Origin of the sequence: Nostoc sp. JL34 (assembly GCF_017114945.1) — a bacterium.
Taxonomy (GTDB): Bacteria; Cyanobacteriota; Cyanobacteriia; order Cyanobacteriales; family Nostocaceae; genus Nostoc.
Genome location: NZ_JABXKQ010000011.1, coordinates 1 through 46,898 on the forward strand (window position 1 = coordinate 1; position 46,898 = coordinate 46,898).

The window sequence follows — 46,898 nt, forward strand, 5'->3', positions numbered from 1 at the left end:
AAAACTGGTTTGCTAATTGCTGTTATTGTACCTCGTAACACCGGGAAGTGCTGTAAGTACTTTGCTGCCAAAGAAAATCAAGATTTAGGAGTAGTCAAAGCGCTCCGAAAACCAGTCTCTAAGCTCAATTTATTGAAAGCGACGGTAAATCCATCCCCAGGTGTCTGTAGAGGGATAGTCGCCCCGTCGCTTGGGGCATTGGGCATTGGTAACTTCTTTCCCATGCCCAAAAACTCCATCCCGCAAGTGGCGTGGAGTTTTTCATTCCAGCGCCAGCAACGGAAAGACGAGCGAATACTAAACCTTCTGAACCCTTGGTAAAATAGCCCGTATAAGGTGAATCCTCAGTGATTTTCCAAATATCTGTGTAGCAAACACCACTAGCGTGGATTAGCTTGTCGTAACAGAGGTGGATATCTCGCCTGTCGAACAAATTCCGCACTGCGTCATTAAACAACTGTACAAAGGTTGTCAGTCCCACACCTTGTTGGTAAGGCAGTGGTTCACCGTAGGGTTTAATTGTTTGTAGTTAACTCGTCATACTCGAAAAATCGTTGTCCGGCGTAGAAGCTTGAGGTTTGTTGAGCATAGTCAGTATCAACAGTGGTACTTGGAACAAGAAAAACACCAAGTCGATAATCCCGAAGGCGGGATACACGTTGGGGTAAATAAAGAAAAAGAAGATGACTCCCTGCGATCGGGCAAAGATTGCCAGTACAGCATTAGATGTGTAGCGGTACGGGTCGTTCGCTCCAGGAATGTAGAACAGTGACAGCAGAACCACTAGCAAGCCAGCAAACGAAGTCCATACCGGGTCTTGGGTAGGGCGCTGGTGGAGTAATTCCAGCAACCAGATGGGTGCAAAGATAGCGGGTATACCCATCACGCAGTTTTGGATAACGCCTAACCAGACGATCGCACGAAACCAAACAGCATATTTGTTCATAACTTGGTTATAAAGTTTTGAGATATTCGACTAATGCTTGTTTATCTTTGATGGGTAAATCAGTGCCATAGATATGTCCTTGGTTACTATTGCCGGGAACACTAATGTCGTATTTAAAACCTACACGTTGCGCTTCTTCTCCTTGGGAAATAAAGCCAACTTTTGTCTGGTCGTAGACATCAAATCCTCGGTAAAAAGATGGGGGACGATTCTCTGGTTTTTCTAACAAATCTTGTAAGGATGGCACTGAACCGTTATGGAGATAAGGCGCTCTTAACCAAAGACCATCAAGGGAGACAGATACATAACCATTAGTCTTTCGCAACTCGTTAAAGTCCCAAGAATAACCATCAGCAAATTTGTTGTAAGTATCTGCTGCTTGCTGCGTCCACATATCTAGACGGTGGCGGTCAGTTCCCACCTCTTCAACAGGAATCACCTTACCAGTCCTTTCGCCGCCAAATGCATGACAAGATGCACAAGTACTGCTAAAAATTGCTTTTCCTTGTGTAGCTAGTTGCTCATCAACTGCAAACGGATATTTGGGAGGTGGTAGTTCCGAAATATAATCTTCTACCCGTTGCAGATCCTCTACTGGTAGAGACTCTTTAGTTGCACCGTCACCAATAGCCCCAGTCTGTACTGTTTCTCGCAGCGAAGTTTCTAAACCATCCCAATGCAAGGCAAAGTTTTGGTGTTGCTTTTCATTCCACAGAGGCATCATATCTGAGTTACCAATGGTGTCATCTTTAGGCAACTTTAAGGTAGTGAACTTCACAGGATTAAACGGGTCAATTCTACCTGGACCCCAATTGGGACGAGAATCAGTCCAAGCAAAGTCTGCTTTTTGTTGCAGCAGTCCTTTCTTTGTTTGCGGAATAATTACAAAGCGATAAAGCAGGTTTTCCCACCAGGGAAACTCATGGCTATATTTGATTTCGTCAAGGATATAGTCAGGTTCAAATCTGGGGTCGCTAGCAGCGTTACCGAGAAAGCGGACATAGCCTTGAGAATCAAATTTATTGGCAGGCCCAGCTGCAATGATTGTTGGCTTATCTTTGAGATTTTCTCGATAAGTAGAATGATGACAAACAGCACAAGTTATCCCAACTCTCGGAAACCCAATTGTTTTTTTAGAAAAACCGACTGGTAGCTCTTTACCTTCTTCCCATGTAATTCCCAAAGAAGTATAACCGCCTGGGCCTGGTAGCTGATCGGGAAATATGCGCGGCAATACTAACCAAATCCAATACGGTACACCTTGCGCCTGTTCTGTACCAATAGAACCATATTTAAAATGATCCTCCGGTAACTCATAAACTTCGCTAGGAACTTCGCGGAAAAGGTTATACCATGCCGCGTAACCTACAACCCCAAAAATCAGGACAATAACTACAGCAATTGAGGTGATTATTTTCCCTAATTTTGACTTAAGTATTGCCATAAACTTAGGTTTATCCTTGCTAAAGTATCCTTCAAAGTTTCTTCATGTACTCAACAATTGCATCTTTCTCTTCTGGAGAAAGATCAACACCGTACAAGTGACCGCTGTTGCTGTTACCATCAAGTTTTGTATCTAACTTGAAGTACTGTTTACCATTTTCTTCAGCTACATCAGAGACAAAGCCAACTCTTTCTCTATCGATAACGTCATAGCCCCGATAGAATTCTTTTGGTCTGTTCTCTGGTTTTTCTAGTAAATCCCGTAGGGTGGGGACTGAGCCATTATGCAAATAAGGGCCGCGTAACCAAACACCATCAAGGGGCATATTTGCATAGCCATTAGTCTTGCGGAAATTTTTAAAGCGCCACGGATAACCTGCATACAGGGTATTTTGGTTAGAGATGGTTTCGTAAGTAAATGAATCTAGGCGATGGGGGTCTGTACCAATTTCTTGAATCGGTACAACTTTGCCTGTATAAGCGCCACCAAAAGCGTGACAGCTAGCGCAATTACTTGCAAAAAGTGGTTTTCCTTTGTCCGCTAAAGTTTCATTAACTTCGTAGGGATATTTTGGTGGTGGTAGTTCCCAAAGCCAATCAGCAATTCGAGCAATTCGAGGCAAATCAATCGTGGTGGGTGTGACTCCAGTCCCTAAAGCTGCACTCTTATTGCGTTCATCAACAGAGGTGTTATTACCATCCCAATGTAACTGCAATCCCTCGCGGGGTTTTTGATTCCAAACTGAGGGGAAATCAGAAGTACCAATCAGTTCATCCTGGCGCAATTTTTCCATTGGGAAATGGAACTGAATTGCTTTATAAGGATTAAAAGTGTCTACTCTTCCTGGCCCCCAATCTGGTTGTTCTTCCACGAACTTAAGTCGATATGCCTGATTAATTAGTGCATCTCTAGTTTGGGGAATTGCAATGAAGCGATAAAGTAATTTTTCAATGGGATTAAGACCACCACTGATTTTTTCAATTTCTGGTAACATCCGGTTAGCAGTAAAGCGCTCATCCACACCAACTGCTGATAAAAATTTGATATATCCCTGCAAATTAAGCACATTAGCAGGCATCGTAGTAATGACTTGATGTTCGCTATTAGGGTTATCTCGCAGCGTTCCTGTATGACATACTGCACAATTCAACCCAACTCGATTAATAAAAACTCTCCGTTGTGAAAAACCTATAGGCAAACCTTTATCAGATTCTTTGATAAATCCCAGAGAAGTATAACCTTTTCCAGGTAATTTATCTGGAAATAATTCTGGTAAAACTTTCCAAATCCAGTAAGGAATGCCATTGATAGGTTCGCTGCCAATTGAACCATATTTAAAGTGGTTTTCAATGTCAGCATAATCCACTGGGGAGTTAGACAAAACAGGCCAAAGGAAAAATACTGCGACTGCGACAACACCCACAATCACAACTAAAATCCGTTGGAAGACTCTTTTGATTGAGGTCGGGAGTAGGATAGGGTTTGTTTGTTCAGTCATGAAACACTCCCTATATTATCGAGATTATTTGTCAGGAAAATTGTCAATGTGATACCCATCGCTTTTTATTTAGATGAATTTGCAAACTGAGTTTGATGGAAGACTGACATTACTTCTGCCATCATCTCTTCATAGCTATTGAAGCGATCCTGCTCGTAACAACCCAAGGGATTTTCAATTACATTCAGCAGACATTTATTGCAATATGTACAGGGTTTATCTGCCAGGTCTTTACCTGCTTGAAAAGATTTAGCTAGGTCATTGTTAGCAATTAGAGTCCGAGCCATTGTGACGCCATCGCAATACTTATCATTAATTGCCTGCCGAATATAAGAAGCCTGCTGTAAACCACCTGTACATAATACGGGAATATTAAGGTGTTTTTTAATTTCTCTAGCATCCAGCAAGTTTCTGCCTTGGTTCTCTACTAGTAACTGCTTGATTTTGGGGTCTTTTACATCATCACCACTAAATGCCTGAGGAGGCAATTGCTTTTTCACGCGGTTCCATAAAAGATTGAAAACGGGATGCAAAAATGACTTGCGGAATAAAATGTAGTTGCGTGTAGTTTCTACGCCACTCGACAACATAGCATCATAAGTTTTAGTAATGACATCAAAATTAAAATCACCAATGGGATTAAGTGGGTGAGGAAATAAGCTACCAGTTGATACATGGACGGCATCAGCCCCAGCTTCTTCTGCCCATTTACAAACTTGGATGGAATCTTCTATGGTATTACCTGGTTTTTCCCAAAAGGTGACGGCGTTATTATAATCAACAGCACTAATTTTGAATTGCAGGTGAAAATCGTTGCCTACTTCTTTGCGGATTGCTCGAATTACATCTAGCAAAAACCGCGCTCTATTCTCTAATGAACCACCGTATTCATCTTGACGGTCGTTAATTCCAGAACTGAGAAATTGGTTAAAAAGATATCCATTGGCACTGTGCAATTCTACTCCATCTAAACCTGCTTCACGAGCCCGTCTAGCACCATCGGCAAAGTATTGGATTGTTTCTTTAATTTCTCCTAGTGTCATTGCTTGACACAAAAAGCCGTGGAATGGTTCAGTTTTACTGGTGGAACTTAACGCTTTTTTTCCTAAGTTTTCTACACCACCAATATCCTGCTGTCGTCCAGAATGGCTTAATTGCAAGATAAATTTACAGTCATATTCGTGAACTTTTTCTCCTACTTTTCGCCAAAAAGGAATACGCTCGTCACAGTCAATGGTGGCGTAATTGGGCATAATTCGTCCCCGAATGGCGACTGGGACAAAGGAAGTAATAATAGCCCCTACACCACCGCGAGCAAACTTTTCTTCCCAGTTAATCCGGGCTTGAGTACCTGAACCATCATAGTTATCCCACCTGCCGGAAATACTAGAGCGAAATATTCGATTTTTTACTGTGAGATTACGGAATTTCAATGGTTCAAAGATAATATCGTTTTCCATTTGTTCCTCTATCTTTGGTATTGTTTCGGCAATGTAAGATTAGGCTTCAGAATTTATTCGCAGCATTAATAGCCTCGCCAGAGAACTATTATTTTTAGTGTCTCTGGGAGGACAATTGTTTTATATCTACAAATCCACAGTGGAGGTTTTCGGATGCGATGTCTGTGGCGGGCTGCGCCAACGCTAAGTATTAAGTTTTTGTTACTTAGATTTGTTTAGCAAGTTTCAGCATGGATGCTTACCCCTATTTGTTTTTACCCTTAATAGAGACATTTGTAGCTTGTAAACTTACATCATTCACAGACCAATTCTTAAAAAAAGCGAAAATTTTCGTCTTTATATTTCTCTTAGAAGGTTAAGGCAACCTTAAAAGCATTTTCTAACAATTTGTTACAAACATAACAAAGTACGTAGGTAACGGATATAACCATAGCAAATTGGTTATTGAACACCATTGTAAATTTACAATTTTTTAATTTTCTGGTTTAAAAATGTATAAAAGTTTATTAATGACGATTTGCAAACTTGTGTAGTAAGTTCATATATAACGAACCTCAGTAAGGTACATTTTAAATCATCAAAAACATCCCAAGATTAAATCTGGAAAATGGGAAATCAGTGATGAAGTATTAGTGTACCCCTGCAAACGTGAGGTGCAGTGGAGAAGGTTTAGGTGTTACAACCAGAGAGTTTTATGAAAAAGACAAGTCTAATTTTGAAGGGCTGTCTGCTCCTCCTGTTCGTGACTATGTTTATAGTCTGCGGCTTTTATGGAACGCCTACAGCTCTAGCCGATGAGTATAGTGAAACACCTGCATCTATAAGTAATGAGGATTCGGGTACGGGTGTAAGCCAATACCCTGATAGCTGTGAAGGTATCGGTTATCTCCCTGAGTATACAAAGGAGAATTTGACAGATGCTGAGAAACGGGGTCGTTGCACCTGGTACTTATGGACTGGCGGTAATGCTAAGTACTATCGTGATTTAGCGAAGCGAACGCATGGTGGTGCTGATCTGCTAAAGCTGATTAACTCGGATAAGCATGACGAGCGATTCAAACTCTATGGCGCAATTAACGATCCTGGATGTGAAAAATCGACAGTAAAAGATGAATACGGATTACAGCTAGATAAATGTAAAGACCCGCTCTCAACTGGTGTTATTGGGTTGCGTAAGTTCCCAAACCCCAATTTTGACTCGGCAAAATGGAACCCTGACGAGTATTTCAAAACCTCACAAGTCGAGCCTCCCTACTTGATCGGGCAATCCTGTGCCATCTGTCACGTAGCGTTAGATCCCCTCAACCCACCCAAAGACAAGGAACACCCAAGATGGGAAAACCTCGTACCAGCATTGGGTAATCAGTACATCAAGGAAAACAAATTCTTTGCAGCTAGCGTTGCGGACAATAGTTTTATTAAGCAAGTACTAGACTCTCAGAAACCGGGGACTTCTGATACTTCTCGGATTGCCACCGATGATATCAACAATCCGAATGCGATTAATGCGATTTTTAATTTAAGCGATCGCCCCAAATATCCAGAGGTGATGAACGATGGTTCAACCAAGGATGTTAATCATATTCTCAAGGATGGCGCGGACTCTACAGGAGTAGCAATTGCCTCACTACGCGTCTACGTCAACATTGGGATGTGCGGCGATTACTGGACAACTCTCCATGAGCCTTTATTAGGCAGAACTCCCCAAAAACCTTTTGTGATCGAAAAGGCGCGGAAGGAGTGCGAAGGCTGGAGACAGACAGAAGCACGCATGGCTGATGCAGAAGCATTTCTGAAAACCATCCAGCCGATGCACCTAAAAGATGCACCAGGTGGTGAAGAGTTCTTGACTAAAGATGAAGAAGTTCTCAAACGTGGCAAGCTGGTTTTTGCCAACACTTGTGCTAGTTGCCATTCCAGCAAAAAGCCATCTGTTGAGATTGCTGCTGACCCCGAACAGGCTCAGAAATGGTATGAAGAGTCTGTACTCAGTAGTAATTTTCTTGACCATAACTTCTTGTCTGATGACCAGCGTTATCCAGTTACACTAATTGGTACTAATGCGGCGCGATCGCTGGGGACAAATGCTACTAAGGGGCATATTTGGGATCAGTTCTCGTCGAAGACTTACAAAGAATTGCCGTCACCAGGTATTTTGACGCTGTACAACCCCTTTGATGAGAAAAAACCGATCGAATTTAAGATACCGGATGGCGGTTTGGGATATTACCGCACACCTTCGCTAGTGAGTATTTGGGCAACAGCACCACTGCTTCACAACAACACACTAGGACTTTACAACGAAGATCCTTCAGTGAAAGGACGTATAGAAGCCTATACGGATGCTATGGAAAAGTTACTGTGGCCTGAAAAGCGTGAGGGAATTATCAGCAGGACATCTCGAGATACTAAATTAGAGCTTCCCCCAGGAGATCCGAATCCGAGATTTAGGATTCCTATTCCTAAAGGTATGCCTGTGAATTTGCTGGCAAGCATTAATATTAGAGAGGCGATTACATCTCTCAATCTCAGCAACCTTTTCCAAGACTTGAAACCAGGAGGTGGAATTAAGAGTAAGTTGGCACGCGTGCTTTTAAGAGCCAACAAATCTCCTGACTTTGTTGAAGATGAAGGTCATTATTTTGGCTCAAATCTGCCAGATGAAGATAAGAAAGCCCTAATTGAGTTTGTGAAAACGTTCTAAAATCAATATGCTTGGGTTCCATGATAATTTTACCCCGCAAGATCCTCCCAACCTCCCTTAAAAAGAGGCTTTATTCCCTCCTTTTTAAGGGAGTTAGGGAGGATTAAGCCTTAACCCAAGCGTATTTATTTGCTTCTCAGACAACTTGTCTGGATGCTCTGCACTCGTTCCCAGATTAAATTTTAATCTGTTCAGTTAGCGCCAAAATTATTAAACTGTGTAGGTTAGATTGAGGAAAGAATCCCAACATTTGTGGGGCTTTGTTGGGTTGCACTTTGCTTAACCAAACCTACAATTTTTATTAACCCAAATGGATTGGATCAAATCTGAGAATGAGAAAAATATTTCTTAAATAGCGAGGATATATATGCAGTATTTACCAATCATCTTCGTTCGTGGATATGCAGGTACAGAAAAAGACGTTGAGCAAACGGTCAATGATCCATTCTATGGATTTAATAGTGGTTCAACCCATATTCGAGTGGATGAGAACGAAAATCCTCAGAAGTTTTTTTTCGAGAGTCCATTGCTGCGGCTAATGACCGATCATGGTTATCAACCGATTGTTGATAATCAGAATGTGAGCAACCAGATTAAAAGATTGTTTGGGCAACTTCATAAAACTATTTGGATCTACCGATTTTATGATGTGACTACACCTAGTTTTGGATCTTCAAGTGTAGTTCGACAAGAAATGGAGGAGATAGCTAAGGGTTTAAGAGACCTGATCAAGAATGTCAAGGAAACGACAGGTGCTGAAAAAGTTTATCTTGTCGCCCACTCAATGGGGGGTCTTGTTTGTCGCAGCTTGATTCAAAAGATTTATCCAGATGAAGGCGAGCAAGCTGTCGATCACATTGACAAATTCTTTACCTACGCTACACCTCATGGTGGCATTTATTTTGAGGTCGGGAGTGGCTTAATCGAAAACCTGAGGGACAAGTTCCAATTGAATAATTCCGATGACTTTGGCCCCCAGCGGATGTACCAGTATTTAACACCTCGTGCCGAGGTAGAGAATGAGTTACCCGATAACTTTGAGCTAGAAAAACTACAAAGCATAGAGAATGCATTTTCGCCAAACCGCGTTTTTTCTCTGATCGGCACTAATGCACATGATTATGAAGAGGCTTTCGGTTTTGCACGCAAGACTGTTGGGGTGAAAAGTGATGGTTTAGTTCAGATTGATAGAGCTTACATCACGGGTTCTCACCGTGCCTATGTTCACCGCTCTCATGGTGGACGTTATGGCATATTGAACTCGGAAGAAGGTTATCAAAACCTGCAACGCTTTTTGTTTGGTGATATCCAGGTGAAACTCTCTTTGAGCAATGTTGAGTTACAAGATCGGGATAATAATTTTTATCAACTGGAAACTAGGGTTGCTTTGCGTGGTCTTCCTATTCCCATATATGAACAGGCGATCGCTCATTATTGTCCAATCACCCAAGAGTTAACCAGAATAGATAAACCCATTCCCTTGTTTACAGCCTTTTTAATCCCAAGAAACTCAGCCAGTGATAATAATGTCTGTAGATATGCCCTGCGTTTAGCACTACATTCCTTTACAAAAAAAGAGACTAATTGGTTGCGTGACAGTCATCTCGACCAAGTACCCCTGTGGTCTGACTATCTCATTACTGATGTTGTTGAATTAAATAGCACATACGAAGCAAATTACAGTTGGAATTCCGATGAAAAAGAGCCAGTAACGAAGTTAAATCCCAATCAAGAATCCAGTTTAAATGCATATATTGCATATGTTCCACTACCTGAACGTGGGCAAAAAGTCTTAGGGAGAAATGCGGCAGTTCGCTTGGAAATTTCACGATGGCAATAAATGTGATTGTTAAGTAGTCTGGAAGTAAGGAATGCTTGTTGTTGTGTAGTCAGTGATTAGTTATGGTAATTAGCACTTTTTAATTATTCTGACGAGAGAATAATCAAGTTAAAGAGCGTTAGGTTACTAATGACTAATAACTAATGATTCATTTGTTTTCAGTCTATTAAGAAAGGAAAAATTATGCAGAGTAATCGCAAACAAACGGCTCTTATTACTGGTGCGTCTGGCGGCATCGGTTATGAATTTGCGAAGTTATTTGCTCAGGATGGTTACAATCTTGTGTTGGTAGCTAGAAGCGTGGACAAGCTGAATAAAATTGCTGAAGAATTGAAAAATAAATTTGGCATTAATGTCAAAGTTATTTCCAAGGATTTATCTAACCCATCAGCCTCAGAAGAAATTTTTACTGAGCTAGAACAAGCATCTATCAAAGTTGATGTGCTGGTGAACAATGCTGGATTTGCTACCTACGGATTATTTCACGAAATTGACCTGAACGCTGAACTGCAATTGCTACAGGTTAATGTTGTATGTCTCACACATTTAACCAAGTTATTCCTTAAGGGTATGGTTAAGCGGGGGTCTGGAAAAATATTAAACGTGGCTTCGACTGCTGCTTTCCAACCAGGGCCGCTGATGGCAGTATACTACGCTAGTAAAGCTTATGTCTTATCGTTCACAGAAGCGATCGCTAATGAGTTAGAAGGTACAGGTGTCTCTGTAACAGCGCTTTGTCCAGGGCCTACAGAATCTGGTTTTCAACAAAGAGCTGCGATGGAAAACTCAAAGTTAGTGAGCGGTCAAAAAATTATGACTGCGGAAACAGTAGCCCAAATCGGCTATCGTGGTCTATTAGAAAACAAAACTGTTGTCGTTCCTGGAGTTAAAAATAAGCTCCTTGCCGAATCTGTAAGATTTACTCCCAGAAAGCTAGTGACTAAACTAGTCAGAAATATGCAGGAAAGCAAATAAGTTGTAATATAGCAATCCTAAATCAAACGCTCAGAAACAAGATCCCCGACTTCTTAAAGAAGTCGGGGATCTGCGGGTTGCGATTCTCACAAGTCTTTAATTACGAATTACGAATTACGAATTACGAATTACGAATTATTTTAATCCCCTTGCGGATGTTCATCCCACAAGGTTGTCAGTTCCCGTAAACTTTGATGATTACCATTGCCCAAAATCAGATGATCTAGTACCGGAATACCCAAAAGCTGCGCCCCTGCTAATAACTGACGCGTCAATTCTATATCTTCCTGGCTGGGTTCAAGGTTCCCAGAAGGATGGTTGTGGGCAACTATTACCCGCGTTGCGCCTTGACGGATAACTTCTCGAAAAATATCACGGGGAGAAGCTAAGGTTTCGGTTGCTGTGCCAATGGTAATTATTTGCGTACCCAATAAGCGATTCTTGACATCTAATAGCACCACTGCAAAACGTTCTTGTATTTGCCACATCAAATCTTGACTGAGGGTAGCAGCAGCAGCAAGTGGGCTATCAATTAATGTGCGATCGTTGGGACGAGATTGAAAAGCGCGTTTACCCAATTCAATTGCTGCTAAAATACTTGTCGCCTTCGCTGGGCCAACACCAGAAATTTGCATCAACTCAGCAGGGCTAACTTCTCGCAAAACTACCAAAGGATCGCGTTGATGTTTGCCTAATTCGCTCAAGATATATTGTCCCAAACCCACAGCAGATAGTTTTCCCGGCCCTTGACCAGTGCCTAGAAGAATTGCAATTAACTCCGCTGTGGCTAAAATTTTGGCACCATGCGTCATTAATCGTTCACGCGGACGCTCATTTGTAGGTAGGTCGGCAATTCTGAGGCAATAGGTCATATTAAACTAAGAAAATAGTCACTAAAGATGTAACTATCTTTATTTATCCCTTGTTTGCTTTCAAAATTATCTTTATTTGAGAAAATCTTTAACCTTGGTAAGTTTGTATGGGTAATCTTATTTGCAACTTTCAAAGGGAACATTAAAAATAAGATGATTTAGGGCGATGCCTACGGCGGTATACACTATGTTCGATGATCTATTCAACAATCTCAAAGGTTTTATTGACTCTAAACTTCAAGAAGTCAGTAACGATCTGCAAAAACGCTTCGGCGTTCCCGAACCCGCAGAGCCATTTGTGCTGATTCGTCGATTCACACCTGCCGATTCCACAGTAACAAGGGGAGGCATTGCAATTGTCGGAGAAAGTTGGCGAATTGAAGCCTATGACGACAATACTCAGGTGTTGTTGACTAGTACAGATCCTTTGCGAAATGTCATCTTGTTTGAAATTGCAGAACTCGATGTCCAAGAGTGTGTTTTTGCTTGTCAATTTAACGCGAAAGCGCTAGACACAGAAAAACCAATTAAAGTGAGTTTAGGTTTACGTAGACCAGGACAATGGGGCGCAATGACGACAACTTTATGGTCTACAGGAGTTTCACTAACAGAAGATTTTCAGCCTTATGAAGCACGGGCCCATTTTAAAAAAGAAGCAGATGCTGCCAAAATTCAAATCAGTGTGCAATTTGAGAGTAGTGGCATTCTTCAGATTAAAGATATTGAATTACTGCAAGCCCCTGTCAAGTTACAATCCTGATATGGATTAGACATAAATGATCATAAAGATGTAGCACTGCTACGCCTATACAAGAGTTTTGAATAACGCATATTTAATTTCATCAAATGTCTACTGATAAATTTGGGTTGCTTTGAGCATGTGGTAGGTAATAATCAACTGAGTTAGGGCCAGAGGATAACTTTGGAGTGTTTCTCCAGTTGTACCAGCAATTTTACCCAGTTCTGGATTACTTTCGCGATCGCAAATACTTCGTAAATGGGGCATATCAGAACAAATAATATGCTCTAGCTTATTCACCTGGTCTAAGGTTGCATGACCATCAACTTCTAAGACATCTACAGGCTTACTCATATCCCTGTCTAACCCTAGACGGATCGCTGAGTCAGAATTACCATAGCCAGAGTTCACAATCTGGGTAAAATCTGGATGGGGAATTGTCGGGCGTAATACCAGACGGACATTCAGATGTCCATTGGTTTCATCATCTTCTTCAGTGGGTGGATAGAAACTAATAACTATATCAGACCATTGCCGTTGCGGACGAATAAATTGTGATGAATCTGGTTCGCGCTTTTCTAGTTCCGCTATTACCTGTTCAGCAGTGTAGCCGCGCTTTTGCGTATCTCGTTTTACTTTCCACTTAGTGCGTAGTTCTTCAGGAGGTGCCAGGTAAACTTTCACGTCGTAAGAATCACGGGCAGCACGAGTAGAATAACCGAGTAATCCCTCAATAATCACGAATTTATTGGGCTTGATATACTGGGGTGGCTCAAATGTGCCGGTTTTATGGCTGTAAACTGGCTTGAGAATTGGTTGTCCCGTGCGTAGCAGCGACAGGTGTTGCTGCATAATATCTAAGTGATTGCAGTCCGGGTGGAGAGCGGTGATCCCAATATCTGCACGTTGTTGGCGATCGTAACGGTGATAATCATCTGTACAAATGAGCGTGACATTTTCTGGGCCGAGTACCTGAGCGATTCCTCGTGTTAATGTTGTTTTCCCAGCTGCGCTATCGCCGACAATACCAAGAATTATTGGACGGCTCATTATACCTCCCAGAATAAAAGCAAGTTTATTAATAAAACTTCCCGACAATAGTTTTTATTCTAGAAGGATTTAGGCAAGTAACTCAAGCAAAGGCTTGGTATGCAATATCTCTACATATAGAACGAAAAGCGCTATGATACTTTGGGGCTAAAGCATTAAACAATCCGGTTGACAATTGTCCACACTTCCCCGTCTGAGCGGACATAGGGAACGGAGATTGTTTTGAAGCCAGTGATAAAGGGCTTGTAATAAATCTGCCAATACATTGGACTCAGTTGATTGGCACATGCCTTAAGAAAACGGACTTCTGCCGCCAGTTCTCCCGCCAGCTGATTAATACGTTGAGCATGAACCTGGGCAACTTCTTTCGCTTCTTCTAGCTGCTGCTGTTGGATAAGTTGTTTTGATTCACCTTGCGATCGCACTAACTTACCTTGTTTTTGTTTTATCTTACCTTCCAAGGCGGCGATCGCTGCATCTATGCCCTGGAGTTCAACTGATAATTGGGCATTTTCTCTAGCTTGACGACGGTACGCTTCAACCATTGCCTGGGGTGAATCATTCTCACTAGAGATGACATTATTAATAGTGAGTGCGGCGCGTTCTTCTAGGAGAATCTGAATTTGAGAGTTAAGCGCCGCCATTTCAGCCTGAATTTGCTCCATAAATCAAGTTTTAAGTGCTAAAATAGTTATCTGATTTTTTAAAAGCTTTTTGCGCCTTGGGTATCAAGAGAAAGCGATCGCACCTCGGCTGTAATTCCTTCTTCTTGCCAAGCAGCTAACATCGCCGCCTCCACAGCCTCTGAGTTTAACTTATCCGCTAAAGCTAACAGTGTCGGCCCTGCACCACTAATTACCATACCATAAGCACCAGCACTAACAGCTGCGATGTTGAGAGCATCATAACCAGAAATCAAAGCTTTGCGATAGGGCTGATGCAATTTATCTTGCAAAGCTGTCTTTAACCATTGTCCGTTACCAGTTTCCAAGCCGCGCAACAATAACCCCAAATGTGCCGTATTAAAAATCGCATCGGCGCGACTCACTTCAGTGGGGAGAACGCCCCGCGCCTTTGAAGTAGAAAGTTCAAAATCAGGAATAGCCACAACTGGTACAACATCTTTATGCCAGGGAACATCACAAATTTCCCAACCTGCGCCACTAGTAGCAGCAAGACGACATCCTCCCAACAAAGCTGGAACTACATTATCAGGATGTCCTTCCATTGCGATCGCTAACTCCATCACCTGCGACTGAGAAAGAGTAGCACCCTCAAGTTGATTAGCAGCAACTAACCCACCAACAATTGCTGTCGCCGAACTACCCAAACCCCGCGCCAACGGGACACCTAACTTAATCTCTATTTTCACAGTCGGCGGTGTCTGCTCTATATGTTGATAGAACTTAACAAACGCTTGGTAGAGGAGATTGCTCTCATCAGTTTGGACTCGTTCGGCTTCTGTACCAGTGACATGAATAGTTAGCCCACCTTCTTCTAGGCGAGTGAACTTGAACTCGTTGTACAGCTTTAAAGCCGCACCGATGCAATCAAAACCAGGCCCCAAATTAGCAGTTGTGGCGGGAACGGTAACAGTGATGGCAGAAACAACAGACATTGGTAAAACTCACTAATCATCAACCAGCATCCCATGTAAAGGGTTGATTTGTTTGCTAGTGATGCTAATAATCTGTTGTGGTAGTTTGCATACCTCTACTGAACGCTCTGGTCGTTTGTGGAGTCCCCCAGTCACATGAGCATAACTCAAATGAGTTAAAACTGAAGTATCCAACTTTTACAGACTACATGAATCTGTTATGGCTTTTTACGTATTGATTCTAAAAGAAAAGGAGGACGAGACCGGCGTCACTTACCGCTTTGGCCCACATGAAGATCGTCTCGGCTCTTTATGGATAGATAAATTGAGTGGAGAAATTAAGGAACTTCAAGAAACCCCAGAGCAGAACTCGCAGGCATTTTTTCAACGAGCAGCAGTAAAGGTTTGGCAAAATTGGAAAAAAGGAGCTTTTCCAGAAAAACATATTGGGCATCCTGAGAATGATTTGGTATTGATAGCCTATCCATAGTAGTCGGCTATCAATACTCTGTTTTTCCTCAGAAAGATACCTAGCTTTAGCTTTTTTCGACAAGTCTATTGGTCAAAAAGCTTACTTCAAAGTTCCCAAAACGGGCGCTACCTCAACCTCGGAAATTTGCGGAACCAAGAATCCATTAGCATAAATCTGGGGATTTGTTTGCGAGACTATGGCATAAGACTGGCGAAGATTAGCATTGACTGCGACAGTCTTCACGTCGTACATCTGCATCGCCATTTTGGGATAGAAACCAATACCAATAATCATCAGCAAAAAACAGACGGCGATAAATACCTCACGGGGTCTAGCATCCTCGTAGACTGCATCTTCTGGCACTAAGCAGTCTGTACCAAAACAAACTGTTCCGTCATCTTCTTGATTTTCCAAGCCTGCGTTATTAATGTCACATAGCAGTGCTGCGTCTTTACCATAAAATACTTCTCGCAGCATGGAAAGTAGATAAATCGGTGTGAGAATAACTCCAACGGCGGCGAGAAAAACCGTTACGGTGCAGAAAGTTGAACTGTAAACGTCACTGCTTGTCATCCCAACGAATACCGAGAGTTCGCCAACAAAGCCGCTCATACCGGGAAGCGCTAGGGATGCCATCGCTCCGATTGTAAACAGGGCAAAGACTTTGGGCATGGCTTGACCAATACCGCCCATATCTTTCATTACCATTGTGTGGGTGCGATCGTAAGTGACGCCTGCTAAAAAGAACAGCACTGATGCAATCAAACCATGCGAAATCATCTGCAACATCGCGCCGTTGATTCCCAAATCAGTGAAGGACGCAATGCCAAGCAATACAAATCCCATGTGAGAAATCGACGAATAAGCCAAACGCCGCTTCATATTCGTCTGAGCAAAGGAGTTCAATGCACCATAGATAATGTTGACAACACCGAGAATGGCTAGAACCGGCGCAAAGTAAATGTGTGCATCAGGAAGTAGTTCCAGATTCAGGCGAATCAGTCCATATCCGCCCATCTTCAGCAGCACACCAGCTAAAATCATCGACACAGGCGAGGATGCTTCGCCGTGAGCATCAGGTAACCAGGTATGCATCGGGAAAACAGCAAGCTTGACACCAAATGCAATTAGTAACCCTGCATAAAGTAGCAGTTGTAGAGCGAGGGGATATTCCTTGCTGGCGAGGGCGGTGATGTCAAATGTCATATTACCGCCGCCATATAGCCCCATTGCCAGGGCTGCCACCAAAATAAATATAGAAGCAGCTGCGGTATACAATAAAAATTTCGTAGCCGCATAACGACGCCTTTGCCCACCCCAAATGCAGACTAGTAGGTAGACGGGAATCAGCTCTACTTCCCACATGATGAAAAATAGCAGCAAGTCTTTGGCAACGAACACCCCTACCTGTGCGGAATACAGCACCAGCATTAAAAAATAGAAGAGGCGAGGTCGATGATCAACTTGCCAAGCCGAAAATATTGAGAGTGTGGTGACAAATCCTGCTAAAAGCACAAGTGGCGCTGAAAGCCCATCTACTGATACCGCCCAGTTAAAACCTAACTGAGGAACCCAGGCATAATTTTCCACCATTTGAAAACTAGCACTACTGGCATCGTAATGCTTCCAAAAGGCATAGCACATCAAGGCAAAATCTGCAATACCTACACCCAGTGCATACCACCGCACGAGTTTACCATCTTTATCAGGCAACACAGGGATCAGCAGGGAAGCGACGAGTGGCAGCAAGACAATTGCGGTAAGCCAGGGAAATTGATCCGCTATCATGTATGTATAGAAAAATACTTATTTAGTCAATTATGTCATTCTACTAAACTTTGTAACAATTTCTTCATAAATCTTTGTCCCAGTTAACCGCTTTTAGGGACTGGGGACTGGGGACTGGGTAAGAAAGATTTTTATTTATTTGTTAAGTATTCTTGTGTACGCAGTTCATAATGGTTATTTATTTGCTCACGGTACTAATCCAGCCCGCAACGCACGGACAGCAGCTTGTGTCCGGTCAGCAACACAGAGTTTATTGAGAATACCTCGAACATGAGTTTTGACAGTACCGACTGTTAGATAGAGCCTTTTAGCAATTTCTGCATTGTCACAGCCAGCGACAATTAACTCTAAAACATCCATCTCTCTGTGAGTTAAAGGATAGCTGACTATACTTTTCTCAACATCTGGGTCAATACCTTCAATCAAAACTCTTTTTCCAGATGCGCCTCTGTTGCCATCGGGGAAATCTTGACGTATTTGTTGTAGTACAAGGTCTGCGATCGCAGGATCAATCCATGAGCTGCCTGAGTATGTCGTTTGCACAGCCTCTACTAGTTTCTCAGTTTCGATATCCTTCATGCAATAAGAATCTGCACCTGCTGCAAATGCTGCTAAAACTGCTTGTTCGCTATTCTGCATCGTTAAAATTAGCAGCTTTGTTGTATAATCTTCGTTTTCTGCTTGATATTGCCTAAATGTGCGTGTTAGCTCAATACCATCCATGTCAGGCAAACCAATGTCAATAGTAGCAACATCCGGCTTGAGAGTTTTCAGAAGTTTGATGCCGTCGGCTGCATTGGCTGCTTCACCAACAATGTTAAACTCTGGCTGAGTTTGTAAGGCAGACCGCAAGCCGATTCTTGTCAGGTTGTGATCTTCAATCACAAGGATCTTGATTTCACTCATAGTTGCTTAACTTTACTGTTATTTATCTCAAGTACAGATTAAAATAATCTCGTTCTTCTATTCGGGATCTTATACAAAAAGCAATGCATTTGGTTTTATTCCCTGAACTTCATCTACCATTAGACATAAATAACCTTATCTCGTAAGCTTTTCTAAGGCAAGAGTTCCGATATGATAATATAATTCAATCAAAAAATATTTTTATACATTAACCTGAGGATAGATGTTTTATAGTAAACAATTTCTTGTTTACTATCTCAGTGTTTATTTGAACCACATCTACCCTTGGGGCACAGCATTGCTCATTGGTGTCAACTTAAGCTCAAATACGCAATTTTCTATAGTTTTAGATCCCCCAACCTCTTTAAAAAGGGGGCAAAAAATTCTAGTTCCCCTCTTAGAAAGGGGGGATCGAAAATCTAAGCGGTACATCAATTTTCACTCTTCTTGTCAGACTAAGCTTTTATGTTAAGTTGACATGCATTGGCAATGCTGTGTCCCTATTGCATGGTCTATTTACCTAAAAAGAACTATAAGTTATTATTTTATACATTTTACTAGCAAGCGACAGTATATTTACTTAAATAGCTAGATATTTAACTCAGGAAACTCTAAAAGAAAATGTGAATCCTTAATAATCTTAGCGCTGGTGAAGTAAGCTATTACTAGATTTGCTAGGGATAGCCAAGCACTTCTTTTTTTATTTAGCCATGTCTTTAACTAAAACTGTCAAAAAAGATAAAATTCTCGTTGTCGATGATGTTTTTGATAATCTACTGGTCTTAGAAGCAGTCCTAGAAGATGAGGACTATGAGATTAGCTTGGTGGAAGATAGCAAGATTGCTCTGGCTATGGTTGAGGAGTCACCGCCAGATATAATTCTCTTAGATGTGATGATGCCAGAGCTAGATGGCTATGAATTTACTCGACGCATCCGAAAGAATCAGGCATTGCCATTTATCCCCATTCTGCTGCTCACGGCTCACTATCAGTCTAGCGTTGTTGAAGGACTCGACGCTGGTGCAGATGACTTCATTCGTAAACCATTCGATCCTGATGAACTACATGCACGAGTGCGATCGCTCCTGCGTCTCAAGCATAGTATCGATGAACGAGATCAGATGGCTAACCTGCGGGCAGATTTTGTCTCGCGTTTTACTCACGATTTACGCATACCACTAGTAGCCTCCAACCGCGTATTAAAATTATTACTAGAAGGGAGATTTTGCGAGGTTTCACCACAATTGCAAGAATTAATTGATACCATGATTGGTAGTAATCAAGACCTGCTGGAAATGGTAAATACCTTGCTAGAAGTTTATCGTCATGAAGCGGGCTGTAAAACCTTAAAAATTTCTCCCTGCAATATTCAGGAATTAGTTAGTGAAGTTTCCCAAGAATTAACTCCCTTAGCTGAAGAAAAAGGATTAGCTGTAAATATTGATCGAGGTGAAACTGCAAGCACCATCATGGGCGATCGCATAGAACTGCGGCGAGTTTTGACAAATATTATCGGCAATGCCATCAAATTTACAGACAAGGGTTCTGTAGATATTCACTGCTATCTAACTCCGGTAGCTGTGACTATTGATATCCAAGATACAGGGCCAGGAATTTCTAAACAAGATCAGGCAATATTATTCGAGCGATTTCGTCAAGGTAAACACCAGCGTTCTGGTAGTGGTTTGGGACTATATCTATCTCGCTGTATTATCGAAGCGCATCAAGGCACAATCGATGTGACATCTGAACCAGGGCAGGGTAGTACATTCACTATACGTCTACCTGTCGCCGGTGAAAACTAAAAGTAGACAGACGAAAATTATTACTGATCAATTTCTGGAACAACATGGGGACAGCTACTATCTCAATTAGTCAGACAAATAGAGGCAATTCATGAATTGCCTCTATTTGAGCAAATTATTAAAGGTAGGGAAATTTTCGCTTGTACTAATCTAAAGTCTTTTTAACTTCATCTTTGATATTTTCAGCAGTGTTGCGGACTTGAGCTTCAGCTTGTTTTGCTTTCCCTTCAGCTTTATCTTTAGGATCGCCAGTTACTTCGCCAATTGCCTCTTGTACTTTTCCTTCGATATTTTTAGCAAAAGCTTTTGCTTTATCTTCGATACTCATTTTTTTGTTCCTAAAAGATGTTAAGTGGTGATTTTTTGTTGCTCGCTCGAAAAGCACTGCAATATCTATAGATTACTTTTAGACAACTTTTAATTCTTCTATCTGACGATGTTTTTATGAAGAATATTTGTGTCCGTTGTACATAATTATTTAACCTTAAAACTCATCTTGAGGAATTCAAGTAATATCCAAAAGAAGGAAAGGTAACATTCTATTCTTCTATCTTGAGACAAAATAATTTATAACTTCAGATAGATAGCGATGATGATAAACCGCAACTTGGCTTATTACCACTGGATATGGTAAATATGTCAACGGGGTGCGGAGGCTTCCAAGTTGGTGATCGATAGTGCAATATAAAGCCTTCTCTTTTCCCAAGGAGAGACGCGATCGCTTAGAGCGAGTCTGCGGACTCAATTCTGGGTAAATTAAACGAGACGGTTCAAAATACTTTCGTCTTTAATCACTGAATGAGGTTAGTTAGATGTCTGAACTTACGGACGAGCTTCAATATATTTTGAATTGGTTAAAATCTAGCAATCTTGATTTCTTTGATTGTTACAATCCAGGTTTAACTCGCCAGCAGATTGACGAGATTACTAAGGATTTACCATTCCGGTTATCCGAAGAATTATACGAACTTTATCAATGGCGCAATGGAACCGCCGATCTTGGTTATAACAATGGCTATCTACCACTCTATTTTTTGTTTCCTGAGCAATTAAAAGCCGATGTCATTTGTTCTTTTTGTTCCTTGCAAGATTCAGTTTATATTTACAAAAGTATAGGAAAAGCAACTAACTACGATGATGCATATTGGAAGAAAAAATGGTTTCCTATTGCTGCGTATGAAACTAAAAGAATGCTTTATGTAGTCGGCGATCTCAATCCATCTCCGGTTTATCTTTGGGATGTTGGTTGCCTTGATGATTCAGTAAGAACATATAAAAATCTCATCAGTATGATATCTGTAATTGCAGAGTGTTGTGAGTTTGGTTTATATCAACTTCTACCAGATGAAGACGGAGAAGACGATGACATGATAATCCGAATAGATGAAGAAAAGCTGGAACTTTAAAAAGAGATATATCGAAAATATAACTCATAATTACAGTAAATATGAATTACAGTAAATATGAAGCCGGATAGAAACAAATTGCTTCCTTAGAGAAACTGTGGTATTTGAATATGAATAAGAAAAGTGCTGAACTTGAAAAAAAGAATATGGACAATGAAGTACTTATTTATAGTTTGGGTGCTTATACTATCTTTAGTCGCTCCTAATGCAGCGATGTCTGACAACAAGCCGCTTTCCGTCTACGCTGAAGTAAAACACCCCTACACCTTAATATCTGGACTTGGCACAATCCACCATCCAGTTTCCACTTCTAATCCCCAAGCGCAAGAGTTTTTCGATCAGGGATTAAATTTAATTTACGCTTTTAATCATGATGAGGCGGTGCGTTCTTTTGAATACGCTGCCAAACTAGATCCGCATTTAGCGATCGCATATTGGGGTATTGCTCTGGCTCTAGGCCCCAATATTAACTCAGCAATAGACCCCAACCGGGAATTAGCCGCTTACCAAGCAGTACAGCAAGCTTTGGCACTTTCTACCCAAGCATCTACCCAAGAACGAGACTACATTACCGCCTTGGCAAAACGTTACTCTCAAGATGCTGATGCCGACTTGTATCAACTAGCACTTTACTACGCAAAAGCAATGGCAACACTAGTCAAGCGTTATCCTGATGATTTGGATGCGGCGACGCTTTACGCTGAAAGCTTGATGGATCTGCACCCTTGGCAGCATTGGACTAAAGATGGCAAGCCACAGCCAGATACAGAAGAAATCGTCGCTATTTTAGAATCAGTTCTCAAACGTAACCCGAATCACACGGGAGCTAATCATTACTATATTCATGCAGTGGAAGCCTCACCTTCTCCAGAACGGGCCCTTGTGAGTGCCAAAAGACTCGGGACTCTAGCGCCAGCAGCGGGACACTTGGTACACATGCCAAGTCATATTTATTTTCGTGTCGGAGATTATGAAGGGGCAATGCAGGCAAACAAACAGGCGATCGCTCAAGATGATATTTATATCAAAAAATATCAAGTTCAGGGCACTTACCCCATGATCTACTACAACCACAATGTACATTTTCTCATGGTTGCCAGCAGTATGGCAGGAAGATATGAAGATGCTCTCCAATCCGCAGATAAATTAGTCGCAAATGCTACTGCTATTGACCCGTATGCACCAATGCTTGAGGGATTTCTGGGCAGCAAAATGCTGATTCAGACACGCTTTTGTGATTGGGATGCCATCTTAAAAACTCCTGCCCCTGATGCGAAATTGCCCACTACCACAGCACTTTGGCATTTTGCTCGCGGTATGGCGATTGCAGCCACAGGCAAACTTGAAGATGCAGCAAGTGAAAGTCGGGCATTACTGGCCGCCAAACAGGTAATTCCCATCGAAGCAACCATTGGGTTCAGTCCCGCCAGTCGCATTTTAGACATTGCCTCAAAAGTTCTAGACGCCAAAATTGCTAGAGAAAAGCATGATTATGAATCTGCCATTCAATTGCTAGAAAAAGCGGTGACAGTAGAAGATGCCCTCGATTACGTGGAACCACCAGACTGGTACTTTCCGACGCGGGAATCTTTGGGCGCTGTGTTTTTGGCTAAGGGCGACTACAGAGAGGCTGAGAATGTCTTTCGTGCTGATCTAAAAAAGTATCCCCATAATGGGCGTTCTCTGTTTGGCTTGCAGGCAAGTTTGCTGGCACTGGGTAAAGATCAGGCTGCTCAACTTGTCAAAGCCGAATTGGAAATAGCTTGGAAAGGTGATGCTCGGCAACTTGACAGAGCCAAAATTTAATTAAAAAATTTAAAATCATTGCACCCCTACAAGAAAGCAAGCTCCGCGCAGCACCGATCAGAAGAGAAGTTCAGCCCTTGGCGTTGGCGGAAACCACCCTTTTGTAAAGAAGACTGTGGAAACGGGTGACGCTGCGCGAACAATTTTGAATTGTTATATGTTGCCTGACTTTGCCTTTCATATTAAAATTTTGGAGTAATGCTTCATGGTTAATGCAGTCAAACGTTCAATTCGGATATTCAAAGATGCGCCCCTGCATGTCTGATTTTCTATATCACCCTACAAAATTTATCTTCTTCCATTTCCAACCTTTTTTGCGATGGGCTGTACTTAGGGTAGTAGGGGCGGGCGATCGCTTAAGTGCGATCAGATCACTGGTTAACTATCTGTTAACTATCTACTGGATGCAGAGAGTTGGCTCCTATGTCATCCTAGATTAGGAGAGTTAATTCGGTGAGTCTTTGATTTTAGTATTGAAGGGCTTTTTCCTTTTAGTATTTACAGACTTATCAGAGAAATTAAAATCTCTACACAGTGATGATTTTGGAGAGAATCGATGTCAATTTATGTAGGTAACCTCTCTTATGACGTTACACAAGAAGATTTAAGTGGTATTTTTGCAGAATATGGTACTGTAAAGCGAGTTCAAGTACCTACTGACCGGGAAACAGGTCGTCCGCGAGGCTTTGCTTTTGTGGAAATGGGAACTGAAGCTGAAGAAACAGCTGCCATTGAAGCTCTCGACGGTGCTGAGTGGATGGGTCGTGACCTGAAAGTGAATAAGGCTAAACCCAAGGAAGACAGAGGTTCGTTTGGTGGTAACCGAGGAGGATACGGCGGCGGCGGCGGCGGTGGACGCAATCGCTACTAACCTTGGAAACAAAAAAATCTACCTAGAGTCTTAAGGTCAGACAAGGAGTCTGTCTTTTTTTTGTAATGTTACCGAAACAGTGCTGAGTGCCCAGGAACGAGTGCTTGTCCTGATTTCAATCCCCTAGATTTATCTATGGGGTTACTCAGCACTCGGCACTTCTGAATGCCTCTATAGCCATTGATGAAGTCAACTTAGTAGGAGAAATAATGACCCAAGTAATTGTAGGTGACAATGAACATATTGAGTCAGCCTTACGACGATTTAAGCGAGAAGTTTCCAAGGCTGGAATTTTTCCAGACATGAGAAAACATCGTCATTTTGAAACGCCTCTAGAAAAACGCAAGCGCAAAGAAGTTGCCAAGCACAGACAGAGTAAGAGAAGTTTCCGTAATTAAGGACTGACATAGATATAAAAGAATGCCCTCATAAAATCTATGAGGGTTTTCCTTTTGCCGATTTTAAAATCAGGAAACCTAAAGAAACGCTAAAATCAAGTCAGCCTTTGTATTGTAGCGGTTGTGTCCCACATCACTCAGAGTGCGGTTCACTGCATAAATCCTGATTGTCAACGTCCTTATCCTCAGCCTTGGGGAAACAAATTTTGCAACAGCTGTGGCGCACCGCTAGAGTTGTTAGACCGCTATGTTCCACTTCAGCCATTGGGATCGGGAGGATTTGCTCAAATTTACACGGTTTGGGATGAAAAAACTCAAACTGAGAAAGTGTTGAAAGTGTTGGTAGAAGATTCGCCAAAGGCACTGGAATTATTTACCCAAGAGGCGGCAGTTTTATCTAGCTTGCAGCATCCAGGTGTCCCCACAGTCGATGCTGACGGATATTTTCACGTAAACCTGTTTAATCCCAAACCGCACCAACTGCCTTGTCTGGTAATGGAAAAAATCAATGGACGGACTTTAGAGGAGATATTAAAAAAGTTTCCCCAAGGGTGTCCAGAGGATTTGGTTTTAAACTGGTTCGCCCAAGCTGTACAGATTTTACAGGAATTACACAAACGTCAGATTATTCACCGGGATATCAAACCTTCTAATTTAATGCTGGGCACTGATTCGCCATCTGTAACCCCGCCTCAAGGGCAAACAGGGGGCGATCGCTTGGTACTAATTGATTTTGGAGGGGCAAAACAATTTAGTGCCTCTAAGCTGCGTTCTCAGTCTAGTTCCACGCGATTATTTTCTTCTGGCTACAGTCCACCAGAACAAGTGAGTGGAAGTATTGTCGGGCCAGGTGCCGATTTTTATGCCCTTGGTCGAACGGTGATTGAACTACTAACAGGCAAATACCCACTAGAGTTGGAAGACCAGCAAACTGGGAAATTGCGCTGGCGAACGACGCTGAATGTCAACCCACAACTAGCAGATTTGCTGGATGAGATGGTGCAGGAGGATGTGCGATCGCGTCCAGCAAATGCAGCTATGATTCAAAAACGTTTGGCGAAGATTTCTCAACCATTACCGCCACCTGGGTTATTTGCCCAACTGCGAGACAACGTTAAGCAAGCTTCAACGCAAGCTTCCCAGAGATTTACACTGATAACACAAGCTATTGAACAAGTTTTAGCTAACTTTAGCCAAGCTGTCACCAAAACCGTTATTTTTATCGCTCAGACAATCATCAAAATTTTCCAAGCTTGTTTGGCGACGATTTGGGCGATGATCCTGAGTAGTATCGGCGCTTGTTTTGGTGCGATCGCTGGTTTTATTTTGGCCTATCGCACCGGTTTGGGGCGTCAGGTTGTGGAATTTATTGTGAGTCAGCTAAACCAATTAGTGCCAAATACTCAACCAGTCTTTGGGGCAGATATTTTGGTGTTCGTTGCAGCAGGTTGGGGGACTGCTTGGGGACTAACAGTATCAGGGTGTTTTGGTCAACGGCGGCGGTTTTTAGTGGCTTCTTTGATGGGTATGATTAGCTATGGCTTTGGCTGGTTGATTTTGCAATTAATCACACCAAAAGATAGCGGCGAGGGCTTAGTGGCAGTGATTTTAGTGGCAGTTTGCCTACTTACCTTGAGTTTAGGACTTCGCAGCCATCATGTAGTGTACGCTGTGTTCGCTGCCTTTGGGAGTGCGATCGCCTATGCAATTTTGATTCTTTTGAAGTTAGCACCTCCGATCTTGCAATTTACTAGTCAACCAGGCTGGTCAGAGTTACAGTTACCTCTGATTTTTTTTGGTTCTATGGGCTTCTTCATCAGCTTTTGGTTAGGAGTAAGTTACTACCTAATTGTCCCTGGACTGCGCCTTTTAGGATGGCGATGAAGAAGGCAGGGAGCAGGGGAGCAGGGGAGCAGGGGAGCAGGGGAGCAGGGGAGCAGGGGAGGCAGAGAGAGAGAAATAAATTAAGTGTATTTAGGAAGATTTTTGTAGTAGAAATTACTAAAATATTCTCTTTACTTCCCCTGCTCCCCCTGCTCATGGGACGATGATCTAACTTTTTCGCGTTACTCCCTCCCCAATCCCTAAAAACAAGATCCCCCTAGTCGTATTTTTCATCGAGCTAGGGGGATCACATATGTGGTAGTCTATAATTGGTTCGGTATAGTTCCTTACGAATCGATTCTATAGCCTATATTTCAGTTTGAGTAGTCTTACCATTAGAATTTATAGTATTTTTACAGCTTCTTAATGAATGCTTCATCCTTGTTCTTCCCTAGGGAAGCTGTATATGTAAGTATGACAGTACGCAATGTGCGTAAACTGTAATTTTTGTGAATATCTGTAGAAAATATGAAACTTAAGATTGTCGCTACCGTCGCCCTGTTAGCTTGTTTCGGGTTTGCAGAGCAGGCCGTTGCGTTAAATCAGCTAGACTTGGATCAGTTAAAGGCAACAAGTGCCTGTCCCCGATGTAATTTGAGTGGTGCTGACCTAACTCAACAGAATCTAACTGGAGCAAATTTGCGAGGGGCTGACTTGAGCAACGCTACATTATCTCAAGCTAATCTCACAAATGCCGATCTTACTGGTGCAAATTTAGAAGGTGCGGTTCTGAATTCAGCGAATCTTAGTGGTGCTTCTTTAACAGGAGCAAATTTGAAATCAGCATCCCTGGAAAATGCCGATCTATCTTATGCCGGTTTCATCAGCGCCAATTTGGAAGCAGCAAACTTAAAAGATGCAAAATTGCAGATTACCAATTTTCGGGGTGCTAACTTCCGACTCACAACTTTAGCTAATGGTGTCGTCACCTCCGACAAACCTTATGGCTGGTCGTTAGAGCGTCAAAATCCCAGAGAATGTAACGAGTTTAAGCCCGAAAATACTCGAGGCACAACCTGCTATTCAAAATAAATTGGGGATTGGGGACTGGGGACTGGGCAATAATCTAATAATTTTTCTTCCCCTGCTTCCTCTGTTCCTTTGCTTGTTATCAACTCTCCTTGTATAGCAAAAGCATTTTGTTTGTTAACATTTCTTTATCATGGGAAAAAAGCCTATAGATTAATTGAATCGATGCTTACCCGTATAAAAGACTTAGCAGCAAAACTAGCGCCCCGCTTAATTGAAATTCGCCGCCACATCCACTCTCACCCAGAACTTAGCGGTCAGGAGTACCAAACAGCAGCCTTCGTAGCTGGTGTTTTGTCTTCCAGTGGTCTGCACGTACAAGAAGGAGTTGGCAAAACGGGCGTCATTGGAGAACTCCAAGGCACTAGCCAAAATGGCCGTTTATTGGCAATTCGCACCGATATGGATGCCTTGCCAATTCAAGAGGGCACTAATTTGGAATATGCCTCTCGCGCAGATGGTATTATGCACGCTTGCGGTCATGATGTCCATACCACAGTGGGGTTAGGAACAGCAATGGTGCTGTCCCAAGTAGCTGAGGAATTGGGTGGGAAAGTGCGGTTTTTATTTCAGCCCGCCGAAGAAATTGCTCAAGGCGCAAGCTGGATGGTGAAAGATGGGGCGATGGAAAATGTCTCAGCTTTATTAGGGGTTCATGTTTTCCCTTCTATACCCGCAGGATCTATTGGCGTGCGTTACGGGGCATTGACAGCCGCTGCTGATGATTTAGAAATTCTGATTATGGGGGAATCTGGACACGGGGCGCGTCCCCATGAGGCGATTGATGCAATTTGGATTGCTTGCCAAGTCATTACTGCACTGCAACAAGCCATCAGCCGGACGCAAAATCCCTTACGCCCTGTAGTATTGAGCATAGGGAAGATTAATGGTGGCAGAGCGCCGAATATAATTGCGGATAAAGTGCAGTTATTGGGAACCGTGCGATCGCTCCATCCCGAAACCCGTGCCCATCTCCCCAATTGGATTGAAAACATTGTATCTAATGTTTGCCATACTTACGGAGCAAAGTATCAAGTCGATTATCGCCAGGGTGTACCCAGCGTCCAAAATGATTATACCTTGACGCAATTGTTACAATCAGCCGCAGAAGAAGCTTGGAGTAGCGATCGCGTTCAAGTTTTACCCGAACCATCCCTTGGTGCTGAAGATTTTTCTATGTATTTGGAACATGTCCCCGGTTCCATGTTTCGCTTGGGCGTAGGCTATAAAGAAAGAATCATCAATCACCCATTGCACCATCCCCAATTTGAAGTTGATGAATCTGCTATTATCACCGGGGTTGTAACTATGGCTTATGCCGCTTATAAATACTGTCAGCAAAATTTGTAAACAAAAACTCCCAGCGCTTATCTGCTGGGAGTTTTTGTTTAACTAACCTGTTTTAGTGAATATAGAAAGCCCGAAAGCATCCTATACATTTGATTCGGTAACAACACCGAGTTTTTGTTGAATTCGGGTTTTAGCAGCTTTGAATTCAGTAGCAAGTTGTTCACTTTGCTCAGTACTCAAGTTGTTGCGAATGGCAGCAAACATTGTGCTTTCTTCTTGACGAATATGATCGCCAACAGCTTCCATAAGCTGTCTAACTCGATCTTTGAATTCAGATGAAGAAGGGCTAATAGCCTTAATTTGGTCTAACACCCGCTTCATTTCAGCTTGTTCATCAAACAGTTCTTGGGTGTTATCTTGACCGTAAAAAGGACGTACTCTTGGGTAGACTACTTCCTCTTCAGCTTCGGCGTGAACAGTTAGATCCTTATAAATTTGACCGAAGTACTCTTGGATCTTTTGTGGATTGTTGCTTTGAAGTAGTTCGGTGAACAGGGTATTTACCTTGCCGTGATCGAGGCGGATGGCATCCTGGATATTTAAATCCTTTTTGTCAATGTTTTGGGTAACAGCGCTACCTACCACACCACTGACTGCGGCCAAAGCATCTTGAACACGTGCCCAAATTCCTTGATCTGCGTCTTGTCCAGTCAATTCACGGACACCCAGAATCTCCAGAAGACCTTTGAGTTGCTCTTGGTGAGCGCGATTCTCAAAGTTAATGGTGTTCAAAGGTGCGATCGCAAGCAAAACATCAGCACCAACTTTTTGAGCAGCCTTGTGAATTATCAAGCCACTCATTACTAGTTGATGTTTCAGCAATTCATGCTGAGACACTTTTTCATACAAGCTCAACTCAGAACCTTTGAACAATTCGCGAGCTTTTTTAATGAATTCTGTAACAGTTTTCTTGGGTTCAGCCTGAATGCCGTACTGACCAATTACAGTTTCGAGAACGCCAATATTTTTTTCATCATCATTCAGGAAATTACGAATGCGATCGCCAATCTCGGCATCAAGCCCTTGTGTCAAAAGCAATTGCTCATTTTCGATGACCAACTGTTGAAGTGCTTTAAGACTTGCCAATTTTATCGCAATAGCATTACGTTTCGTATCATCTAATGTAGCTACCATTCGTGTTCTCCTCGGCAAAGTGTTCGTAATTCTTACTGATCTAACCTTGACATAGAGCTTAGGGATATTCCATCTTTCTTTTGAGTGATCGCGTTCACAACTCTGGGTAGAAAAACACAAGTTTAGCGTTACATAATAAAAATATAAATTGCAGCGATCGCTTCAATTTATGGTTGTAATTCCGATCAGCCAATTTAGTATGACATTCAAATTGAACAGATTACCTATCTGGGAGATATCTATATCTTTGGAATGAAAATTAACGTCAAAAAACTACTTCTTATTCAAGAGGGCAAAATCGTAACCAGTTCCAGTAGAGCAAGACTCACAACGCTCGATTTTGACTAGCATTGCTTCTCCTTGACGCTCACCGGAGGGTGAAAACTGAATCATTCCCGTTGCTCCAGAAGTGGAAAAATTAGGATTAGCCAGTACCCTTTGCAACCCTTCGCGGGTGTTGTCTTGTTTTAAGCCAGCAATAATTGCTTGGAGTGCATCATAAGCTCCCGCTGTTCTCTGATTTACTTGTGCATTCCAAAGCTGAAAGGCATGTTTCGCAAAGGGGTTATTTTTATTAGCATCACGATGCCAATACACAGGTAATACCATTCCTTCGAGATCCTTGCCATTTTGTAAAGTTGTTGCACTGTACATAGTTTCAGAAGCAAACAGTGCTTTTCTACCTTTAACCTCTTGCGCTACTTTGGTGGCAAAATATATGTTTCTGATTGAAGGCATTAGTAAAAAGCCACTTGCATTTTCTGTTTCTATGGCTTTATCCACAAAAGCTCTAGGGTCAAAATTCTTATCTGCTAAATTACAAGGTGTACTAATAACGTTGCCACCATATTTTTTGATAGCTTGAGTGTACTGTTCTACAAGGATCTGATTTGATGAAGAGGTTGAATTATCTCTTGAGCTACGAATATCACCACAAATAGCAATATTTCTTGCTTGTCGAGCAATGTAGCGAGAATGAGTATCTACTAAATTTTCATAGAGCGGATTTACATGAAACAAGTAGTTAGCTATGGGACTATTAGGCTGACTATTTACTGAATTATTATCTAAGTTTGCTTGATTTTCGGCTTGATTTGGTCGCTCGACGGGTAAGACTAACACCAAGCGATTTTCACTATAAATTGTGGCGTTAAGTCTAACACCTACTACTGCCACGATGCTCTTATCTTGAACTAATTCATTATCTAGCCGTGTAGAATCTTCTCTATTCTCAGCACTTGCAATCACAATTTGCAGCTTCTTACCATTAATTCCTCCTTGCTTATTAACTTCATTTTGAGCTTGAGCTATACCCCGCAAAATTTCTTCTGATAAACTCGGATCAAAGTTAATTGGAGCGATGACAGCAACTTTTAGAACACTGGAATTATCTTGTGCAATTTTGGCATTGTTTAAATAAATTAAAGTTTCCGGGTCATTTGGATTATTTTTTAGTGAAGCGGTAAACTTTTTAACAGCAGTGGTAAAATCTTTTTCAGCAAAAGCTTTAACTCCATCTGTTTTTTCTGGGTAAGTTTGCACTTTCACCAAAATCCTTGTACCCAAATTCATTAATGACGGCTTATTTGTCAATGAAGATGAAGTTGATATGGGGTTTGATGGTGTTATAATAGTAGAAGAGACTTTGGTAATTAACCATAAAATAGCTGCTACCATCACTCCTGCCAGACCCAGAGAAATAAGCAGCCTCAAGTTTTCTTTTTTATTTGTCATAAATCATTTTCCAAATTCTACAAAATTTATCTGAGATAAAGAGATTTCTGAAAATTGAGCCAGACCAAAAATTTAAAAATATTTAGAAAGAAGTTTGTTTATTATTTCAGACACACCCACAAGAATAAGTGTCAATAAACCTGCAAGAATAACTAGTAATCCTACGAGCAGTAGCCCATTTATCCCAAATTTTAAAAGATTATTGGTTAGCAGATTTCTGAAAATCAAGACAACTAGTAAATTTGTTATTATAGCAATAATAATTAAATAAGTCTTTTCCAGAGGCGGGTGAGATTGAATCAAGACTAACCCTGCTAAAATTATCAACCACAATCCAGAGCTAATCCAAGTAGTTCCGAGAAAACTTATAAGTGCGATCGCTAAGAATGAACTACCTGATCCAGCAATTATTGCTCCATACAATAACTTACTATTAGAAAATTGGGGTAAATATCGAGTTAATTTGTGTTTAATTTCTGGTTGTGATTCTGATGGCAGAGTGGGTGGAATAACTGTAGGAGATAACGTATACCTCAGCGGTGGAAGATTATTTAAGTCTTGTAAGACAGCCTGTGCAGATTGATAACGTTGTTGATAATTTTCTTGTAGTAACTTATCAAGAATCATCTCTAATTCCTGACTTATGGGTTGGGTTAAATGCTGTCGCCAACTAGAAGTCCAACCATAGCCTTGTTTCATCCATAAACTCGAAGGGGAAACATTAGTTAGTAAATAAAAGCAAGTTATTCCTAAACTGTAGATATCACTAGATGGAAAAACTTTACCCACTTGCATTTGTTCAATTGGCGCATAACCTAATGAACCAATAATTGTTCCAATGGCAGTGTTTGTAGGTTCCATCTTTTGCTTCGCCACCCCAAAATCAATTAGTACTAACTTCCCATCATTTTGACGGCGAATAATATTTTCTGGCTTAATATCTCGGTGAATTACTTGCTGTTGATGTATCGCTACCAGCACAGATAATAAATCATTTAAAAAATAGCGAATCTTGGCTTCATCAAAAACTCCTTGCTGTTTTAACTCCTGCGATAAATTTTGCCCTTCGATAAACTGCTGCACTAAATACAGATATTCTCCTTCCTTAAAATACGCATATAAATTGGGAACTTGGACATGTTCTCCTAGTTCTTTGAGACGTTTGGCCTCTTGTTCAAACAACTCAGTCGCTTTTTTATGTGCTTGACTACCCTGAATGCCATAAAATTGACTTAGAACCAGCTGCTTGACAACACATCGTTCATTGAGCTTGTCTATATCTTCTGCAATATATGTGCGTGCAAACCCTCCTCTCCCTAATGGTGAAATGATCTGGTAACGATTTCTCAGTAGCGATACCAACTCTGTGCCACAACTGAGGCAGAAATTTGCTCCTTCAGTATTTTGGGGATTCTCGCAATTAGGATTTAGGCAGCAGACCATATAATTATCGCTGTCATTTTATTAACTTTTAGAATATACCTTAAATTAACTCTAGTTGTTTTTTGCAACTACTTTTAAATTACGGTTCAACTGTCTAAAATTGTTCTTGCTGTATCACTACGATATATCTGACCCAATGTTTACGATTATTACACTTCTAGCGAAGATTGTGGTTCAAATAGATGAAAAGCGCTGTAATGCTGTCAGGCGATCGCTAACTTTATAGAGGTTGTTTTGATCAGGTTAAAAATTGGTGAATCACAGTCCTCACGACATTAACGACGCCTTGACGTAACTCAATAATTTGTAGGTAAACTGAATTTGTGCCACGAGGTAGAGAAGATTTTCCTGACGGCGCGATCGCCTGGAGTCTGCTATTTGCCAGTTTTTCTAACTCTTTATATGGCAATCTGCGATCGCATTCTGCTACCTATTGGTAAAATTATGCCGCAAACCATTGCGGAGAAAGGGTTTAAGCCCCACTCTAAATCTCTAATTTAGTGTTCTGCAATCAGTGTAAACTTCATACCTACACTGCAAGAGCAACCTCCTGCCTCCCACCTTCTTCACTTCAAACCTCTACCTCTGCATTTGATTCATCTTCACTTTGAGAAACTTTTTCTGGGCCGCACTGTACCGGGGTTACTCCTGTGCCTTGAGTCAGTCCGTGCTTAGTTGTGGTGTCGTAAGTGTTGTTATCAGTATTCGCTTGGGCGTAAGTATCATTAAAAATCTTGTCAGCTGCTGAGGTTGTTTTACCAAGAAGCTTTTTGTGTAAATCTTTAAAAGCTTTCTCGTCAATACTAATGTGCCCATTTTCGTGCGTATCTAGAGCGCTATAAAACCTTGCCCATTCTTTTTTAACGGGTTCGCACTGTTGGTCAAGTTCAGTCCAGACAGGCATTGCCTTAGTTTCTGTTACTAGAACATCTGCCTCGTAGACAATTTCATCAGATTTATCTTCTGCTTGGTAAATTTTGACATCTTTTTCGGGGGCACAAGTAACACTGCCAGCTTCGCCCTTTCCTTGTGATGTTAGGTTTGTAATTGCTTCGGTGATATTTTTCCCAGAAGCGGTAATTGTGGCATTCTTTTTGTCAATTTTGGTTGTACCTTTTTTGGGCGGCATACCAGTAGATGGCTGTTCCAGAGGGACTGGTGTTGTAGATGCATCGCTTTGTTTCTGCACCTTACCTGTTTGCTGTACCACATGGGTTAACTCATGGGCTGTCAACTCGTTATTACCTGGTGATTTCCCTGCACCAAAGTAAACATCACTACCATGAGTAAACGCCTGCGCTCCCAACGACTTACTCATCTGCACAGCATTAGAATCAGTATGTACTCGCACATTGTCAAAGCTATTACCAAAGCGTGGTTCCATAAAGTCTCGTACTTCGGCAGATAACGGACTTCCCCCACCCTTACTACTATTTAACTGACTCTCAATGTTATTCTCAGTCTGAATGCTGCCATCAGTAGCAGTTTGTAGTGACAGCTTAGTTTGTATTTCCCCTTCTTGCTCACAAGCTGCACATTTTCGTTGCATTATATCTTGTGAACCCATCTCACCTAGAAGGATACCCTCCTGACACCAATGCTTGTAGTGCCAGAATACAGTCGAATAGGGTGGGAAATCCTTAGGTAAGTCAGCCCAATTGCAACCATTCTTAAGTTGATAAAATACACCGTCAAGAATTTGCCGCTTTGTCCACAGAGGGGGTCTAGTTTTCTTTTTAGTCGGCAATAATGGCTCAACTATTTCCCACTCTTTGTCTGTCAAATCGCTTGAATACCCCATTTTCAACCCTAAACTGTTTCAATGCACCTAATTTCTGTTGATTCTACTTGCTCGTCTAAAAGATATCAAATGGGTTCTATATAGACTTCAGTCTAATTTTGTCATCAATCATTTAACGGTTCCAGTAGACGCAAATTTTTGTAAACACCACATCCTCAGTATTAAGGCGATTAGGTAGAAGAGGAATCGTAAAAAAGTTGCAATAATATTTAGGAGCAACCACAAGAGTTGCATTTTATCTGTTGATATCAATTTCACATGCATACAATTAATAAAAAGTCAATAAAACTCCCTTGGGCTACTGCTCTAGCTCAACCCGCCACAGAATTTCCCCCTACTCAACTGCAAATCCTCTCCGGGCAAATCCCTGAAGGTTTACGCGGTACACTTTACCGCAATGGGCCTGGACGTTTAGAGCGGGGTGATATCCATGTGGGACACTGGTTTGATGGAGATGGAGCAATTCTTGCCATCCATTTTACTGATGACGGTGCAACGGGAGTATACCGCTACGTCCAAACCGGGGGATACGAAGAAGAAGCCGCAGCAGGTAAACTGCTGTATGGCAACTATGGAATGACTGCACCCGGAGCAATTTGGAATCAATGGCTCAAACCAGTAAAAAATGCTGCTAATACCTCAGTGCTAGCACTACCAGATAAACTTTTGGCATTATGGGAAGGCGATAACCCTCATGCCCTCGACTTGCAAACGCTCAAGACTTTGGGGAAAGATGATTTAGGAGCGTTGAATAATGGCTTGGCTTATTCCGCTCATCCTAAAATTGACTCCAAAACAGGCGAGATTTTTAACTTTGGCATTTCTTATGGATTAAATGGGATACTAAATATTTATAAGAGCAATTTCACAGGCAAAATCCTGCAAAAAACATCATTTGAACTTGATGGCATCCCCTTCGTGCATGATTTTGTTTTAGCTGGGCAATATTTAGTATTTTTTGTTCCTCCCGTGCGGTTAAATCCCCTACCAGTGATAACTGGATTTAGCTGTTACAGTGATTCGCTGGAATGGAAACCACAACTAGGTACTCAGTTTCTCGTTTTTGACCGTGAAAGTTTATCCCTGACAAGTCGGGGTGAAACTGAACCCTGGTTTCAGTGGCATTTCAGTAACGCCTATGTTGATGCTAGCGGTTCAGTGATTGTGGATGTTGCCCGTTATGAAGACTTTCAGACAAACCAATATCTTAAGGAAGTGGCTACAGGTGAAATTCACACCCCAGGAATGAGTACATTCTGGCAAGTGCATCTTAATCCCCAAACTGGCAAAGTTACAATAATTCAGCAATTGTTAGATCGATATTGCGAATTTCCCACTGTCCCACAGCAAAATGTAGGACAAGCATCTCCCCATACATATCTTTCTATCTTCCGGCAAGGGACAGATATTAACCGAGAACTATTAAACGCGATCGCCCGTTTCGACCACCTCACCGACACCCTTACCGAAGCAAACTTAGGAGAAAATCGCTATCCTTCAGAACCTATTTATGCTTCAAATCCTTCTCTCCCTGACCAAGGTTGGGTGATAACAGTGGTGTACGATGGCAATTCTAATAGTAGTGAAGTTTGGGTATTCGATAGCGATCGCTTAGATGAGGAACCTGTGTGTAGACTGGGATTACCTAGCGTTATTCCCCACAGCTTCCACGGCACTTGGAAGCCAGCTTAGGGACTAGAATACCAGTCATTGTAGAAGAGAGTCAGTGCGGCTCATGCTCTTAAGGAGATTTCACTTAGTACTTAATAAATCTTAGAAAGAATCATTTGGGCAGCAGCTTCATCGGTAATCAGTCCTGTAATTAACTTGCCATGCAGAGCAGCCAAAATCGCCTCTGCCTTTCTCACACCGCCCGCCACACCAATAATCAATCGATGAGCTGGTTGTTCGAGTGCTACACTGGCAACCCGACTGTTTGTCCCCTCTTGCAGCAATACTCCGCGATCGCTGTAAGCCCAACCGGCAATTTCTCCTACTGCTCCCAGTTCAATCAATTCAGCCACTTCATCGTCATTGATAAAGCCGTCTTGATGTAATGGAGCATTCCAGGCAATGTGACTAATGCCGACAAAGGTTGCTTTGGCCTGCTCTGCAAGAGTTTTGACGGCGATAAACGATCGCTGAGTCTGCAAAAGTTCTCGTTCTTCAATGCTAGTCGCAACAACGGGAGTCGGCACTGGGTAAGCTTGGGAACCGACGCGATCGGATAAATGCATAACCACTTCATGACGACCTGCACGCCCTGAGTGGGACATGTTGCCAATAATTGACACAATCTTATGCTGGGGTTGGTTCATTGAGGGTATCTGCTCTACCATTGTTCGCAATGTCCGACCTGATGACAATGCTAGTATAGTCGGGGTTTTAGCCATCAGGTAAGCCTCTAGGTGGGTGGCAGCACATACACCAATTCCGTATAATGTATCACCACTACCTGCGTCAGTTGGTACTACTTCACAAAGTGACAGAGCAAAGCGATCGCGTAACGATTCAGCTAGAGCAATGCATTCACTCAGGGGATGATCGAGTCGAAATTTAATCAATTTTTCACTGACTGCCAGTGCCACTAAGCGTTGTGCAGCTTGACGGGACACATTGAGCTTGGCGGCAATTTCTTCTTGCGTATTGCCTGCGATGTAATAGAGCCAAGCAGCATGAGCAGCTAGGTCTAATTTTCGCGCCCTAAGGGGCAAGCCAGCCTTGCTAGCATCGCGCCGCTCTAAAAAAGGTTGTCCCATATACTACCTGTAAAAACTATGGATCTATCAAAGGGATGATTGAATTATTTTGACTTTATGCCCAAAGATATAATTTTTGCTCAATTATTTTTAAATTTCTATTATCCCCCAGTCACCTCCAAGTTAAAGCCAGTAATGTAGCTTGCTTCTTCGCTCATCAAAAACGCTACTCCATTTGCCACCTCTTCTAAACTTCCTAAACGCCGCATTGGCACTGAATCGATCATCTGTTGCTCAACCACCTTGGGATCGGCATCAAAGTATTGTGACCCTACTGCTGCTTGCAATTCGGTTTGCCGCGTCCACATAAAACCAGGGCCGATGAGCGCAGGGGAGAGTGCATTTACCCGAATGCCGTAGGGAGCCAGGTCTTTCGCTGCCGTTTGAGTAATACCAATGACAGCAAATTTAGAAGCGGCATAAGCCAACATATTTGGTGGCCCAACCACCCCTGCGTAACTCGCCATGTTGACGATCGCACCTCCACCGGCATCGCGTAATTGTTGTGCAGCCGCCTTGAGAATGTGGAAAACGCCGACAACGTTAATGTTGATCACCTTTTGAAAGTCGTCTTCAGGATATTCGTCGGTCTTGGCAAACACTCCTTGATAGCCTGCATTATTAAATACATAGTCAATTCGCCCAAACTGCTTTACAGCGCTAGTAAAGGCTTTGGCAACATCATCACTAGCTGTAACATCACAGCGAAACGTGCCAACTGGAACGTTGTAACCTTTTAGTTCCCCAGCCACATCTGCCATCTTCGGTTCATTCAAATCTAGCAGGGCTATTCCTGCGCCATTAGCAGCAAAACGGTGTGCAGTTGCCTTGCCAATATCTCCTGCACCGCCAGTAATTAGGATAGTCTTACCTGCAAATTGATAAGTTGCTTTTGCCGTCATATTTTTAACCTTTTATTGAAGAATTGTTGCAAATACCTGTGATTGCAATGAGATTGGTATGATTTCTATTATTGAGCTTTTGCCCAAAATTAGAGCATAAAATCAAAAATTTATTTCGTTCGGTTTTTTACTTTAAAGGAGTTATGCGATGCGTATCCGCCGCTTCGCTAAAGTGCTAGCTGCATTTCTCGCTGGAGTGATGCTGGCGCAATTGCTATGTGCTTGTTCACCGCGTTCCCAAGCCGGAGAGAAAACTAGACTGACGATCGCCACAGTTAATAATGGCGACATGGTGAGATATTAGTCGTAGAACGATTAGGCGGAGAAACCTATCTCTACATCAAGATTGCAGGTGGCGAAACCATAGTTGTGCAAACAGACGGAGATAATCCAGCGAAAATGCACGATTACGTTCCTATTTCCATTAACAGTGAGCTTTGCCATCTGTTTGATCGCGACGGTGAAGTCATTCTCAAAGTTCATCGTCACCACCTAACCCAGGATGAATCCCATGAACAGCAATATCAGCACAGGATCAGTAATCAAGCTGAATGAAGCATCTCTGTCTCATTTAGGAGATAACATTCGCGTACCCAATTACGATCGCCATCAAATTACTAACGGTATTGTCCATATCGGTGTGGGTGGGTTCCATCGCGCACATCAAGCTTTATATCTGGATAATTACTTTCATCAAAATCCCGGTAGTCAATGGGGAATCTGCGGGGTTGGGCTACTAGAATTCGACAAACGAATGCGGGATGCACTGGAATCACAGGATTGTTTGTATACTTTAGTGGAAAAGTCACCAGCAGGCGCTCGCGCTCGTGTGATTGGGGCAATTACAAAATATCTCTTTGCCCCAGATAACCGCCAAGCTGTGATTGACACCTTAGCAGATCCCAAATGTCGCATCGTCACTCTCACCATTACCGAAGGAGGCTACTACTATATTGAAGGTAGCGGTGAATTTGATGCCAATCACCCAACAATCCAGTACGATTTGCAACATCCTAATGAACCAATTGGAGTATATGGCTTTTTGACAGCAGCCCTTAATCGCCGCCGTCAACAAGGAATAGCACCATTTACCGTGTTGTCCTGCGACAATCTCCAAGGTAACGGCAAAATTGCCCGCAAAATGTTAACCGCATTTGCCCAAATGCAGAACCCGGAATTGGGGCATTGGGTTGCTGAACAGGTAGCTTTTCCTAACTGCATGGTCGATCGCATTACCCCCGCCACCACCCCAGCAGATATCAAAATGGTGGCGGAACAATTTAACATCGATGATGCCTTTCCAGTTGTTGCCGAACCCTTCCTTCAGTGGGTAGTCGAAGACAATTTCAGTGCAGGTAGACCCGATTGGGAATCAGTTGGCGTGCAGATGACTAGCGATGTTCATCCTTACGAGATGATGAAAATCCGGTTGCTCAATGCCAGTCACTTGTTGATTGGCTATCTTGGCTCCTTGGCTGGTTATACATACGTCCATGAGGTCATGGCAGATCCATTAATTCGGCAAGCTGTCGATCGTTTGATGGCAGAAGTTACGCCCACACTTCAACCTGTACCGGGGATTGATTTAGATAATTACAAAAAGACCTTAATTGAACGCTTTGCCAATCCCAAGATTCGCGATCAACTCCCGCGTCTTTGCCTGAATAGCTCCGCCAAAATGCCAAAATTTGTTTTAGGCTCAGTCCGTGACGCGCTGCATCAAGGAGGAGCCATTGACTACATGAGCCTAACGGTTGCTGCTTGGTTCCGTTACCTCAATGGGCTGGATGACCAAGGTAAACCTGTTGCTATTGATGATCCAATAGCAGGTACTTTGACTCAACTAGCTGGTTTGAGTGGCTCTGATGCCAAACCATTGCTCAACCTAACTGAGATTTTTGGTGATTTATCGCAGTCATCGCGTTTTGTCGAGTCAGTTACGAATCATTTACGCCGATTGTATGAGTTTGGAGCGAAGGAAACATTAGTCAAAACTTAACCAGAGAGTGAAAGCCACGATCTTTGAAGGCGGAAGTTTAATTTCCGCCTTCTGAATCTTAAAAATTTGGAGGGGCAATTGACTTTTTTTGAATTAATTTTGTGTACAAGCTCCCACCCTGACGCTCGCGGACTCGCTAACGCTACGCTATCGGGAATTAAAAATGCAAAATTAAGATTTGTTTATTCAATTTTTAATTCATAACTTTTAATTGGAGCGAAGCGACTTGACTGACATCGTAGTTGGCTTAGACTTGGGTACAGGAGGAGTACGAGCGATCGCAGTTAATCTGCAAGGGCAAATTATCGCTCAGTCAACCAGAAGCTATCCCCTGTTAACTCCACAACCCGGTTGGACGGAACAGAACTCATCAGATTGGGTGGAAGCGAGTTTGGATGCTCTGTTTGATGTTACTCAACAGCTAAACGGACATCGTGCGATGTCTGGCGACAAGCCGCTGCGCGTCTACGCCCTCGGTTTGTCTGGACAAATGCATGGCATGGTTCCTCTCGACGTAGAAGGCAAAGCAATTAGACCAGCAATTTTGTGGAACGATCAGCGCACGGGTAAAGCCGTTGCTGAAATTGAAGCCGCTATTCCCCGTCAGGAGTTGATTCAGCGGACTGGAAATCCGGCAATTACAGGGTTTCAACTACCGAAGCTTCTATGGTTGCGAACTGAAGAATCACAAGCATACACTCGTTTGTGGCAAATTCTTTTACCAAAAGATTATTTGGGATATGTGCTAACGGGCGAAGCAGTGACAGAACCATCAGATGCCTCTGGTGTTGGCTGTCTGAATCTGGCGAATCGGCAATGGGATACAGATATTCTCCATACTCTCGATATCAATCCAGCATTGTTCCCCCCAGTCATCGAATCTACTGCGATCGCTGGACGGTTAAAATCAGAAATAGCCGCCCGCGTGGGATTACCTGTAGGATTACCTGTAATCGCAGGCGGAGGTGATAATGCCGCAGCCGCCATCGGTTTGGGCATCTCATCCAGCAACCTCAATCGGGGTAGTTTGAGTATTGGCACATCGGGAGTGATTTTTGCACCGTGCGACCGCCCAATTCCCGATCCCGAAGGTCGGGTGCATTTGTTCTGTCATGTGGATGGTGGCTATCATCTGCTGGGAGTAACGCTAGCAGCAGGTGGTTCTCTGCGTTGGTATCGAGATACATTTGCACCGCATATATCCTACAGCGATTTGATGGATATGGCAGAGCGATCACAGCCTGGGGCGCGTGGTGTTCTATTTCTACCCCACCTCGCCGGAGAACGTAGTCCCCACCTCGATCCAGATACTCGCGGTGCTTTCGTGAATTTGTCATTAGCTCATACGCAAGCAGATATAATTCGCGCTGTGCTGGAGGGAGTTGCATTTAGCTTGCGGGAGGCATTGGAGGTAATTAGTGCGATCGCTCCCATCGATCAACTCTTAGCAACGGGTGGAGGCGCACGTTCTCACATCTGGTTACGAATTTTAGCAGATGTTTTGCAAACAGAACTTATTGCTCCCAAAGCCGAAGAAGGAGCTGCTTACGGAGCAGCTATTTTGGCAATGGTGGGGATTGGTGTCTACCCCAATTTAGAAGCCGCACTCAAGATGCTAGCGCCGGATAGTAATGTAGTACAGCCGCAGGTAAATCCTTTGTATGAAGCAGGATTTAAGCGCTACAAGCTACTTTACGATACCTTGAAAGCTGTTCGTTGACAGAATACCATCGCCAAAAGCAGGATTAAAGCACTTTTCAAATAATTGAACTACTTCCTACTCCCCATTCCTCGTCTCATATCATGTTCGGGTAAAAACTTATCATTTAGACCGCAGGGGTGCAGGGAGCAGGGTGCAGGGAGAAAGGGGTTTTCCTGATTTTTGCACGGATGCGGTAATCATAAGTAATTAACCGGACTTGATATGAGAAGACTATTTTGATTTTCGTGCTGACTTGGGTGGCGTTCGGTGTGGGCCAAAGTATTTCTCACTGCGGTAACGCAGCCACACCCGCAACACTTGCGGAATCTGCTCTTTTTGTTCCTTGGTCAGAGTATTGTAAAGGGCTAAGGCGCGATCGCGTTCACCCCGGCAAGCAGCATTGTTGTGAGCATCCCAATAGCTACGGGCTACTCGAATCCGCCGACAGACTTCTTTAATCAGCGCGTCTCCCGTAAGTGGAGCCTCTTGCTTGGTCATACTCAAATGCTATAAATTTCTAATGCCATCCTAACGAGTCCGACTTATCTTGACAATTGCAACTAATACCAATCAAATCTTTCACTAATAAGGGGTTGCAAAATATCTTTAGCAAGTTAAACCTAAATAGATTCAATACCATAATAGCCATATTTTGATGATAGCTTGGATGTTTAACTATTGCTATACGTTTAAAGCTATAGCAGTCCTAAATCATTCGTGAAAAATTAGATCCCCGACTTCTCAAAGAAATAGGGGATCTGGACAACGCAAATTTTCAAAACTCATTTATGATTGCTATATATCTTTGTAATTATTGTTAAAACCTTAACCGAACCAAATTGGATTCACTCACCTATTTGATAGATATTCTGTATTGCTAATAACAAATTCTGCTAGTTATTTAGTACTAAATATTCTAGATATTCATACTTAGTACAATCATCAAGCAAGTAAATTATGGAAATTGTATTTAATTTACTAATCAGGATTTTCTTTTCTGATAATGTTTAGTAAAGCCAAGTTTGAACTCTTCTTTGTACTACTACTATCACATCGTAATAATACCTAATTTTTTTGATTAGTCATCAGGGAGGAGAAGATAGAAAAAATCTTGTATTAATCAAAGAGAACGTGTAATTGAATACACTTTTTATGCACAATTTTGTGTTATTGCCGCAGTATTTCCCAAATATTTTTCATGAGAACTGAGGCAGAGAAAATAATATGTTTCTAGACATTTTAGCTAGCCTACAACGGTTATTTGTGAGTTACATTCCGGCCGCTGTATTGGGTAGTTTCATCGGATATTTAATCGGGATGAATAGCATGATTTATCAGCTATTTAGGCTGATATTTCAGATACCACATAGTATCCCTCCTATAGCATTGCTACCTATTGCCCTAATAGCTTTTCAAGAGAGCGACTCGGCTGCTATTATAGTAGTTTTTTTGGGAACTCTCTGGACAATGATTATTAATACAGCAATAGGGATGCGACATTTTCAGAGACAGAATAATAACTTTCGAGTAGCTATATTTCATATATTTCATGCTTTGAAAGTTAGCATTTGGGTAGCCTGGTTTATAGTTATTGCCACAGAAATGTTAACAGGCCCAAAAGGACTTGGTTTTACCCTCTGGGAAGCTTATAAAGCTGGCAATACTGATTATATAATTCAGGTGAGCCTCTATATCGGTATTATTGGTTTTTTACTGGATCAGTTACTAGATTTTGCAGCCTACATTCTATCGCAAATGGTTTCAGATGGGAAAAAATCTTCCTAAACTTTATCTAGGCTTGCGAATTGTACCCTGCCAGCTAATAGTTTGCTTTGCAGAACGTATTCCCAAAGAACGAGTTGCTACGACTTCAATATCAACGTTGACACCAGGGCGTAAAGCTTCGTCAGGAATTTTCAGCTTGCCCAAAGCTAGAGTAAAACGGTTATAGTCACGAGTCACAAGTTCGTTGGGAATATCGCCTTCATATTCAGTTTTGTAGCCAGAAAAACCGTGCAAGCTATCCTGGGCGCGAAATTTCACGCGAAACTGAGTATTAATGGCATCAGACTTTGCTGCCAAATCAACTATTTTTAAGTTGAGGTTTTGTCCGGCATCGGCAAACTCTGCCACCGCTAACCGGGTAACATCTTTTTTAGGAATGGCATGGTTAACAGTAAATGTTGTTAAGTTAGCCTCACTCTTAGTGCTACCCTCAACCCATAATTCCTCAGAAAAAGTAATTTCTACTTGTTTGTTATCAGTTAAATTTAATGTTACAGCTTGATTGCCAAAACTGGTAATGGGTTGTCTTTCTTGCCAAATTATTTGAAAAGTCTCTTCTAGACGCTGTTCAAACTCTCGATAATCATCAGCGATCGCAGCACCAGGCGCAAGTAGAGAAGTTGCCCCTATGCGTTGATTCCACTTGTTCTTCGAGAGGTTGAATTGTTTGTTTACCAGTTGCGAAATTGCTAGCTGCACAGTTGGATTATCATCTGCCAAAGCTTCCTTGCTATTGACAATACTCAAAGTTCCTAAGCGTCCTTGGCTACCATCGCTACCATCACTGCCATCTCGTCCATCGCTACCGTCACTACATCGATAAACCTTCTCAGTACACTTATAATCAGGGCTACCGGGAGTTCCCTGGCAGGTTTTTACTTCCCATCTCCGTCTGTGACAGTTACAACCCTCCGTACCGTTGCCACCTCTACCACCGCGCCCGCCTTTTCCACCAGTTGCCCTAATGGAAATGTTTCGTAAATCTGCCAAATTGCTGTAATACACTGTCAGGGAACCACCATTTCCCCCATTTCCTCCTTTGCCACCGTTACCGCCACTACCGCCATCTGGTGCATTTATATCATGGCTGACGCGATCGCGTTGGGAACCACAGTCAGGTTGATCGCCATATTCCCCGTCTTCCCCGTCTTCACCATCTTTACCCGACAAATCAAGATTCACAGGTGAACCATTGACAAAAATATTTTGGTTTTCACCGCTACCACCATCTCTACCCGATCGCCCATCGGTTCCTGTGCGTCCATCTCTGCCATAATTTCTGGCTACTTTATAGTATTCGTCAGAGGCAACGGCTGGACATAAAACTGAACCAGAGGCAGGCAAAAAGCTAGTAAATAAGCAGAATGTCAGTAGTAGTGGCAGCTTACTCCTAAAACCATTGTGCATCTAGTTACACCTAAAACTTTACTTGGATTATCTACTCCTGACGCTGATTTTCAACAATTTGCTCCCCTTTATTCATTGATATGCCAAAATTGTCGCCCATTTGGAAATAATTTGAAAGATTCAGATCCCCGACTTCTTCAAGAAGTCAGGAATCTTTTTAAGCTGCCGTTGGGTCGTCATTGACCTTAACAATCAACTTGCCAAAATTATCACCTCGAAGTAAACCGATGAATGCAGCAGGAGCCTTCTCTAAACCATCAGCTACATCTTCTCTATACTTGAGTTGACCAGACTGTAACCATCCAGAAACATCATGTAAAAAATCGTTAAATCGATGTTGGTAATCGCCAACTAAAAAACCTTTAATCAAAGCCCGTTTGACTAGCAATGGTCTTAAATTAGGCCCTGGTGGAGTAGATGTAGCGTTATACTCCGAAATCAAACCTACTAGTGGAATTCTGGCCCCAAGGTTGATCTGCTGCAACACAGCTTCTAAAATTACACCTGCTGTATTATCATAGTAAACATCAATGCCATTAGGAGCAGCTTCTTTGAGCGCTGAATCAAGTTCTTGAGTTTTGCGATTAATGCCAACATCAAAACCTAATTCCTTAACTATATAATCCCGCTTATCGTTACTCCCAACAATTCCTACTACTCGCGCACCTTTAATTTTGGCGATTTGACCTACTACCGCACCCACAGCACCAGAAGCAGCTGAAACCACAACAGTTTCACCTTCTTTCGGTTGACCGATATCAAGTAAAGCAGCATAAGCAGTCAGACCAGGCATACCCAGTACACCTAAACTATAGGATAAAGGTGCTTGAGTGGGATCAAGTTTACGCAGTGTTTCACCTTTAGATACAGCATAAGTTTGCCAACCATTACCACTAAGAACAAAATCCCCTACTTGAAATTGAGGATGATTTGATTTAATTACTTGACTGACTGTACCACCGACAATAACTGAACCCAATTCTATTGATGCAGCATAAGACTTACCTGCACTAATGCGACCACGCATATAAGGGTCAAGAGATAGATAAATGGTGCGGCTAAGAATTTCGCCTTCACCTGGTTCGGGAGTTGGTGTTTCTACTAGAGCAAAATCATTCTCTTTTGGTTCGCCAACGGGACGACTTTTAAGGATAATTTGTTTATTAATTAAATCAGACATCAGTTATTTTCCTCTAAATTAATCTGACCATTTATGAGTATACAGATGTGTGCAAGCATTCCGAAAATATAGAAATCCGATTTGATTCCTGAAAAAATCTAAGTATATGTAGTGGCGTGCATGGCAAGCAAAAAAATTGTGCATGAGATGTAGGTTGGGTGGAGCGGAGCGCAACCCAACAGATATCAGGATGTTGGGTTACGCAAAGCCTC

The 46,898-nt window shown here is 42.3% G+C and carries 40 protein-coding genes and 1 pseudogene; 20 read left to right on the forward strand and 21 right to left on the reverse strand.

The genetic code is table 11. The features are described 5' to 3' along the window. Window positions 1–321 (forward strand): annotated as a pseudogene (locus HWQ44_RS00785) (hypothetical protein); the annotation flags it as partial. A gap of 208 nt (window positions 322–529) precedes the next feature. On the opposite strand, the gene HWQ44_RS00790 reads toward HWQ44_RS00785, so the two are convergent. The 4 genes from HWQ44_RS00790 to HWQ44_RS00805 form a co-directional block, all read right to left on the reverse strand. Continuing rightward, window positions 530–946, reverse strand: a complete 417-nt coding sequence (locus tag HWQ44_RS00790; protein ID WP_292713633.1) for a hypothetical protein — start codon at window positions 944–946, stop codon at window positions 530–532. A gap of 7 nt (window positions 947–953) precedes the next feature. After that, window positions 954–2,390 (reverse strand): cytochrome c, encoded by a 1,437-nt coding sequence (locus HWQ44_RS00795; protein ID WP_292713635.1) that lies wholly within the window; start codon window positions 2,388–2,390, stop codon window positions 954–956. A gap of 31 nt (window positions 2,391–2,421) precedes the next feature. Further along, window positions 2,422–3,888, reverse strand: a complete 1,467-nt coding sequence (locus HWQ44_RS00800) for a cytochrome c (protein ID WP_292713637.1) — start codon at window positions 3,886–3,888, stop codon at window positions 2,422–2,424. A gap of 65 nt (window positions 3,889–3,953) precedes the next feature. Next, window positions 3,954–5,348 (reverse strand): NADH:flavin oxidoreductase, encoded by a 1,395-nt coding sequence (locus HWQ44_RS00805; RefSeq protein ID WP_292713639.1) that lies wholly within the window; start codon window positions 5,346–5,348, stop codon window positions 3,954–3,956. A 694-nt stretch (window positions 5,349–6,042) separates the two neighbouring features. Between HWQ44_RS00805 and HWQ44_RS00810 the strand changes: the two genes are divergently transcribed. The 3 genes from HWQ44_RS00810 to HWQ44_RS00820 all read left to right on the forward strand — a co-directional run bounded on the left by HWQ44_RS00810 (window position 6,043) and on the right by HWQ44_RS00820 (window position 10,867). Then, the gene (locus tag HWQ44_RS00810) at window positions 6,043–8,052 is read left to right on the forward strand and encodes a hypothetical protein (protein WP_292713641.1); all 2,010 of its coding nucleotides are present in this window, start codon (window positions 6,043–6,045) and stop codon (window positions 8,050–8,052) included. A gap of 367 nt (window positions 8,053–8,419) precedes the next feature. Beyond that, window positions 8,420–9,892, forward strand: coding sequence for an alpha/beta hydrolase (locus tag HWQ44_RS00815; RefSeq protein WP_292713643.1), 1,473 nt, complete (start codon window positions 8,420–8,422; stop codon window positions 9,890–9,892). Window positions 9,893–10,075: 183 nt separating this feature from the next. Further along, on the forward strand, window positions 10,076–10,867 hold the full coding sequence (locus HWQ44_RS00820; protein ID WP_292713645.1) for an SDR family oxidoreductase: 792 nt from the start codon (window positions 10,076–10,078) through the stop codon (window positions 10,865–10,867). A 140-nt stretch (window positions 10,868–11,007) separates the two neighbouring features. On the opposite strand, the gene radC is transcribed toward HWQ44_RS00820, so the two are convergent. Beyond that, window positions 11,008–11,739 carry a DNA repair protein RadC gene (radC, locus tag HWQ44_RS00825; protein ID WP_292713647.1) on the reverse strand — a complete coding sequence of 244 codons (732 nt, stop codon included), beginning with the start codon at window positions 11,737–11,739 and terminating at the stop codon, window positions 11,008–11,010. Window positions 11,740–11,926: 187 nt separating this feature from the next. On the opposite strand from radC, the gene HWQ44_RS00830 reads away from it, so the two are divergent. After that, complete coding sequence (locus tag HWQ44_RS00830; protein ID WP_292713649.1) at window positions 11,927–12,499, forward strand: hypothetical protein; 573 nt, start codon at window positions 11,927–11,929, stop codon at window positions 12,497–12,499. A gap of 90 nt (window positions 12,500–12,589) precedes the next feature. Here the strand turns inward: HWQ44_RS00830 and HWQ44_RS00835 are convergent, their stop codons facing one another. The 4 genes from HWQ44_RS00835 to HWQ44_RS00850 form a co-directional block, all read right to left on the reverse strand. Beyond that, on the reverse strand, window positions 12,590–13,528 hold the full coding sequence (locus HWQ44_RS00835; RefSeq protein WP_292713651.1) for a phosphoribulokinase: 939 nt from the start codon (window positions 13,526–13,528) through the stop codon (window positions 12,590–12,592). A 155-nt stretch (window positions 13,529–13,683) separates the two neighbouring features. Next, window positions 13,684–14,193 (reverse strand): hypothetical protein, encoded by a 510-nt coding sequence (locus HWQ44_RS00840; RefSeq protein WP_292713652.1) that lies wholly within the window; start codon window positions 14,191–14,193, stop codon window positions 13,684–13,686. A gap of 38 nt (window positions 14,194–14,231) precedes the next feature. Then, window positions 14,232–15,146, reverse strand: a complete 915-nt coding sequence (gene thrB / locus HWQ44_RS00845) for a homoserine kinase (RefSeq protein ID WP_292713653.1) — start codon at window positions 15,144–15,146, stop codon at window positions 14,232–14,234. A 12-nt stretch (window positions 15,147–15,158) separates the two neighbouring features. After that, on the reverse strand, window positions 15,159–15,320 hold the full coding sequence (locus tag HWQ44_RS00850; protein WP_292713654.1) for a hypothetical protein: 162 nt from the start codon (window positions 15,318–15,320) through the stop codon (window positions 15,159–15,161). A gap of 25 nt (window positions 15,321–15,345) precedes the next feature. Between HWQ44_RS00850 and HWQ44_RS00855 the strand changes: the two genes are divergently transcribed. Continuing rightward, a complete protein-coding gene (locus HWQ44_RS00855; protein WP_292713656.1) occupies window positions 15,346–15,615 on the forward strand; it encodes a hypothetical protein in 270 nt (89 codons plus the stop codon). An 81-nt stretch (window positions 15,616–15,696) separates the two neighbouring features. Here HWQ44_RS00855 and HWQ44_RS00860 read toward each other — a convergent pair whose 3' ends face one another. Together HWQ44_RS00860 and HWQ44_RS00865 are read right to left on the reverse strand one after the other, a co-directional pair. Next, window positions 15,697–17,385 (reverse strand): NAD(P)H-quinone oxidoreductase subunit 4, encoded by a 1,689-nt coding sequence (locus HWQ44_RS00860; protein WP_292713658.1) that lies wholly within the window; start codon window positions 17,383–17,385, stop codon window positions 15,697–15,699. Between the two features lie 186 nt (window positions 17,386–17,571). Then, the gene (locus HWQ44_RS00865; protein ID WP_292713660.1) at window positions 17,572–18,291 is read right to left on the reverse strand and encodes a response regulator transcription factor; all 720 of its coding nucleotides are present in this window, start codon (window positions 18,289–18,291) and stop codon (window positions 17,572–17,574) included. A 710-nt stretch (window positions 18,292–19,001) separates the two neighbouring features. On the opposite strand from HWQ44_RS00865, the gene HWQ44_RS00870 reads away from it, so the two are divergent. Further along, complete coding sequence (locus tag HWQ44_RS00870; RefSeq protein ID WP_292713662.1) at window positions 19,002–20,096, forward strand: hybrid sensor histidine kinase/response regulator; 1,095 nt, start codon at window positions 19,002–19,004, stop codon at window positions 20,094–20,096. A 145-nt stretch (window positions 20,097–20,241) separates the two neighbouring features. Here HWQ44_RS00870 and HWQ44_RS00875 read toward each other — a convergent pair whose 3' ends face one another. Next, window positions 20,242–20,424: a CsbD family protein gene (locus tag HWQ44_RS00875; protein ID WP_292713664.1), complete on the reverse strand. Its 183-nt coding sequence runs from the start codon at window positions 20,422–20,424 to the stop codon at window positions 20,242–20,244. A 484-nt stretch (window positions 20,425–20,908) separates the two neighbouring features. Here HWQ44_RS00875 and HWQ44_RS00880 point away from each other — a divergent pair, with 484 nt between their 5' ends. The 7 genes from HWQ44_RS00880 (at window position 20,909) to HWQ44_RS00910 (ending at window position 28,840) form a co-directional block, all read left to right on the forward strand. Beyond that, on the forward strand, window positions 20,909–21,502 hold the full coding sequence (locus HWQ44_RS00880; RefSeq protein WP_292713666.1) for an SMI1/KNR4 family protein: 594 nt from the start codon (window positions 20,909–20,911) through the stop codon (window positions 21,500–21,502). A 153-nt stretch (window positions 21,503–21,655) separates the two neighbouring features. Beyond that, window positions 21,656–23,308, forward strand: coding sequence for a hypothetical protein (locus HWQ44_RS00885; RefSeq protein WP_292713668.1), 1,653 nt, complete (start codon window positions 21,656–21,658; stop codon window positions 23,306–23,308). 556 nt (window positions 23,309–23,864) lie between these two features. Continuing rightward, on the forward strand, window positions 23,865–24,179 hold the full coding sequence (locus HWQ44_RS00890) for an RNA-binding protein (RefSeq protein ID WP_292713670.1): 315 nt from the start codon (window positions 23,865–23,867) through the stop codon (window positions 24,177–24,179). A 209-nt stretch (window positions 24,180–24,388) separates the two neighbouring features. Next, the gene (rpsU, locus tag HWQ44_RS00895; protein WP_012407716.1) at window positions 24,389–24,577 is read left to right on the forward strand and encodes a 30S ribosomal protein S21; all 189 of its coding nucleotides are present in this window, start codon (window positions 24,389–24,391) and stop codon (window positions 24,575–24,577) included. Between the two features lie 123 nt (window positions 24,578–24,700). Further along, window positions 24,701–26,461 (forward strand): protein kinase, encoded by a 1,761-nt coding sequence (locus tag HWQ44_RS00900; RefSeq protein ID WP_292713672.1) that lies wholly within the window; start codon window positions 24,701–24,703, stop codon window positions 26,459–26,461. 468 nt (window positions 26,462–26,929) lie between these two features. Further along, window positions 26,930–27,493: a pentapeptide repeat-containing protein gene (locus tag HWQ44_RS00905; protein ID WP_292713674.1), complete on the forward strand. Its 564-nt coding sequence runs from the start codon at window positions 26,930–26,932 to the stop codon at window positions 27,491–27,493. Between the two features lie 162 nt (window positions 27,494–27,655). Next, window positions 27,656–28,840 (forward strand): M20 family metallopeptidase, encoded by a 1,185-nt coding sequence (locus HWQ44_RS00910; protein WP_292713676.1) that lies wholly within the window; start codon window positions 27,656–27,658, stop codon window positions 28,838–28,840. Between the two features lie 81 nt (window positions 28,841–28,921). On the opposite strand, the gene HWQ44_RS00915 is transcribed toward HWQ44_RS00910, so the two are convergent. From HWQ44_RS00915 to HWQ44_RS00930, 4 genes are all read right to left on the reverse strand, one after another. Next, window positions 28,922–29,974: a hemerythrin domain-containing protein gene (locus tag HWQ44_RS00915; protein ID WP_292713678.1), complete on the reverse strand. Its 1,053-nt coding sequence runs from the start codon at window positions 29,972–29,974 to the stop codon at window positions 28,922–28,924. A 273-nt stretch (window positions 29,975–30,247) separates the two neighbouring features. Further along, window positions 30,248–31,708: an ABC transporter substrate-binding protein gene (locus HWQ44_RS00920; protein ID WP_292713680.1), complete on the reverse strand. Its 1,461-nt coding sequence runs from the start codon at window positions 31,706–31,708 to the stop codon at window positions 30,248–30,250. Window positions 31,709–31,780: 72 nt separating this feature from the next. Next, window positions 31,781–33,151 (reverse strand): serine/threonine-protein kinase, encoded by a 1,371-nt coding sequence (locus HWQ44_RS00925; protein ID WP_292713682.1) that lies wholly within the window; start codon window positions 33,149–33,151, stop codon window positions 31,781–31,783. 571 nt (window positions 33,152–33,722) lie between these two features. Then, window positions 33,723–34,952 (reverse strand): DUF4157 domain-containing protein, encoded by a 1,230-nt coding sequence (locus HWQ44_RS00930; RefSeq protein ID WP_292713684.1) that lies wholly within the window; start codon window positions 34,950–34,952, stop codon window positions 33,723–33,725. A 258-nt stretch (window positions 34,953–35,210) separates the two neighbouring features. Here HWQ44_RS00930 and HWQ44_RS00935 point away from each other — a divergent pair, with 258 nt between their 5' ends. Then, window positions 35,211–36,644 (forward strand): carotenoid oxygenase family protein, encoded by a 1,434-nt coding sequence (locus tag HWQ44_RS00935; protein WP_292713686.1) that lies wholly within the window; start codon window positions 35,211–35,213, stop codon window positions 36,642–36,644. A gap of 71 nt (window positions 36,645–36,715) precedes the next feature. Here HWQ44_RS00935 and HWQ44_RS00940 read toward each other — a convergent pair whose 3' ends face one another. Beyond that, the gene (locus tag HWQ44_RS00940) at window positions 36,716–37,711 is read right to left on the reverse strand and encodes a sugar-binding transcriptional regulator (protein ID WP_292713688.1); all 996 of its coding nucleotides are present in this window, start codon (window positions 37,709–37,711) and stop codon (window positions 36,716–36,718) included. Window positions 37,712–37,812: 101 nt separating this feature from the next. Continuing rightward, window positions 37,813–38,613, reverse strand: coding sequence for an SDR family oxidoreductase (locus HWQ44_RS00945; protein ID WP_292713690.1), 801 nt, complete (start codon window positions 38,611–38,613; stop codon window positions 37,813–37,815). A gap of 148 nt (window positions 38,614–38,761) precedes the next feature. On the opposite strand from HWQ44_RS00945, the gene HWQ44_RS00950 reads away from it, so the two are divergent. The 4 genes from HWQ44_RS00950 to xylB all read left to right on the forward strand — a co-directional run bounded on the left by HWQ44_RS00950 (window position 38,762) and on the right by xylB (window position 42,332). Beyond that, window positions 38,762–38,917, forward strand: a complete 156-nt coding sequence (locus HWQ44_RS00950; RefSeq protein ID WP_292713692.1) for a hypothetical protein — start codon at window positions 38,762–38,764, stop codon at window positions 38,915–38,917. Window positions 38,918–38,958: 41 nt separating this feature from the next. Then, window positions 38,959–39,168, forward strand: a complete 210-nt coding sequence (locus HWQ44_RS00955; RefSeq protein WP_292713707.1) for a hypothetical protein — start codon at window positions 38,959–38,961, stop codon at window positions 39,166–39,168. After that, window positions 39,125–40,612, forward strand: a complete 1,488-nt coding sequence (locus HWQ44_RS00960) for a mannitol dehydrogenase family protein (RefSeq protein WP_292713695.1) — start codon at window positions 39,125–39,127, stop codon at window positions 40,610–40,612. The genes HWQ44_RS00955 and HWQ44_RS00960 overlap by 44 nt, the downstream gene beginning before the upstream one ends. A gap of 226 nt (window positions 40,613–40,838) precedes the next feature. Next, window positions 40,839–42,332, forward strand: a complete 1,494-nt coding sequence (xylB, locus tag HWQ44_RS00965; RefSeq protein WP_292713697.1) for a xylulokinase — start codon at window positions 40,839–40,841, stop codon at window positions 42,330–42,332. Window positions 42,333–42,545: 213 nt separating this feature from the next. On the opposite strand, the gene HWQ44_RS00970 is transcribed toward xylB, so the two are convergent. After that, complete coding sequence (locus tag HWQ44_RS00970) at window positions 42,546–42,812, reverse strand: Precorrin-3B methylase (protein ID WP_292713699.1); 267 nt, start codon at window positions 42,810–42,812, stop codon at window positions 42,546–42,548. 726 nt (window positions 42,813–43,538) lie between these two features. On the opposite strand from HWQ44_RS00970, the gene HWQ44_RS00975 reads away from it, so the two are divergent. After that, window positions 43,539–44,099 carry a nitrate transporter gene (locus HWQ44_RS00975; protein ID WP_292713701.1) on the forward strand — a complete coding sequence of 187 codons (561 nt, stop codon included), beginning with the start codon at window positions 43,539–43,541 and terminating at the stop codon, window positions 44,097–44,099. A gap of 3 nt (window positions 44,100–44,102) precedes the next feature. Here HWQ44_RS00975 and HWQ44_RS00980 read toward each other — a convergent pair whose 3' ends face one another. Together HWQ44_RS00980 and HWQ44_RS00985 are read right to left on the reverse strand one after the other, a co-directional pair. Next, window positions 44,103–45,506: a collagen-like protein gene (locus HWQ44_RS00980; protein WP_292713703.1), complete on the reverse strand. Its 1,404-nt coding sequence runs from the start codon at window positions 45,504–45,506 to the stop codon at window positions 44,103–44,105. Between the two features lie 157 nt (window positions 45,507–45,663). After that, on the reverse strand, window positions 45,664–46,686 hold the full coding sequence (locus HWQ44_RS00985; RefSeq protein ID WP_292713705.1) for an NADP-dependent oxidoreductase: 1,023 nt from the start codon (window positions 46,684–46,686) through the stop codon (window positions 45,664–45,666). Between the last annotated feature and the right edge of the window lie 212 nt (window positions 46,687–46,898).

Bases quoted from the DNA above. Each gene is read 5' to 3' on its own strand.
- HWQ44_RS00915 (WP_292713678.1), bottom strand. From the start codon at position 29,974: ATGGTAGCTACATTAGATGATACGAAACGTAATGCTATTGCGATAAAA.
- HWQ44_RS00925 (WP_292713682.1), bottom strand. From the start codon at position 33,151: ATGGTCTGCTGCCTAAATCCTAATTGCGAGAATCCCCAAAATACTGAA.
- HWQ44_RS00960 (WP_292713695.1), top strand. From the start codon at position 39,125: ATGAACAGCAATATCAGCACAGGATCAGTAATCAAGCTGAATGAAGCA.
- HWQ44_RS00950 (WP_292713692.1), top strand. From the start codon at position 38,762: ATGCGTATCCGCCGCTTCGCTAAAGTGCTAGCTGCATTTCTCGCTGGA.
- HWQ44_RS00820 (WP_292713645.1), top strand. From the start codon at position 10,076: ATGCAGAGTAATCGCAAACAAACGGCTCTTATTACTGGTGCGTCTGGC.
- HWQ44_RS00880 (WP_292713666.1), top strand. From the start codon at position 20,909: ATGTCTGAACTTACGGACGAGCTTCAATATATTTTGAATTGGTTAAAA.
- HWQ44_RS00870 (WP_292713662.1), top strand. From the start codon at position 19,002: ATGTCTTTAACTAAAACTGTCAAAAAAGATAAAATTCTCGTTGTCGAT.
- HWQ44_RS00790 (WP_292713633.1), bottom strand. From the start codon at position 946: ATGAACAAATATGCTGTTTGGTTTCGTGCGATCGTCTGGTTAGGCGTT.
- HWQ44_RS00840 (WP_292713652.1), bottom strand. From the start codon at position 14,193: ATGGAGCAAATTCAGGCTGAAATGGCGGCGCTTAACTCTCAAATTCAG.
- HWQ44_RS00970 (WP_292713699.1), bottom strand. From the start codon at position 42,812: ATGACCAAGCAAGAGGCTCCACTTACGGGAGACGCGCTGATTAAAGAA.
- HWQ44_RS00795 (WP_292713635.1), bottom strand. From the start codon at position 2,390: ATGGCAATACTTAAGTCAAAATTAGGGAAAATAATCACCTCAATTGCT.
- thrB (WP_292713653.1), bottom strand. From the start codon at position 15,146: ATGTCTGTTGTTTCTGCCATCACTGTTACCGTTCCCGCCACAACTGCT.
- HWQ44_RS00980 (WP_292713703.1), bottom strand. From the start codon at position 45,506: ATGCACAATGGTTTTAGGAGTAAGCTGCCACTACTACTGACATTCTGC.
- HWQ44_RS00985 (WP_292713705.1), bottom strand. From the start codon at position 46,686: ATGTCTGATTTAATTAATAAACAAATTATCCTTAAAAGTCGTCCCGTT.
- HWQ44_RS00940 (WP_292713688.1), bottom strand. From the start codon at position 37,711: ATGGGACAACCTTTTTTAGAGCGGCGCGATGCTAGCAAGGCTGGCTTG.
- HWQ44_RS00930 (WP_292713684.1), bottom strand. From the start codon at position 34,952: ATGGGGTATTCAAGCGATTTGACAGACAAAGAGTGGGAAATAGTTGAG.
- radC (WP_292713647.1), bottom strand. From the start codon at position 11,739: ATGACCTATTGCCTCAGAATTGCCGACCTACCTACAAATGAGCGTCCG.
- HWQ44_RS00890 (WP_292713670.1), top strand. From the start codon at position 23,865: ATGTCAATTTATGTAGGTAACCTCTCTTATGACGTTACACAAGAAGAT.
- HWQ44_RS00830 (WP_292713649.1), top strand. From the start codon at position 11,927: ATGTTCGATGATCTATTCAACAATCTCAAAGGTTTTATTGACTCTAAA.
- HWQ44_RS00920 (WP_292713680.1), bottom strand. From the start codon at position 31,708: ATGACAAATAAAAAAGAAAACTTGAGGCTGCTTATTTCTCTGGGTCTG.
- HWQ44_RS00885 (WP_292713668.1), top strand. From the start codon at position 21,656: ATGAAGTACTTATTTATAGTTTGGGTGCTTATACTATCTTTAGTCGCT.
- HWQ44_RS00905 (WP_292713674.1), top strand. From the start codon at position 26,930: ATGAAACTTAAGATTGTCGCTACCGTCGCCCTGTTAGCTTGTTTCGGG.
- rpsU (WP_012407716.1), top strand. From the start codon at position 24,389: ATGACCCAAGTAATTGTAGGTGACAATGAACATATTGAGTCAGCCTTA.
- HWQ44_RS00800 (WP_292713637.1), bottom strand. From the start codon at position 3,888: ATGACTGAACAAACAAACCCTATCCTACTCCCGACCTCAATCAAAAGA.
- HWQ44_RS00945 (WP_292713690.1), bottom strand. From the start codon at position 38,613: ATGACGGCAAAAGCAACTTATCAATTTGCAGGTAAGACTATCCTAATT.
- HWQ44_RS00975 (WP_292713701.1), top strand. From the start codon at position 43,539: ATGTTTCTAGACATTTTAGCTAGCCTACAACGGTTATTTGTGAGTTAC.
- HWQ44_RS00865 (WP_292713660.1), bottom strand. From the start codon at position 18,291: ATGAGTGAAATCAAGATCCTTGTGATTGAAGATCACAACCTGACAAGA.
- HWQ44_RS00815 (WP_292713643.1), top strand. From the start codon at position 8,420: ATGCAGTATTTACCAATCATCTTCGTTCGTGGATATGCAGGTACAGAA.
- HWQ44_RS00810 (WP_292713641.1), top strand. From the start codon at position 6,043: ATGAAAAAGACAAGTCTAATTTTGAAGGGCTGTCTGCTCCTCCTGTTC.
- HWQ44_RS00875 (WP_292713664.1), bottom strand. From the start codon at position 20,424: ATGAGTATCGAAGATAAAGCAAAAGCTTTTGCTAAAAATATCGAAGGA.
- HWQ44_RS00860 (WP_292713658.1), bottom strand. From the start codon at position 17,385: ATGATAGCGGATCAATTTCCCTGGCTTACCGCAATTGTCTTGCTGCCA.
- HWQ44_RS00935 (WP_292713686.1), top strand. From the start codon at position 35,211: ATGCATACAATTAATAAAAAGTCAATAAAACTCCCTTGGGCTACTGCT.
- HWQ44_RS00835 (WP_292713651.1), bottom strand. From the start codon at position 13,528: ATGAGCCGTCCAATAATTCTTGGTATTGTCGGCGATAGCGCAGCTGGG.
- HWQ44_RS00805 (WP_292713639.1), bottom strand. From the start codon at position 5,348: ATGGAAAACGATATTATCTTTGAACCATTGAAATTCCGTAATCTCACA.
- HWQ44_RS00910 (WP_292713676.1), top strand. From the start codon at position 27,656: ATGCTTACCCGTATAAAAGACTTAGCAGCAAAACTAGCGCCCCGCTTA.
- HWQ44_RS00855 (WP_292713656.1), top strand. From the start codon at position 15,346: ATGGCTTTTTACGTATTGATTCTAAAAGAAAAGGAGGACGAGACCGGC.